Source organism: Bradyrhizobium sp. CCBAU 51627, from assembly GCF_028128765.1.
In the GTDB taxonomy this organism is placed as follows: Bacteria; Pseudomonadota; Alphaproteobacteria; order Rhizobiales; family Xanthobacteraceae; genus Bradyrhizobium.
This window is the reverse complement of record NZ_LBJG01000023.1, coordinates 507,576-565,246: the sequence shown is the minus strand read 5'-3', so window position 1 is coordinate 565,246 and position 57,671 is coordinate 507,576. Positions and strand designations below refer to the sequence as shown.

Annotated in this window: 47 protein-coding genes and 1 pseudogene (2 of these 48 cut by a window edge); 22 read left to right on the top strand and 26 right to left on the bottom strand. The window is 64.7% G+C overall.

Annotated elements, in window-relative coordinates; genetic code table 11:
* Positions 1–346, bottom strand: partial view of a class A beta-lactamase gene (bla, locus tag XH88_RS14480; RefSeq protein ID WP_271668963.1) — the 5' portion only. It extends 512 nt beyond the left edge of the window; the window shows 346 of its 858 coding nt (coding positions 1–346); its start codon is at positions 344–346; the stop codon falls past the left edge of the window.
* A 204-nt stretch (positions 347–550) separates the two neighbouring features.
* Complete coding sequence (locus XH88_RS14475; RefSeq protein ID WP_271668962.1) at positions 551–925, bottom strand: nuclear transport factor 2 family protein; 375 nt, start codon at positions 923–925, stop codon at positions 551–553.
* A gap of 94 nt (positions 926–1,019) precedes the next feature.
* On the opposite strand from XH88_RS14475, the gene XH88_RS14470 reads away from it, so the two are divergent.
* Entirely contained in the window at positions 1,020–1,448 is a 429-nt protein-coding gene (locus XH88_RS14470; RefSeq protein ID WP_271668961.1) for a GFA family protein, read from the top strand.
* 174 nt (positions 1,449–1,622) lie between these two features.
* Positions 1,623–3,455, top strand: a complete 1,833-nt coding sequence (locus tag XH88_RS14465; protein ID WP_271668960.1) for a caspase family protein — start codon at positions 1,623–1,625, stop codon at positions 3,453–3,455.
* Between the two features lie 51 nt (positions 3,456–3,506).
* Here XH88_RS14465 and XH88_RS14460 read toward each other — a convergent pair whose 3' ends face one another.
* Complete coding sequence (locus tag XH88_RS14460) at positions 3,507–4,190, bottom strand: DUF1345 domain-containing protein (protein WP_271668959.1); 684 nt, start codon at positions 4,188–4,190, stop codon at positions 3,507–3,509.
* A 206-nt stretch (positions 4,191–4,396) separates the two neighbouring features.
* Positions 4,397–5,320 carry a polyprenyl synthetase family protein gene (locus tag XH88_RS14455; protein ID WP_271668958.1) on the bottom strand — a complete coding sequence of 308 codons (924 nt, stop codon included), beginning with the start codon at positions 5,318–5,320 and terminating at the stop codon, positions 4,397–4,399.
* 160 nt (positions 5,321–5,480) lie between these two features.
* Between XH88_RS14455 and mtgA the strand changes: the two genes are divergently transcribed.
* The 3 genes from mtgA to XH88_RS14440 all read left to right on the top strand — a co-directional run bounded on the left by mtgA (position 5,481) and on the right by XH88_RS14440 (position 7,283).
* Positions 5,481–6,155, top strand: coding sequence for a monofunctional biosynthetic peptidoglycan transglycosylase (mtgA, locus tag XH88_RS14450; RefSeq protein WP_271668957.1), 675 nt, complete (start codon positions 5,481–5,483; stop codon positions 6,153–6,155).
* A 170-nt stretch (positions 6,156–6,325) separates the two neighbouring features.
* Entirely contained in the window at positions 6,326–6,508 is a 183-nt protein-coding gene (gene rpmF, locus XH88_RS14445; RefSeq protein WP_007598106.1) for a 50S ribosomal protein L32, read from the top strand.
* A gap of 145 nt (positions 6,509–6,653) precedes the next feature.
* The gene (locus XH88_RS14440) at positions 6,654–7,283 is read left to right on the top strand and encodes a hypothetical protein (protein ID WP_271668956.1); all 630 of its coding nucleotides are present in this window, start codon (positions 6,654–6,656) and stop codon (positions 7,281–7,283) included.
* Positions 7,284–7,386: 103 nt separating this feature from the next.
* Here XH88_RS14440 and XH88_RS14435 read toward each other — a convergent pair whose 3' ends face one another.
* The gene (locus tag XH88_RS14435; protein WP_271669064.1) at positions 7,387–7,647 is read right to left on the bottom strand and encodes a hypothetical protein; all 261 of its coding nucleotides are present in this window, start codon (positions 7,645–7,647) and stop codon (positions 7,387–7,389) included.
* Between the two features lie 220 nt (positions 7,648–7,867).
* On the opposite strand from XH88_RS14435, the gene XH88_RS14430 reads away from it, so the two are divergent.
* The gene (locus tag XH88_RS14430) at positions 7,868–9,562 is read left to right on the top strand and encodes a putative bifunctional diguanylate cyclase/phosphodiesterase (protein WP_271668955.1); all 1,695 of its coding nucleotides are present in this window, start codon (positions 7,868–7,870) and stop codon (positions 9,560–9,562) included.
* A 136-nt stretch (positions 9,563–9,698) separates the two neighbouring features.
* Here XH88_RS14430 and XH88_RS14425 read toward each other — a convergent pair whose 3' ends face one another.
* From XH88_RS14425 to XH88_RS14410, 4 genes are all read right to left on the bottom strand, one after another.
* Positions 9,699–12,566: a PAS-domain containing protein gene (locus XH88_RS14425; protein WP_271668954.1), complete on the bottom strand. Its 2,868-nt coding sequence runs from the start codon at positions 12,564–12,566 to the stop codon at positions 9,699–9,701.
* A 171-nt stretch (positions 12,567–12,737) separates the two neighbouring features.
* Positions 12,738–13,613 (bottom strand): acyl-CoA acyltransferase, encoded by an 876-nt coding sequence (locus tag XH88_RS14420; protein ID WP_271668953.1) that lies wholly within the window; start codon positions 13,611–13,613, stop codon positions 12,738–12,740.
* A 36-nt stretch (positions 13,614–13,649) separates the two neighbouring features.
* Positions 13,650–14,630 carry an amino acid--[acyl-carrier-protein] ligase gene (locus XH88_RS14415; protein WP_271668952.1) on the bottom strand — a complete coding sequence of 327 codons (981 nt, stop codon included), beginning with the start codon at positions 14,628–14,630 and terminating at the stop codon, positions 13,650–13,652.
* Between the two features lie 39 nt (positions 14,631–14,669).
* Positions 14,670–15,887, bottom strand: a complete 1,218-nt coding sequence (locus XH88_RS14410) for an acyl-CoA dehydrogenase family protein (protein WP_271668951.1) — start codon at positions 15,885–15,887, stop codon at positions 14,670–14,672.
* Between the two features lie 355 nt (positions 15,888–16,242).
* Between XH88_RS14410 and XH88_RS14405 the strand changes: the two genes are divergently transcribed.
* The 3 genes from XH88_RS14405 (at position 16,243) to mtnA (ending at position 18,640) form a co-directional block, all read left to right on the top strand.
* Positions 16,243–16,515: a phosphopantetheine-binding protein gene (locus XH88_RS14405; protein ID WP_271668950.1), complete on the top strand. Its 273-nt coding sequence runs from the start codon at positions 16,243–16,245 to the stop codon at positions 16,513–16,515.
* 109 nt (positions 16,516–16,624) lie between these two features.
* Positions 16,625–17,500 carry an S-methyl-5'-thioadenosine phosphorylase gene (locus XH88_RS14400; protein ID WP_271668949.1) on the top strand — a complete coding sequence of 292 codons (876 nt, stop codon included), beginning with the start codon at positions 16,625–16,627 and terminating at the stop codon, positions 17,498–17,500.
* Between the two features lie 30 nt (positions 17,501–17,530).
* The gene (gene mtnA / locus XH88_RS14395) at positions 17,531–18,640 is read left to right on the top strand and encodes an S-methyl-5-thioribose-1-phosphate isomerase (RefSeq protein WP_271668948.1); all 1,110 of its coding nucleotides are present in this window, start codon (positions 17,531–17,533) and stop codon (positions 18,638–18,640) included.
* A 120-nt stretch (positions 18,641–18,760) separates the two neighbouring features.
* Here mtnA and XH88_RS14390 read toward each other — a convergent pair whose 3' ends face one another.
* On the bottom strand, positions 18,761–19,396 hold the full coding sequence (locus XH88_RS14390; protein WP_271668947.1) for an HAD-IA family hydrolase: 636 nt from the start codon (positions 19,394–19,396) through the stop codon (positions 18,761–18,763).
* Positions 19,397–19,479: 83 nt separating this feature from the next.
* On the opposite strand from XH88_RS14390, the gene XH88_RS14385 reads away from it, so the two are divergent.
* Together XH88_RS14385 and XH88_RS14380 are read left to right on the top strand one after the other, a co-directional pair.
* Positions 19,480–20,238 carry a S1 family peptidase gene (locus tag XH88_RS14385; protein ID WP_271668946.1) on the top strand — a complete coding sequence of 253 codons (759 nt, stop codon included), beginning with the start codon at positions 19,480–19,482 and terminating at the stop codon, positions 20,236–20,238.
* A gap of 122 nt (positions 20,239–20,360) precedes the next feature.
* Positions 20,361–21,863 carry a flavin-containing monooxygenase gene (locus XH88_RS14380; RefSeq protein WP_271668945.1) on the top strand — a complete coding sequence of 501 codons (1,503 nt, stop codon included), beginning with the start codon at positions 20,361–20,363 and terminating at the stop codon, positions 21,861–21,863.
* Positions 21,864–21,997: 134 nt separating this feature from the next.
* Here XH88_RS14380 and XH88_RS14375 read toward each other — a convergent pair whose 3' ends face one another.
* From XH88_RS14375 to XH88_RS14360, 4 genes are all read right to left on the bottom strand, one after another.
* Positions 21,998–22,828, bottom strand: coding sequence for an MlaD family protein (locus XH88_RS14375; RefSeq protein ID WP_271668944.1), 831 nt, complete (start codon positions 22,826–22,828; stop codon positions 21,998–22,000).
* Between the two features lie 147 nt (positions 22,829–22,975).
* On the bottom strand, positions 22,976–25,195 hold the full coding sequence (locus XH88_RS14370) for an acetate--CoA ligase family protein (RefSeq protein ID WP_271668943.1): 2,220 nt from the start codon (positions 25,193–25,195) through the stop codon (positions 22,976–22,978).
* 114 nt (positions 25,196–25,309) lie between these two features.
* Positions 25,310–25,879, bottom strand: a complete 570-nt coding sequence (locus XH88_RS14365; RefSeq protein ID WP_271668942.1) for a class GN sortase — start codon at positions 25,877–25,879, stop codon at positions 25,310–25,312.
* 93 nt (positions 25,880–25,972) lie between these two features.
* Positions 25,973–28,249 carry a marine proteobacterial sortase target protein gene (locus XH88_RS14360; protein ID WP_271668941.1) on the bottom strand — a complete coding sequence of 759 codons (2,277 nt, stop codon included), beginning with the start codon at positions 28,247–28,249 and terminating at the stop codon, positions 25,973–25,975.
* 187 nt (positions 28,250–28,436) lie between these two features.
* On the opposite strand from XH88_RS14360, the gene XH88_RS14355 reads away from it, so the two are divergent.
* Complete coding sequence (locus tag XH88_RS14355; protein WP_271668940.1) at positions 28,437–29,207, top strand: helix-turn-helix domain-containing protein; 771 nt, start codon at positions 28,437–28,439, stop codon at positions 29,205–29,207.
* A gap of 73 nt (positions 29,208–29,280) precedes the next feature.
* On the opposite strand, the pseudogene XH88_RS14350 reads toward XH88_RS14355, so the two are convergent.
* A pseudogene (locus XH88_RS14350) lies at positions 29,281–29,911 on the bottom strand (ABC transporter substrate-binding protein).
* 83 nt (positions 29,912–29,994) lie between these two features.
* Positions 29,995–31,545, bottom strand: a complete 1,551-nt coding sequence (locus XH88_RS14345) for an acyl-CoA synthetase (protein WP_271668939.1) — start codon at positions 31,543–31,545, stop codon at positions 29,995–29,997.
* A gap of 268 nt (positions 31,546–31,813) precedes the next feature.
* Between XH88_RS14345 and XH88_RS14340 the strand changes: the two genes are divergently transcribed.
* The 7 genes from XH88_RS14340 to XH88_RS14310 all read left to right on the top strand — a co-directional run bounded on the left by XH88_RS14340 (position 31,814) and on the right by XH88_RS14310 (position 40,656).
* Positions 31,814–32,950: an acyl-CoA dehydrogenase family protein gene (locus tag XH88_RS14340; protein ID WP_271668938.1), complete on the top strand. Its 1,137-nt coding sequence runs from the start codon at positions 31,814–31,816 to the stop codon at positions 32,948–32,950.
* 111 nt (positions 32,951–33,061) lie between these two features.
* Positions 33,062–34,228, top strand: a complete 1,167-nt coding sequence (locus XH88_RS14335; RefSeq protein WP_271668937.1) for an acyl-CoA dehydrogenase family protein — start codon at positions 33,062–33,064, stop codon at positions 34,226–34,228.
* Positions 34,225–34,881 (top strand): glutathione S-transferase family protein, encoded by a 657-nt coding sequence (locus tag XH88_RS14330; RefSeq protein ID WP_271668936.1) that lies wholly within the window; start codon positions 34,225–34,227, stop codon positions 34,879–34,881. Before XH88_RS14335 ends, XH88_RS14330 begins: the two co-directional genes overlap by 4 nt.
* 175 nt (positions 34,882–35,056) lie before the next feature.
* A complete protein-coding gene (locus tag XH88_RS14325; protein ID WP_271668935.1) occupies positions 35,057–35,857 on the top strand; it encodes a helix-turn-helix domain-containing protein in 801 nt (266 codons plus the stop codon).
* Positions 35,858–36,088: 231 nt separating this feature from the next.
* Entirely contained in the window at positions 36,089–36,955 is an 867-nt protein-coding gene (locus XH88_RS14320) for a 3-keto-5-aminohexanoate cleavage protein (protein ID WP_271668934.1), read from the top strand.
* Positions 36,956–37,069: 114 nt separating this feature from the next.
* On the top strand, positions 37,070–38,686 hold the full coding sequence (locus XH88_RS14315; RefSeq protein ID WP_271668933.1) for an acyl-CoA carboxylase subunit beta: 1,617 nt from the start codon (positions 37,070–37,072) through the stop codon (positions 38,684–38,686).
* The gene (locus XH88_RS14310; protein ID WP_271668932.1) at positions 38,683–40,656 is read left to right on the top strand and encodes an acetyl/propionyl/methylcrotonyl-CoA carboxylase subunit alpha; all 1,974 of its coding nucleotides are present in this window, start codon (positions 38,683–38,685) and stop codon (positions 40,654–40,656) included. Before XH88_RS14315 ends, XH88_RS14310 begins: the two co-directional genes overlap by 4 nt.
* Positions 40,657–40,753: 97 nt before the next feature.
* On the opposite strand, the gene XH88_RS14305 is transcribed toward XH88_RS14310, so the two are convergent.
* The 7 genes from XH88_RS14305 to XH88_RS14275 form a co-directional block, all read right to left on the bottom strand.
* On the bottom strand, positions 40,754–41,740 hold the full coding sequence (locus XH88_RS14305) for an ABC transporter ATP-binding protein (RefSeq protein ID WP_271668931.1): 987 nt from the start codon (positions 41,738–41,740) through the stop codon (positions 40,754–40,756).
* A complete protein-coding gene (locus XH88_RS14300; protein ID WP_271668930.1) occupies positions 41,737–42,744 on the bottom strand; it encodes an ABC transporter ATP-binding protein in 1,008 nt (335 codons plus the stop codon). Before XH88_RS14300 ends, XH88_RS14305 begins: the two co-directional genes overlap by 4 nt.
* A complete protein-coding gene (locus XH88_RS14295) occupies positions 42,744–43,637 on the bottom strand; it encodes an ABC transporter permease (protein ID WP_271668929.1) in 894 nt (297 codons plus the stop codon). The genes XH88_RS14300 and XH88_RS14295 overlap by 1 nt, the downstream gene beginning before the upstream one ends.
* Positions 43,638–43,646: 9 nt before the next feature.
* Positions 43,647–44,594, bottom strand: coding sequence for an ABC transporter permease (locus XH88_RS14290; protein WP_271668928.1), 948 nt, complete (start codon positions 44,592–44,594; stop codon positions 43,647–43,649).
* 38 nt (positions 44,595–44,632) lie between these two features.
* A complete protein-coding gene (locus XH88_RS14285; RefSeq protein WP_271668927.1) occupies positions 44,633–46,231 on the bottom strand; it encodes an ABC transporter substrate-binding protein in 1,599 nt (532 codons plus the stop codon).
* Between the two features lie 348 nt (positions 46,232–46,579).
* The gene (locus tag XH88_RS14280) at positions 46,580–48,130 is read right to left on the bottom strand and encodes an AMP-binding protein (protein WP_271668926.1); all 1,551 of its coding nucleotides are present in this window, start codon (positions 48,128–48,130) and stop codon (positions 46,580–46,582) included.
* 20 nt (positions 48,131–48,150) lie between these two features.
* Entirely contained in the window at positions 48,151–49,305 is a 1,155-nt protein-coding gene (locus XH88_RS14275; RefSeq protein ID WP_271668925.1) for an iron-containing alcohol dehydrogenase, read from the bottom strand.
* Between the two features lie 278 nt (positions 49,306–49,583).
* Here XH88_RS14275 and XH88_RS14270 point away from each other — a divergent pair, with 278 nt between their 5' ends.
* The 3 genes from XH88_RS14270 to XH88_RS14260 all read left to right on the top strand — a co-directional run bounded on the left by XH88_RS14270 (position 49,584) and on the right by XH88_RS14260 (position 55,325).
* Positions 49,584–50,813, top strand: a complete 1,230-nt coding sequence (locus XH88_RS14270; RefSeq protein ID WP_271668924.1) for an efflux RND transporter periplasmic adaptor subunit — start codon at positions 49,584–49,586, stop codon at positions 50,811–50,813.
* A complete protein-coding gene (locus XH88_RS14265) occupies positions 50,810–53,974 on the top strand; it encodes an efflux RND transporter permease subunit (RefSeq protein ID WP_271668923.1) in 3,165 nt (1,054 codons plus the stop codon). The genes XH88_RS14270 and XH88_RS14265 overlap by 4 nt, the downstream gene beginning before the upstream one ends.
* Positions 53,975–54,131: 157 nt before the next feature.
* Positions 54,132–55,325, top strand: a complete 1,194-nt coding sequence (locus XH88_RS14260) for an ABC transporter substrate-binding protein (protein WP_271668922.1) — start codon at positions 54,132–54,134, stop codon at positions 55,323–55,325.
* Positions 55,326–55,408: 83 nt separating this feature from the next.
* Here XH88_RS14260 and XH88_RS14255 read toward each other — a convergent pair whose 3' ends face one another.
* The 3 genes in view from XH88_RS14255 to XH88_RS14245 are tightly spaced (at most 28 nt apart) and all read right to left on the bottom strand, a layout consistent with a single transcriptional unit that may run on beyond the window.
* Positions 55,409–55,795 (bottom strand): MAPEG family protein, encoded by a 387-nt coding sequence (locus XH88_RS14255; protein WP_271668921.1) that lies wholly within the window; start codon positions 55,793–55,795, stop codon positions 55,409–55,411.
* Positions 55,796–55,823: 28 nt separating this feature from the next.
* Positions 55,824–56,906, bottom strand: a complete 1,083-nt coding sequence (locus XH88_RS14250) for a lipocalin-like domain-containing protein (protein ID WP_271668920.1) — start codon at positions 56,904–56,906, stop codon at positions 55,824–55,826.
* A protein-coding gene (locus XH88_RS14245) for an ABC transporter permease (RefSeq protein ID WP_271668919.1) crosses the window boundary here: on the bottom strand, positions 56,896–57,671 show its final stretch. It continues 1,687 nt past the right edge of the window; 776 of the gene's 2,463 nt are visible here — the last part of the coding sequence; its start codon lies off the right edge, out of view; its stop codon occupies positions 56,896–56,898. The genes XH88_RS14250 and XH88_RS14245 overlap by 11 nt, the downstream gene beginning before the upstream one ends.

The window sequence follows — 57,671 nt, the reverse complement described above, 5'->3', positions numbered from 1 at the left end:
CAACCGACATCGCGCCGGCCGACACGTTCTGCTTCGCGACCGGCGCGTATTCGAGCAGATCGGCCTTGCCGAAAGAGATCATCGCAGCCAGCTGCTCCTCGCCGCGGTCGACGCGCGCCAGCACGCAGGCTGCCAGCGAAGCCTTGAACGTCGAGCACATCACGAAGCGCTCGTCGGCGCGCCACGCGAGCTGCTTGCCGGTCGCCAGATTCTCCGCATGGACCCCGATCCTTCCGCCGCTCTCGCGCTCGTAGGACTCGAGTTCAGGCGGCGCGTCTGCGGCGAGGGCGGGGGCAGCGGCCATCCAGGCGAGCGAGGCGAGCAGGGAGCGGCGATCGAGGTGCATGGGGGACTTTCGGGAGATGGGATGGGCGCGCTTCTTGCATCGTCATTGCGAGCGAAGCGAAGCAATCCAGAATCTCTCCACGGAGACAGCCTGGATTGCTTCGTCGCAAGAGCTCCACAGCAATGACGTGTGGCGAGAGCTGCGCGATGACGGAGAATGAAGGACAAGTGTGCCCGATTTCGGGCGGAGGAAGGTGGAAGCGCCTCACTCCTTCAGGTCATACCTGTACGATTTCGACACGATCTGCCAGCCGTCGGCGAGCTTCATCGCCACCAGGTAATCCGTGAAGAACCGCGGCGGCAGCTGGCATTTGACCTTGATGAAGGCGGTCTTGTCGTCCGAGCGGTCGATGGTGATGATGAAATCCTCGCGCGGCTTGCCTTCCGCCTTGGCGGAGGGTCGCTTGCGCACCCAGGCGAGCCAATCCGGCACGGTCAGGATCTTCAGCTCGCCCTTTTCTACCCAGCGCAGATCGGCGGACGGATGAAAGACGGCGCCGAGTTTGTCGGCGTCGCCTTCGTAAAGTCCATCAAAATAGGTTTGCACGACGGCTTCGACGCTCGACCGGTTCTGGCCCATGGGTCATCCTTTGAATGATGGCTGGGCGCAAACTTAGTCGCTCACGTCAAATTGCGCTATGGCTGTATTCTGCCATTTGCGCGAGGGCGCCATCATGACGGGTTCACGACTTCAGAACGCTCGCATCCTTGCCGGCGAATGCTGCTGCGGCGCGGTCCGCTACGAGGTGGCGGACGCGTTCTCCTATGCGCTGAACTGCCACTGCTCGAACTGCCGCCGCACCACCGGTTCCGCCTTCAAGCCGTTCGCCGGGATCGAGCACAGCCAGCTCCGCCTTGTCAGGGGCGAGGACCAGCGGATGGTTTACGGGGACGACACCACCCATGATGCGCACTGCGCCCGCTGCGGCTCGCTGCTGTATTCCCGGGTCCGTGAAGGAAAATGGGTTCATGTCGCCATGGGAACCCTGGTCGATGCCCCCTCGATCCGCCCGACGGCCCATATTTTCGTCGGTTCAAAGGCGCCATGGCATGAGATCACGGATGACCTGCCGCAGTATCGGGGGCATGTCGGGGTTGCCTAGGGGAAACCGGCCCGCGCGCGTTTGGCGAACCGGCAACGCACTGGGGCGACTAATAAAAGGGGGCCGGCCCGTCGCCGTCGCTGGCTTCGTGACCTCCATCACAAGCGCAAGCGGCGGAGCTTGCTAAGGCTGGCTCTGAGGGTGTGAACTGCCCCGAAGATCGGAAGTCGTGTCATGCGCAATTTGTTCAGGCTTTCTCCGTTGCTCCTCGGTCTCGCGCTGATGTTCGGTGCCGGGCCGGCCTTCGCCGGGAAACGCGTTGCGCTGGTGCTGGCCAACTCGGCCTATCAGCATGCGCCTTCGCTCGCCAATCCCGTCAACGACGGTGCGGTGATGGCGAAGACGCTGAAGGATGCCGGCTTCGATGTCGTCGAGTCCCGCCACGATCTGACCGCGCTCGAAACGCGACGTGTGCTGCGCGATTTCGCCGATGCGACCCGCGATGCCGACATCGCCGTGGTCTACTATGCCGGCCACGGCATCGAGGTTGAAGGCTCGAACTACCTGATCCCGGTCGATGCCAAGCTCGAGCGCGACACCGACGTCTATGACGAGGCACTCTCGCTCGATCGCGTTCTGGTCGCGGTCGAGCCGGCAAAGCAGCTTCGCCTGGTGATCCTCGATGCCTGCCGCGACAATCCGTTCGGCAGGACCATGAAGCGCACGCTCGCCTCGCGCGGCATCGGCCGCGGTCTGGCGCAGGTCGAGCCGACCAGTACCAACACGCTGATCGCCTATTCGGCCAAGGCCGGCTTCACCGCGCAGGACGGCGACGGCGCCAACAGCCCGTTCACCATCGCGCTGTCGAAGCATCTGACCACCCCGGGCCTCGACGTCCGCCGCGCCTTCGGCTTCGTGCGCGACGACGTGCTCAGGTCGACCGGCAACAAGCAGGAGCCGTTCGTCTACGGTTCGCTTGGTGGCGACGACGTGCCGCTGGTGCCGGTCAAGGCCGCGCCCGCGGCGTCTGCGACGCCCACGCCTGCGATCAATCCGCAGGCCGACATGCGCCGCGATTACGAGCTCGCGCTCCAGGTCGGCAACAAGCCGGCTTGGGAGGCCTTCCTGGCCCAGCATCCTGACGGCTTCTATGCGAATCTTGCCAAGCTGCAGCTCGACAAGATCCAGGCCGAGCAGGTTCATGCCGCGGCAATCGAGAAGGCGAAGCAGGCCGAGGCCGAGCGCGATCGTCTCGCCGCGCTTGGCGCGCAGAGGGACGCGCAGGCCAAGGCTGCGGCCGATGCGAAAGCGGCCGAGCAGGCGCAGCTTGCCGCGCAGAAAGCCAAGGAGCAGGCGCAGCAGCAGGCCGCCGCCGCCGAGCGGCAGCGCGTCGATCTCGCTGCTGCGGCGCCGGGCGCTGCGCCGGCCAGCACCGCGAACCCGGCCGGCACCAATGTCGCTTCCTTGACGCCAACCACCACGCCGGCCGATCTCAGCCGCTCGGTGCAGACCGAACTCGGCCGCGTCGGCTGCTTCTCGGGTCAGCCTGACGGCAACTGGAATACGTCCTCGCAGCGATCGCTGTCGCAGTTCAACCGCTATGCCGGCACCAAGCTCGACGTGAAGGTGGCGAGCACGGATGCGCTCGACGCGGTCAGGTCGAAGCGGTCGCGCGTCTGCCCGCTGATCTGCGCACACGGTTTCAAGGCCGACGGCGACGTCTGCACCAGGATCGTCTGCGGCGACGGCTATGTGCTCAACAGCGACAACGAATGCGAAAAGCAGCGTGCCGCCAAGCCGGCCAAACCTGCAACCGCCAAGCCTGCCGCCGCCAGGCGCGACGACAGCGATGACCGTCCCGCGCGGCAGCGTCGTCAGTCCGCAGGCGCTGCGGCCGGTGCCGCTGCTGGCATTGCGGCTGCCGCTGGCGCCGGTCGCGCCCCGGGCGGCAGCGGTCAGATGTTCTGCAACAGCACCGGCTGCCGTCCGGTCAACCGCGGCTGCCATCTCGAATATCGCGGCGGTGGCGGCCCCGGCAACGATGCCAATGCCGAGGTGTGCAACTGATTCCCAACGTCGTTCTGGCTTTCGTCGGGACGACCCAAGGCCGGGACGAGCTCACGTCGCGATCGCGCTCGCAGCGATGTTTACCGTCAGCGCCAGCAGGGCCGTGTTGTAGATAAAGGACACGATGCCGTGCGCGGTGGCCGTGCGGCGGATCGTCTTGTCGGTAATGCCGACGTCGGAAACCTGCGCGGTCATGCCGATCACGAACGAGAAATAGACGAAGTCCCAATAATCGGCATGGTCTTCCTTGTCGCCGCTCGGGAACTGCAAGCCACCGAGCGGTGGACGGTAGTAGTCATGGGCGTAATGCAGCGCGAAGGTCGTGTGCACGGCGGCCCAGGACAGCGCGATGGTGGTGATGGCGATGGTCAGCTCCGCCGCGCCGCGGTGGGTGCCGAGCTCCGAGACGATGGCGGCGATGCTCGCAAACGCGCCGATCGCCGTCACCAGCAGGATCACGAAACGGCCGTCGTCCTGCATCGCGGCGCTACGCCGGATGTGCTGGTGGTCGTTGCAGAGCATCATGCTGTAGACCAGCACAAGATAGACCGCGATCAGCGCATCCCACCCGAACAGCAGCCGCGTCACCAGTCGGTACGTGCCCGGCAGCAGCAGGCAGACCAGGATGCCGACGGCGAGCGAGATGAAGGTCCGCGGCCGCGCGTAGATCAGTCGCACCGGCCGTGACATCTGGCGGAAGTGGACGAGGACGGGATCTTCTTTTTCAGTGGCCATGTCGGCTCCAGCCCTCTCGATCAACTCGCCTGGTCGCCATAGCGGCGGTCTCCCCCGCTTGCTGGGAGGGGTGGGGAGAGGTCTCTCCGCAAGCGAGACCCCCCAAGAGGAGAGAAGCCCTCACCCGGCGCGCGGGACGATGCTTCGCAGCGCCCCGGGACGCGCCGACCTCTCCCGCAAGCAAGCGGGAGAGGTGAAACTCAGGGCTAGTTCTTCCGCTCAGCTACAAATCGCGCTGCGGCTTGCAGTACGGCGGCGCGATCGCCGAAGATCGACACTGCGCTGTCGGCGCGCGCCAGCAGATCGCGCACGCGCTGCTTGGCGCCTTCGATGCCGAGCTGGGTGACGAAGGTGGTCTTGCCGAGCACGGCATCGGCGCCGGCCGGCTTGCCGAGCGCGGCCGCATCGCCTTCGACGTCGAGCAGATCGTCGGCGATCTGGAAGGCTTCGCCGAGCGCGCGGCCGTAATCGTCGAGCGCCCGATACTCCGCACTTGAGGCCTGGCCGAGAAGTGCGCCGGCGATGCAGCCGTAGCGCAGCAGCGCGCCGGTCTTCATCTGCTGAATGCGGGCGACATCGATCGGCTCGTTGCCGCCGAAGCGGCCTTCGCCGGCGAGATCGAGGATCTGGCCGCCGACCATGCCGCCGATGCCGGCGCAGCGCGCCAGCGCGCGCGTCAGCAATAGCCGCACATTGGCGTCGCGATGGACCTCGTCGCGGGTGATGATGTCGAAGGCGAGAGTCAGCAGGCCGTCGCCGGCGAGGATCGCGGTGGCGTCATCGGTCTGCTTGTGCAGTGTGGGGCGGCCGCGGCGCAGGTCCGAATTGTCCATTGCCGGCAGATCGTCATGAATCAGCGAATAGCAGTGGATGCATTCGAGCGCGGCGCCCACGAGCAGCGCGGCTTCACGGGGAACATCGAAGACGGCAGCGCTCTCGACCACCAGGAAGGGCCGCAGACGCTTGCCGCCGTTCAAGCTCGAATAGCGCATTGCGTCCATCAGTCGCTTGGGGCGAGCGATCTCATCGTGCAGGATGTCGTCCGACAACAGACGCCCGAGCAGGGCCTCGGTGTCATCAGCGGTCTTGTCCAGACGCTTGGCAAAATCGGACGGTGGCGTGCCGGTCATCAAGAAAGGCTCCAGAACTAAAATTCGGCGGGACAATCCTTTATGCGCCCGCCCCAGTCAATCGTTTGGAAGGCCCAAAAAGTGCTGGAAAAGGCCCGAATTATCACAGACTTAATGGCGGGATCCGCGGCCACGTTCATTTCGCGCCGGAAAGTTCGATTTGCGCATCGTTAAAATCCTGCTTGCAGCGCTCGCGGTCGTGGCTCTCGCGCCCTATGTGGTCGCGCCGTTCTACCGCACTGGGCATCCGGTTTCGACGCTGATGGCGTGGCGCTCGCTGACGGGCGCACCGATGCACCGGGAATGGATCGATCTGTCGGCGATGTCGCCCTATCTGCCGCGCGCGGTGGTGGCGGCCGAGGACGCCCATTTCTGCAAGCACCATGGCATCGACTGGGGCGCGCTGCGCGAGGCCATCGACGATGCCAGGGAGGACGGCACCGCCTTCCGCGGCGCCTCCACCATCACCCAGCAGGTGGCGAAAAACCTGTTTCTCTGGCAGGGGCGGGATTTCATCCGCAAGGCGTTGGAATTCCCGCTGGCGCTGTGGATCGACTTTGTGCTGCCCAAGCACCGGATCCTGGAAATCTACCTCAATATCGCCGAGCTCGGTCCGCAGGGCCAGTTTGGGGCGGAAACCGGCAGCGCCTATGCCTTCGGCAGGTCGGCGGCCAATCTCTCCTCCCGGGAGGCGGCGCTTCTGGCCTCGATCCTGCCGAATCCGGTCAAACGCAGCGCCAGGACCCCGGGCCCGGGTGTCCGGCGGCTGGCCGGGACCTATGTGGCAAGGGCGCAGGCTTCCTCGCTTTTGACCTGCTGGCGGGAAAATCGCTGATTTCGAGCCCTTTTCGAGCGCATTTTCCGCTCCTGAACCCTAGCTTTACGGCCAGCCTTCCTCTATAAGCCCGGCCTTGATCGGCATTCAGCTCGCCCCGTATTGCGGGTGCTGAGCCGTCCCTCCGCGGACGATGCCCCTATGAACACCAATCCCTAGAGGATATTGAAATGGCCGTTCCGAGACGAAAAACTTCGCCGTCGCGCCGTGGCATGCGCCGCTCGGCAGACGCCATCAAGAAGCCGACCTATGTGGAAGACAAGGACTCCGGTGAGCTCCGTCGTCCGCATCATCTCGACCTCAAGACCGGCATGTACAAGGGCCGTCAGGTTCTGAAGAAGAAAGAGTCCTGATCTCAGGGGCTTTTCTTTGGGGCAGGTCGATTGAGCCTGCCTGATTTCGGCCAACCCGTGAGATATGAGAGTGGCGGCGGCGGAGCAAAAGCTTCGCCGCCGCATTGTCCTGCCCGAACATCTTGATCGAGAAGGCGCTTTGCCGATGGTCGGTTTCCCGCTGCTTCTGATTCCGCTCGCGGTGTACAACATCATCGCCTTCCTGATGCCCACCGTGTCCTTCTCGGACGTGCTGTTCAGGGTGCCGATGATCACGGGCGAGACCTGGCCGGTCACGCTTGCCGATCTGCTGCTCGCGCTCGGCGTGCTGCTGCTGCTGCTCGAAGTGGTCAAGGGCGCGCGGCCCGGTGCGAAATTCCTGATGGATCATCTGCTGTCGCTGATCATCTTCGGCGCGGCCGCAGCCGAATTCGTAATGTGGCCCAAATTCGGCAACTCCACCTACTTCCTGCTCGTGCTCCTTGCGATGGCCGATTTCCTCGGCGGCATCGCCCAGCGCGCGCGCCGCCGCATCACCTATGTTGCTGCCGAGGCCGTGGTGTCGCCACGCAAGGCGAAGCGGCAGGCCGAGGCGTCGGCGCCAGTGACCACGTTCGAGCCGAAATATCCCGAACCCGCTCCGCAGCCGCCCACGCCCTCGGCGCAATCGGTTGCCGAATCCGTCTTGATGGATCACCCCGCGCCGAAGCCCACGATCGCGCCATCGCCGGAAATTCCTTCGCCGCATTTGCAGCCGGGCAACGGCACGCCGCCCTCGCCCGAAGAGCCGCGGTGATCGAACCCCCGAAGCTTCCGCGGCGTCATGGCCGCGACAAGCCCGGCCATGACGAATCTCTCGACGCAGTGAGCGCGCGGCGACGATCGTCCTGAAAGCCGGGTTACGCCACCTGCCGCGTGCGCGAACTGACACTGGGCAGCGGGCGCTTGCTGCCATAGGCCATGCGTGCGTCCTCGGACGAGCCGCGGCGCAGCCGGCTTGCCTGGGGCAGATGCTCGGCGTTGGCGATCAGCTGGGTGACAAAGCTCGGATCGGGGCGCGTCAGCGGCACTTTGCGGACCAGCTGTAGAACCGGCGTGAGCGGGACCAGCGCGGTACTGGCTTCCCGCGTTGTCTCGTCGATCTGATCCACATTCACCATCGCAACACCGCTAATCCGGTTGAACTGGCGCGTTTTGGGACGTTGGCGCCGGTGCATGTGATGGTCTCGCAAGGCCTATGCCGGTCGAGCCTATTTCGTTCCAAGCGGGTCGGAAACGTGGTTTCCAAATTGTTTATGAACTTTGCCTAGGGTCGAGGGCGAATCTGGCCGTATTCTGTGCCGGCTCAGGACTCCCCCGCTGTCCCGAAACGAGGCGCTTTTGACCCCAGCATTGCCCCAAGCCTCCGAGATCCTGGCCGCCCTTGGCCAGGCCGTGTTCGTCTGGGATCTCGCCAGCGACGCCATCGTCTGGGGGGAGCAGGCGGGCGCCGTCTTCCCCGGCATTCCCGCCGAGCGGCTTGCGACCGGTGCCGAGTTCGCCAAGCTGATCGAGCCCGCGCAAACGCTGCGGAGCGCGGCGCTGGCGCAGACCTCAGCCGTGCACGGCGCCGACGGCACGCCCTACCGGGTCGAATATGGTGTGCGCATGAGCGCTTCCGATCCCGTGGTCTGGATCGAGGAGACCGGCCGCTGGTTCGCCGGCCCCGACGGCCGCCCGGTGCGTGCGATCGGCTCCGTGCGCATCAACAACGAGCGGCATGCCCGCGACGAGGAACTGACGAAGCTCGCGCGGCTCGACCCGCTCACCGGCGAGCTCAATCGTTCCCATCTGACCGCGGCGCTGGCCGAAGCGATCGAGGAGACGAGTCGTTTCCGCTCGACCGCGGCCTTCATGCTGGTCGGCATAGATCATCTCGCCCGCGTCAATGACGCCTTCGGTTTCGACGTTGCCGATGCCGTGATCCTCGACGTCGCCAAGCGCATTCGCGCGCGGCTGCGCGGCGGCGATGTGCTCGGCCGCTTCTCCGGCAACAAGTTCGGATTGATCCTGAAGAACTGCACCGTCGATGACATGAACGTCGCCGCAGAGCGCTTTCTCGCCGGCATCCGTAACGAGGTGGTGCCGACCCGATCCGGCCCGGTGTCCGTCACCGCCTCGATCGGCGCCGTCAGCCTGCCGCGCTATGCCCGCAATACCGACGAGGCGATCAATCGCGCCCACGAGACGCTGGATGCGGCCAAGCGCCGGCGCGCCGGCTCGTTCGCCGCGTGGCGTCCGAATGCCGAGCGCGACGCCCAGCGCCGCGTCAATATCCGCGTCACCGACGAGATCGTCACGGCGCTGAACGAGCGCCGCATCAAGCTCGCTTACGAGCCGGTGGTGTCGGCTGCGACGCGCGAGGGCGCGTTCCACGAATGTCTGGTGCGGATGGATCAGGGCGATGGCCAGGTGCTGCTCGCGCCCGACATCGTGCCGGTCGCCGAGCGGCTCGGCCTCATCCGCCTCGTCGATCACCGCGTGCTCGAACTGGTGGTCGCCGAGCTCGCAGCCGCGCCGGATATCCGGCTCAGTCTCAACATCTCGCCTGATACCACGATGGACCCCGACTGGTGGGCGGGAATCGAATCGCTGATGCGCGCTCATCCCGGCGTCGCCGAGCGCCTGATCGTGGAGATCACCGAGACGGTCGCGATCCAGGACATCGACGATGTTCGTGCCTTCGTCAGCCGGCTCAAGAATTTCGGCAGCCGCATCGCCATCGACGATTTCGGCGCCGGCTACACCTCGTTCAGCAACTTACGCAAGCTCGGCGTCGATATCGTCAAGATCGACGGCGCCTTCGTGCAGAACATCACCCACTCGGCCGACGACCGCGCCTTTGTGCAGACCCTGATCGATCTCGCCCGCCGCCTCGAGATCAAGACCGTGGCCGAATGGGTGCAGGACGAAGAGGCCGCCACCATGCTGCGCGACTGGGGCTGCGACTACATCCAAGGCCGCCTGATCGGGCTGGCATCAGCCGACCGCCCATGGTGTCCGTCGCCGGACACCGCGCTGCCCGCGGCAAGCTGAGAAGCTGTCGGGTAGGCAAACGCGCACTTGCGCTGTGCCCGCCATGTCGGGCCGAAGGCAACGAATTTCTCCCTTGAAATCAACGCCCATTCTACTGTGCATGGGGTTGTTTTCGCGGATATTCACGACAAGAAGCTCACGCCACGCGGCGAACCGCGTTCAGCGTTTCGATGGTCAACCCCACCTCGGCGGCCGGGCAGGGCTTGCCGAAATAGTAGCCCTGTACGGCGGTGCAGCCGCATTCGCGCACGAAGTCGAGCTGCTCCACCGTCTCGACCCCTTCCGCTGTGGTCTCGACGCCGAGCACGGAGCCGAGGCTCGCGATGGTGCGGACGATGGCGACGCTCTCCGGGCTTTCGCCGAGCGTGCCGACGAAGGAGCGGTCGATCTTGATGCGGTCGAACGGAAACTTGCGCAAATAGCTCAGCGAGGAATAGCCGACCCCGAAATCGTCGAGGCTGACGCGCACCCCGAGGGCGCGGAGCTGGTGCAGGATCCCGATCGTCGCTTCGCTGTCGTCGAGCAGCGCGGTCTCGGTGACTTCGAGCTCGAGTCGCTGCGGCGGCAGGCCGGCTTCCGCAAGCGCGCTCGTGACCATCGCCACCAGTCCGCGCGAGCGGAACTGGACCGGCGACAGGTTCACTGCGACTGTGACCTCGGGCCATGACGCGGCCGTGGCGCAGGCTGTGCGCAGCACCCATTCGCCGATCGGAACGATCAGCCCATTCTCTTCGGCGATCGGAATGAAATCGGCCGGCGAGACGAAGCCGCGCGAGGGATGTCTCCAGCGCAGCAGCGCCTCGAAGCCGGTGAGCTCGATGCTGTCGAGCCGCACCTGCGGCTGGAACACCAGATGGAACTGATTGGACTCCAGCGCGCCGCGCAGATCCTGCTCGAGCGCGTGCCGGCTGCGCGCCGATTCCTCCATCTCGGGCTCGAACAGCTGATAGGCGCCGCGGCCCTTGGCCTTGGCCTGGTACAGCGCGAGGTCGGCGCATTTCATCAGCTCATCGGCATCAAGGCCGTGATCGGGCGCGATCGCGATGCCGACGGAGACCCCGATATGGATCGACTGGCTTTCCAGCGGCGGCGGCCGGCCGATGATCTCGACGAGGCGTCGCGCCAGCTTTTCCGCCGATTGCGGCTGCGGGCCGCGCTGGAGCACGGCGAACTCGTCGCCGCCGAGGCGGGCGACGGTGTCGTGCTCGCCGACGTTCTCCCTCAGTCGCGCCGCGACCCAGCGTAGCAGCCGGTCGCCGGCGGCGTGGCCGAGCCGGTCGTTGACGGTCTTGAAATTGTCGAGGTCGAAGCACAGCACGGCCATGGCACCGCCGGCGATCGCGACCTGGTTCAGCCCCTCGCCCATCTTCTCGCGGAACAGAGTGCGGTTGGGCAGGTCCGTCAGAGAGTCGTGCCGCGCCATGTGCGCGACGCGGGCCTGGGCCTTGTGCCAATCGGTCACGTCCTCATAGGTAACGACCCAGCCGCCATGCTCCATCCGCTTGTGGTTGAGCTTGATGATGCGGCCGTCGCTCAAATGGCGATGCAGCGTATGCTCACCCTCGCGCAGCCGCTCGACATAGTCGGCGTAAAGCTTGGCGCCGGTCATGTTGGGGTGGATGCCGAGATCGCAGCTGTGCTCCATGATCTCGCGCATCGAGACGCCGGGCTTTACGATGTCGGGGGACAGGCCATACATCTCGATGTAGCGGCGGTTGCAGACGATCACGTGCAGGCTCGCGTCGAGCATGCACAGGCCCTGGCCCATGTTGTTCAGCGCCGCGTCGAAGCGGCGATACTGCTCGCTCAGCTCCTCGACCGCACGTTCGCGCTCGGTGATGTCCTCATAGGTGGCGACGAAGCCACCCTCGGCCAGCGCGCAATAGCGCACCGAGATCACCGTGTCGTTGCTCATGCGCCGGCGCATGGGGGAGGTATCGTTGTTTTCGACGCGGGCGCGGGCGGCCTCGAGGATCTGCTGCGGGCTGTATTCGGAAACGAAGGCGCCGTTCGCCATCGAGCGTTCGATCAGCTCGGAGAGGTGCGTTCCGGGCTTGCTCTCCTCCGGAGAGAGCCGATAGATCTCCTGATAGGTGGAATTGCAGATGCGCAGGCGCATGTCGCTGTCGTAGAAGGCGAGGCCCTGGGCCATGTTTTCGAGCGCGGCATCCAGCATCAGGTTCTGCTGCTTCAGCGTCTCTTCGCGTTGCAACCGCTCGGTGACATCCTCATGCACCGTGACCCAGCCGCCGTCGGGCATGAACCGGGATACGGCCTGCACTTTTCGGCCGTCATGGCACGTCACGAGAATTGTCTTCGGGCTTCTCGTCCTGATGTCGCTGGTCCGGGCGTTGCGGAACTCGTTTGCGGACATCTCCGCCCGGTTGCCGCGCGATAGCCAGTGGTCGATCGCCGCGCCGTGCGCGATGCCGGGCTTCAAGATCTCGGAGTCGAGACCGTAGAGTTGCAGGAAGCGCTCGTTGCAGACGACGACACGGCCATCGGCGTCGTACAGGATGAGGCCGTGCGACATGTGGGCAAGCGCGTGCTGGCTGCGCTCCGTCTGCAGTTGCAGCTCGGCCTCGAGGCGGGCGAGGCGGGTGACGTCGTCGCAAATCGTCATCCAGCCACCGTCGGGGAGCGGCTTCAGTTCCAGCGTGATGACGAGGCCGCTTGCGAGTGTCTGCCGCGTCTGGAACGGCTTGCCGGCCGCAATCAGTGCGATCCGCGAAGCGTAGAGCGCATCGAGCTCGCTCGCCGGGATGTTTCCACGTGCTGCGCTGTGGGCGAGCACGTCGCGGTAGCTCGTTCCGAGCCGGACGATGTCGGCCGACATATCGAACAGCGTCAGGTAGCGCGTATTGATCAGCACGATCCGGTTGTCGGCGTCGTAGACGCAAACGCCTTGTTCCATGCGATCGAGCGCCAGCTGGCTCAGCGACAGCAGGGCCTCCTGGCCTTGCTCGCGGCGCGCACCGAACTCGTTGTCGCGGCTCGACGTCATGGGATCAGCGGGATCTCGGCGGCAATGGACTTAACGCAACGTAATTCAGCCACGGAGCGTAGCGAAGAGGCGGGAAAATTCCCTTAAGCGCCGTAGTTTACGGAGGGTGACTGGCGATACGGAGCGAGCGCTCAAACAGCCTGTCCGCAAGGTGATAGCAAGGCCGTACGCCTACGGCCCGTACAATACGAGTTCCGTGTCGGCGAGATCGGCCAGCCGCGGGCGATGCGGACCCTTGAAATATTTGCGGCCGCGCCGCTCGGTATAAAGACCGACAAGGCCGGGGATGGGCTCGTTGGAATCGACGATCACCGAGATTTTGCCGAGCCGCAGCAACAGCCGGCCGATGCGCCCGGCGCAGGCGGCGTATTCGGCGGCGCTGCGGCAGTAGATCAACTGCATCGCGGGCGGTGCGATGAAACCGCGGCGGATGCGCACCGGTTGCAGGATAAAGGGGAAGACGCCTTTGGGCGTGCGGCAGACCAGGCTGAGGCAATTATAGCGCGCGTGTCGCGTCAGCAGCTCCGTCTCGGCCTCCGACAACCCCTCGATCTGCTTGGCGTGCGGGGAGATGACTTCAATCTTGCTCCAGCGCGGGGCGCGCGACAGCGCCGGCACCGAAAAGAACAGGCCACGACAATAGGCGCGAAAGCCCTGCGTTTCGATAATCGGCCAGGTCCACACCGCCGGGCTGATGTTGAGATAGGTCACGTGCTTGTGCCGTTGTGCAATTTTGGTCAACAGCGGCGCGTAATTGCGGTAGGCGGGCTCGACATACCAGCTCGACAGATTGCACTGGATGGCGGTCTCCTCGCCGTCCTTGCGCGCGGTGTAGATCAGCAGCAGCACGCCAACGGGCTCGCCGTCGTTGTCGAGCATGTAGCCGAAGCGCGGATAGCCCTCCGGCACCGGCCGGAAGGCCTGCCGGCGCAGGCCCTGGATCCAGTAATTGCGCGGCCGGCCGACGAAGCCGCGCGTCAGCAAGTCCGCGATGGCGTCAACATCGGACTCGGTGATCTCGCGACATCGGACTTTGGTATGGATCACGCTCGTCTCGCCCGTGGAAATGGTCGGCCTCTTACCTTAACGCCAGCCTTCGCCGTGGGCCTCAGTCGCAACGTGCGGCTGCATGCCCATGACGTCCCGCACCTTGGCGGGCCAGGCGGAGAGATCGGTGCCGTGGGTGTGGAACATCGCGACCGCCAGGCGATCCATGCCGAAGGCGACGCAGCCGGTGTGCGCCGGCTCGCCATTGGCATCCTGGATGCCCCAGGTCGTGCCGAAATGTTCGCGGTGGTAGTTGAAGCTCATGCAGGCGGTCGGCTGCTCCTCCGAGCGCAGTGGGATCAGGAGCTCGAACTTGAGCTGCTGCTGCTTCTGGCTGACCGCCTTCATCTGCCCGACGCGCCCAAAAAACGGATCGCTGGCATAGTCGACGCGGAAGGAGAGGCCGAGATCGGTCGCGATCTTCTGCGCGCGCACCATCCAGCGCTCGCGAAAATCGGCGACGTCATCGGGCGTGCCGATGCAGACATATTCGCGCATCCGGAACGATTGCAGCCGGTCGAGATGCTTCGACGGCTCGCGGCGGAAGCAGTCGGCCGCGACGTCGAAGCGCAGGCCACCCTTCGGCAAAGGTCCGCGGCTGGCCGCGATCGGATAGACGGGGTAGCAGGCGGCGGGCGACAGCACGAGGTCGGCTGGCGACAGCGACGTGGTCCAGTCGCCGCCGGCATCGAAGCGGCTCACCGCGGCATTGATCTCGCGTTCGGTGCCGTGCAGGCCGCAGACGCAGCCGAGCAGGTTCGGAAAGCTCTTGAGGTAGCCGGATTTTTCCAGCTGGGCGCGGCTCATCACCGGAGGGAAACGCAGCGCTTCCGTGCCGGATTCGCGGTGGCTGGTGATCAGCGCGGCGAGCTTCTCCACCACGCCTTCGTAGAGCGCGGTGCGGGCGTAAACACCGTCCGAGCCCATACGGTGGAATAGCTTGTCGGCGAGATGATCGAGCGGATCGACGATCTCGGGGGCAGTCTCGGGCGAATTGGGGAGGACGGCAACGTTCATGGTTCGATGTCCTGCTATCTTGAAATTGTTCTTGTTGATTTAGTCACGAAGACTCGCCGGCACGCCGCTCATCAGCGTCGACGTGGCGGCGTTTGCCAGAATGCGGTCGTTGTTGATCATGATCGGCGACGACAACACGTCGCGCAGATGGCGACCCATCGTGAACTCGCCGTCATTGCGATAGCCCGAGAGACCCGCTGTGCGCATCGCATGCATCACGGTCTCGACCGCGAGCTCGGAGGCCTGCACCTTCAACAGCGTGATCGAGGACTGGAAGTCGAGCGACCCAAGCGCACGTTCGTCATGTTCGAGGCGGGCGAAGGCGTCGAGATTGGCCGAGATGAGCGCGCGGAGTTTTGCCAGCGACATTTTTGCGGCGGTGAAATGCGCGGCGGCCGGCGGCATCTGACCGCCGGAGCTGCGAGCGGCCTTGCGGATGAAGGCCTGCGCGCGCGTCACCGCCGCGGCGGCAATGCCGGCCCAGGCCGACGACCAGCACAGATGCGCGAACGGCGTCATGGTCTGGGCGTGGATCTTGTCATAGGATTCGGGGAAGACGCGGTCGGCGGGACAGTCGACCCTGAGCTCGAAACCGGTCGAGCAGGTGCCGCGCATGCCGAGCGTTTCCCAGCCCAGCGTCTGCTTCAGCGAATAATCGTCCTTGGCGAGCGCCAGCAGCACCTGATCGGAGGCCGCGGCCTCGGTGGCGCGGCGGGCAATGGTGACGAGGCCGTCGGCCTCGGCGCCGTAGGAGATCACGGTGGCGTCGCGCAGCAGCGAGATGGTGTCGCCGGCGTGGTCGACGGCTGCCGCGCTGGCGCGGATGTTGCCGCCGTTCTGGCCTTCGGTCGTGGAGGAGGCGAGCAGCCATTGGTCGCGGGCGACCCGGCGCATCATGGTCTCCATCCAGGGAATACCGTGCCCGTGGCGGACGATGCAGGCGACTTTGGTCTGGTGCATTGCGTAGACCATCGCCGTCGAGGCGCATGCGCGCCCAAGCGTGTAGCAGATGTCGGTGACGTCGTAGATCGAGGCGCCAAAGCCGCCGAACTCGACCGGGATCATGACGCCAAGCAGCTTCTGCTCACGCGCGGCATCGAAAGCCCTGTGGGGAAAGCGAGCGTCGCGATCGACGCCGTCGGCATCGGCTGCAGCCACGCTGGCGGTTCGAGCGGCGCGCTCGATGAGGGAAGGGCCCTGCTCGAGCAGGCTTGTCTGTGTCTCGTCGACAGTGAGGACTGCTTCACGCACGTTCATACTCGTCCGCCTCCGGTTTGCCGTTCAGGATCGTCGGCATCATTCGCGATGCGCGTCAGCGATCCTCCGACCATCTTTGCTTGTGAAACGAGGCTACGGATTTAATTCAAATTCGTCGATGAAATAGAGGGTAAACGAACCTCAATTCCGAACGAACAGTTAAAGCCGAGTTGTTCGCATGGCCCGGATTTCGGCGATCGCGTTAGGGTTCTGGAAGAAGCTGGAATTCCAGACAATCTGAGTCATCGTTTACTAAGAAACGCGAAGTAATGGTGGCGCCCATTGCGGGATCGGCCCGTCGTGCGCATCGTGCCCGGCACCGGCCCGACTTTCATGGATGGATGGGAATTTGCCGATGCAGGCCTTCGACACCGATTTGCGTCATCGCATCACCATGCTGGTGAAGGGCATCCTCGAGCAGAACTCGCTCGCCGCCGATGTCACGCCGCAGGCCAGGCTCGTCGATGTCGGCTTGACCTCGATGGACATGGTCAATCTGATGCTGGGCGTCGAAGCCGAGTTCGACTTCACCATTCCGCAGGCCGAGATCACGCCGGAGAATTTCCAGTCCGTCGAGACGCTGGAACGCATGGTTGCGACCCAGCTGAAGTTGGCGAAAGCGGCTTAATCAGGCGCCCACCTGCCTCCCGGCGGGACCCCATCAGCCCCGTTCCAAATCCGCCCCAAAACTGGCATAGCTTAACCATGTCGCACGTGGCGGATAGGGTGAAGCAGGCATGGCGCAGGCGGTATTGGGCATCATCGGCGGCTCCGGCATCTATGATTTGCCGGGTCTCGAAGGCGCGCACGAAGAGATGATCAGGAGCCCCTGGGGAGAGCCGTCGGCGCCCGTGCGGCGTGGCACCATCGCCGGTCTGCCGATCGTGTTCCTGCCGCGCCATGACAAGGGGCACCGGCTGTCGCCCTCCGACATCAACTATCGCGCCAATATCGACGTGCTGAAGCGCGCCGGCGTCACCGACCTGATCTCGCTCTCGGCCTGCGGTTCCTTCAAGGAAGAGCTGCCGCCCGGCACCTTCGTTCTCGTCGATCAGTTCGTCGACCGCACCCATAAGCGCGAGAGTTCGTTTTTCGGCAAAGGCTGCGTCGCGCATGTCTCGATGGCGCATCCGGTCTCTCCGCGGCTGCGGATCCATCTTGCGGCGGCGGCAGAGGCCGAGGGCATCGCGATCGCGCGCGGCGGCACCTATGTCTGCATGGAGGGGCCGCAGTTCTCCACCTATGCGGAGAGCATGACCTACAAGACGCTGGGCTATTCGGTGATCGGAATGACCAACATGCCCGAAGCAAAGCTCGCCCGCGAGGCCGAGATTTGTTACGCGACCGTCGCGATGGTGACGGATTTCGACTGCTGGCATCCGGATCACGACGCGGTCACCGTGCAGGATATCATCCGCGTGCTCACCTCGAACGCCGACAAGGCCAAGGCGCTGGTGGCGCGGCTGGCGAAGGAGTTTCCACGCGAGCACGAGCCGTGCCCGATCGGTTCGGATCGTGCGCTGGACACCGCGCTGATCACCGCGCCCGAGGCGCGCGATCCCGAACTTCTGAACAAGCTCGATGCAGTGGCCGGGCGCATTTTGCGCGGTTGAGACGCGGGAAGAACGAAAAGGCAGAACGCCATGAAGGTCGACGGCAAGCATTTTCGCAGCATCTGGCGCGAACGCGACGGCTGGTCGGTGGGTGCGATCGACCAGCGCCGGTTGCCGCACGAGTTCGTCATTGCGAAGCTGACCTCGTGCGAGGACGCAGCGGTGGCGATCCGCGACATGCTGGTGCGCGGCGCGCCGCTGATCGGCGCGACGGCGGCCTACGGCATGGCGCTCGCGATGCGCGCGGACGCCTCCGACGCCGGGCTTAGGCGCGCTTACGATACCCTGGTCGTGGCGCGGCCGACCGCGATCAATCTGAAATGGGCGCTGGACGAGATGCGCGCGGCGCTTGCGCCGATCGATCCGGCCGAACGGGCCGAGGCGGCTTACGTCCGCGCCGACGAGATCGTCGAGCAGGACGTCGAGATCAACCGCGGCATCGCGGCCAACGGCCTTGCGCTGATCGAGGCGATCGTGGCCAGGAAGACGCCGGGCGAGACGGTCAACGTGCTGACCCATTGCAACGCCGGCTGGCTTGCCACCGTCGACTGGGGCACCGCAACCGCGCCGATCTATCTCGCGCATGAGCGCGGTATCAAGATCCATGTCTGGGTCGACGAGACCCGTCCGCGCAATCAGGGCGCCTCGCTTACGGCCTGGGAGCTCGGCCATCACGGCGTACCGCACACCGTCATCCCGGACAATACCGGCGGGCACCTGATGCAGCACGGCATGGTCGATCTCGCCATCGTCGGCACCGACCGCGTCGCCGCCAATGGCGACGTCTGCAACAAGATCGGCACCTATCTGAAGGCGTTGGCCGCGCACGACAATGGCGTGCCTTTTTACGTCGCACTTCCATCGCCCACGATCGACTTTGCCGTCGATGACGGCATTCGCGACATTCCAATCGAGCAGCGCAGCGGGGTGGAGGTCACGGACATGACCGGCCGCACCGCCGACGGCCGCCTGGAGACGGTGCGCATCGTGCCGGAGGGCTCGCCGGTCGCGAACTACGCCTTCGACGTGACGCCGGCACGCCTCGTTACCGGCCTCATTACCGAGCGCGGCGTGCTGAAGCCCGACCGCGCCTCGCTGGCCGCCGCGTTTCCCGAGCGGATCGCCGCTGCAGCGGAGTAGGCTCTATTCGACCGATCTCTCGCCGCATCCGTCGTTGGGAGCGTAGCGAAGCAATCCAGAATCTCTCCGCGGAAAGACTCTGGATTGCTTCGCTGCGCTCGCAATGACGAGGATGATAGACTACCCCAGCTTCATTCCCGTCGCGGCTTCGAGCTCGGCGATTGCCTGCGCGCCGCTCGTGACCTTGATCGTGGTCATGCCCATCTCCCGCGCGGGCTTCAGATTGACGCCAAGATCGTCGAGATAGACGCAGGTCTTCGGATCAACTTTCAGCGTCTCGACCATCAGCTGGTAAATGCGCGGGTCCGGCTTGCGCAGGCCGATCTTGGCGGATTCGATGACGTGGTCGAACAGCACCATCACCTCGGCGACATAGAGCGAGCGCCCGGTCATGCTGCCGATGGCGTTGGCCGGCAAATTGTTGGTGATGCAGCCCGTCTTGAACTGCGCCTTGATGCGCTTCAGTGCATCGACCATCTCGGGGCGCAGGTCGCCCTGGAGCAGGGGCAGCACGTCGCGTCCGCGCACTTCGGCGCCCAGCGCGAGTGATTCCGCCGCGAACAACGCGTCAAACGTCTCGATATCGACTTCCGCGCGCTCGAACTTCGCCCAGGCGTTCTCCAGATGATTGGCGGCATTGGTGCGCCTGATAATGTCAACGGGCAAACCGCGCTCGCTCTCGAATCGCGCAAACGCTTCGAATGGCGAGCTCGTCAACACGCCGCCAAAATCAAAGATCACAGCCTCGATCGCCAATGTCGTGCCCTCGTCAATTCCTTCCCAAGAGGGCTAGCATGCGCTATCGGCAAGGGCCAGTCCCGACGCCAGAGCGTGTTCCCATGAAGAAGCTCGTCATTCTCATCACAGCAGCCTTGCTGCTTGCCCCGCCCGCTCACGCCATCGTCGGCGGCGGCACGCCGCAGACGGAAGGCGTTGCACACGCGGTCGTCACCATCGTCGGTTCGCGTGGCAATTTCTGCACCGGCACTCTGATCGCCCCGAAGGTCGTGCTGACGGTTGCTCACTGCGTGCAGCCGGGCGCCGACTACAAGATCGTCGATCGCGGCGCTGACGGTCAGCCGCAATTGCTGAACGTGCGTACCGCTGCGATCCATCCGGGCTTCAACATGCAGGCGATGCAGGCGCATCGCGCCACTGCCGACGTGGCATTGTTGCAACTTGAAATTCCATTTAAGGGAAAATCGACCGTGCCGGTCGGTTCGCCCAGTATTCCGATCCGGGTCGGCAGCCGTTTTACCATCGCGGGCATTGGCGTCACTGTGCGCGGCGATGGCAAGAGCGGCGGTGCGACACGGGTTGCCGGTCTCGTCGTGACCGGGCAGCCCGGCACTTTCCAGATCCGCCTGGTTGATCCCGTAACCAACGGTGTTCGCGATGGAATCGGCGCCTGCACCGGCGATTCCGGCGGCCCCGTATTCGAGGACAGACCTGATGGCGCGGTGCTTGTTGGCGTCATCAGCTGGTCGACGGGGCCGAATGGCGCTGCCGGCTGCGGTGGATTGACCGGGGTTACGCCGCTGACGCTGTACCGTGACTGGATCTTGCAGACCGCGCGGAGCTGGGGCGCGGCGTTGTAGTTTGATTGCGACTTGATCTATGTCATTTTGCGAGGGAAGCGCGGCGGGCGAACATGACCGTCGCGGGGGAAACGCGTCGCCAGTCAAAGGCGGCCTGAAAATGACAAGGCATAGAAGCAACAATGAATGTCGCTGTTCGCACTCACGCCACGACCCAACAGGCTTCAGAGCATTTCGACGTACTGATCGTCGGCGCCGGCATCTCCGGCATCGGCAGCGCCTATCACATCGAAAAGCAGCTTCCGGGCACGAGCTACGTCATCCTGGAAACGCAGGCGACGTTCGGCGGCACCTGGAGCACGCATCGCTATCCCGGCATTCGCTCCGACAGCGATCTCCATACCTTCGGCTACAGCTTCAAGCCCTGGGTCGGGCCGCCGATCGCAACCGCCGAGGAAATCCTCGCCTACATGCAGGAGGTGATCGACGACAACGATATCGCCCGCCACATTCGCTACAAGCACAAGATCATTTCGGCGAGCTGGTCGAGCGAACAGAATCTCTGGACCATCGAAGCCGTGACGACCGACGCCGGCGAGGCAAAGACCTTCACCGCCAACTTCCTCTGGATGTGCCAGGGCTACTACCGCCATTCCGAAGGCTACACACCGGAATGGAAGGGAATGGATCGCTTCAGGGGGCGCATCGTCCATCCGCAGACCTGGCCTGACGATATCGATCTCGCGGACAAGAAGGTCGTCGTGATCGGGTCGGGCGCTACCGCGGCGACTCTGGTGCCGAACATCGCGGATAGTTGCGCGCATGTCACCATGCTGCAGCGCTCGCCGACCTATTTCCGCCTGGGGCGCAACGCCATCGAGATCGCGGAGGAATTGCGCCGGCTTCAGGTTGACGAGGCCTGGATCCACGAAATCGTCCGCCGCAAGATCCTGTTCGAGCAGGATGCGTTCACGAAGCTCTGCCTCTCCAAGCCTGAGCAGGTGAAGAAGGAGCTGGTCGGCCAGATCAGCGCCGTGCTCGGTCCGGACTACGATGTCGAAAAGCACTTTACGCCGAGCTATCGGCCGTGGCGCCAGCGCATCGCTTTCGTGCCGGACGCCGATCTGTTCAAGGGCATCGCCAGCGGCAAGGCGTCCGTGGTCACCGACGAGATCGAGTGCTTTGTCGAGAACGGCATTCAGCTCAAATCCGGCAAGCTGCTCGAAGCCGACGTCATCGTCACCGCGACCGGCTTCAATCTCTCGGCGCTCGGCGACATCGCCTTCGAGATCGACGGCAAGCCGCTCGCTTTCGGCGACACCGTGACCTACCGCGGCATGATGTTCACGGGCGTGCCGAACATGGTTTGGGTGTTCGGCTATTTCCGCGCGAGCTGGACCCTGCGTGTCGACCTCGTTGCGGATTTCGTCTGCCGCCTGCTCGGCCACATGAAGGCGAAGGGGGCGAAGAAGGTCGAGGTCAAGCTGCGGCCCGAAGACCACAACATGCCGATCCTGCCCTGGATCGATCCGGAAAACTTCAACCCCGGCTACATCATGCGCAACATGAATCTGCTGCCCAAGCGCGGCGACAAGCCGGAATGGCAGCACAGCCAGGACTACTGGACCGAGAAGGACGAGATCCCGAAGACGGATCTCGATGACAAGGCGTTTGTGTATGGGTGAGGGAGGCTAGAGCATGATCCGGAAGCGCAGCGGTTTTCCGAGAAGATCATGCTCAAACAACGAGCTAAAGCGCGATGACGATTCATCCAAATCTCATCGCGCTTTAGCGTCGGCTCTTTGCCTTGCCGGAGGCTCTACCGCTTCGGCTGCGTTGGCTTGCGTGGCGGGCGGGGGGCGGCCGCGGGCGTTGGTATTCCGCTCATCCTGTTCGCGGCCTCGCTGACATCGAGCAGCGAGCGGCGGGTATCTTCGAGGAAGCTTGCCGACTTCTTCTTCATGGTGTCGGCGAGTTCGTGCAGCCCCTTCATCTTCTCGAACAGCTCGTCCGCCTTGCCGTCGACGAAGCCGGGCACCACGCCTTCGATTTTCGTGACCGCCTTGTCGAAACCCGCAAAGGCGTTGTCGACCTTGAGCATCACCGCGTCGATCTCGTCGCCCTTGCTCCTGAGGTCGGCGGTATAGGTCTCGAACGTGCGCAGGCCGTCCTTGATCGCGGGTGCGTTGCTGACGATGGTACGATCGACACTGTGCAGCGTGTCGACAATGGATTCAGCGTCGCTGAGGTCGGCGATCAGAACCGGAATACCGTCCGAATCCAGCGGCACGGGCGGTGCGGACGGCGCGCCGCCGATCAGCGAGACCGCGGCGACTCCGGTGAGGCCCTGGAACTCGATGCCGGCCACCGTGTCCTTGCGGATCGGTGTGGTGTTGTCGAGCGATACCAGGGCCACGACCTTGCGCGGACTCTCCAGCTTGATCGACAGGATCTGGCCGGCGGGGACGCCGTCGAAATTGACCGGGCCGCCGCGGCGCAGGCCGCTCGCGGAGCCACCTTCGAACACGACGCGCAACTGACTGCGACTCTGGATGGTGCGCCATTTCTGCATGCCGAGCACGCCGCCGAACGCTACGGCGATCACCGTCAGCGTCGTCGTTCCGATCACCAGATTGCTCGCGCGTGCCATGCGGATGCGATTTTACGACCAAAGCAGGGAGGTTGGAAGGAGTCGCAAAGGTACGCAGGGCAGGTTAGGGAAGCGTAACCGGCGCTTTCGCCAACGCCGTCTCGGAATTTGGCGGATCACGCGTTCGCAGATCCGCCCTGCGCGACATCAGTGCCTGGCTGCGCGTTTTGCCGCAGCGTTGTTCAACACGATCAGCGCGTCAACCGCGACACCGGTCTTGGCATTGATCAGGAACGGATTGACGTCGATCGAGGCGATGCGGTCGCCAGCATCCGCGATCAGGTTGGACAGGCCGACCAGCGCCTTGACGGCGGATGCCTCGTGCAGCGCCGGCTTGCCGCGATAGCCGCGCATCTTGATGCCGGCCTTGGTGCGGCCGATCAGGAGCCGCGCCTCGGCTTCGTCCAGCGGCGCGCCTGATAGCGCCACGTCCTTCATCAGCTCGATGTCGATGCCGCCGGTCCCGAACAGCACGACCGGCCCCATCTCGGCGTCGAGGGAGGCGCCGACCACGAGTTCAAGGTCGGCCTTCACCTGCTGTGCGATCAAGATGCCGTCGAGCTTCGGCTTGCCCTTCAACCTGGCCACCCGGGCGGTGATGTCGGCAAACGCCTTCTTCACCCCGGCTGCGGTATTGAGGTTCAGCACAACGCCGCCGATGTCGGATTTGTGCAGGATCTCGGCGCTGACGACCTTGGCCACGACCGGAAAGCCGATCTGCCTGGCGATCTTCGCGGCCTCGGCCGCCGTCTGCGCGATTCCCTCCTTCGAGACCGGGATGCCATAGGCCTTCAGCAGCTTCTTGGAGGCGACCTCGTCGAGCGCGGCGCCACTCGCCGAGCTCAGCGCCTTCTCCAGCACGGCGCGCGCGGCGGGCTTCGAGCTCGAGACGATGTCGGGTACTTCCTTGCGTAGCCTCGCATAGGCGAGCAGCGACTTGATCGCGGTCACTGCGCGGTCCATGCCCTGCATCACCGCGAGATGCGGCAGCGACTTGCGCAAGCCTTTGGTGAATTCGGTGAAGCCGATCGACATCGCGCTGATGTAGATCACCGGCTTCGAAGCGCGGCTCGCCATCCCGTTGACGATCCGCAAATTGCGCTCGCGCTGCTCGTGCGGTGCTTTGGGAAGCTCGGAATCGATGATGACGATGTCGATATCGGGATCGTCGATCATCAGCTGGATCGATTTCATGTAGACGGAGGGGTCGACCACCGCGGCAAAGCCCGCATCGAGCGGATTGCCGACGATCGAGCCCGGCCCGAGCATTTTTGCCAGCTCGCTGCTTACATGCGGGCTCAGCGCCGCGAAGTTGAGGCCTTGTGCGTAGAACGCGTCGATCAGCATGCCGCGTTTGCCACCGGATAGGGTGACCGCCGCAAGCCGGTCGCCCTTGGGCACGACAGCGTGGACGAAGCATTCGGTGGTCTCGATCAATTCGTCGAGCCCGCTCACGCGGATCACGCCTTCGCGGGTTGCGATGGCATCAAACGTTTCGATCGAGCCTGCCAGCGCGCCGGTGTGCGCCATCGCGGCGGCGCGGCCGCCTTCCGATGATCCGAGCTTGAGCGCGATCACCGGCTTGCGCGCGGCGCGTGCAGCCTTGCAGGCATCGCGAAACGCCTTGGTGTTGCGCACGCCTTCGAGATAGACCACGATCACCTTGATGCTGGGATCTTCGGCAAAATAGCGCATCAGGTCCGGCGTCTCGAGCCCGGTCTCGTTGCCCGTTGTCACCATGTAGCCGACGCCGACGCCACGATCCTCCAGCGCCTGCCGGATCGCCATCACGATGGCGCCGGACTGGCCGGCGATCGCCACCGCGCCTTGCTCCATGGTGACGACGCGGTCGTCGATATTGGTGAAGAGCTTTTCGCCGGCACTCAAATTGCCGAGGCAATTGGGGCCGGTGACGGCGAGCCCCGTCTCGTGCACGGCCTGTTGCAGCTCTGCGGCGAGCTTCTGGCTCTCCTCATCCTGCAACTCGCTGAAGCCGGAGGTGACGATGGTGGCCGATCGTGCGCCGGCGGCAGCAGCGTCGCGGATCACCTGCACGGCAAAGCGTGCGGGCACCAGCACGAGGACATGATCAGGCTTTTCGGGGAGGCTCGCAAAATTCTTGTAGCAAGGCACGCCCCAGATGCTGTCGCGCTTGGCGTTGACAGGATAGAGCCCGCCCTCGTAGCCGTATTTGACCAGATTATTCCAGATGCGCTCGGCGTAATTGCCCGGCTTGTCGGTCGCACCCACCACCACGATGTTGTGTGGATGGAGCATGGCATGGATGCCCTTGACGACGTCACTGGCATCGGGCGGCGGCGACCATGGGCGGGCAGGAACCGATGCAGCAGAGACCTGAGCTTCCATGGCGTGACCTCACCCGTTGTTTTTCTTGGTGGCGCGTCACTCTGTTCTATGGCCAGTTCTTCTCAGTGGCAACCACGTGGTATGCCGCGTGATGGAATGAGCGCTGTGTCGCGGTTATTCATCCGGTTCAATCAGTGTCGCATGGAGGATATAGCGCTCGGGACCGGACGTGACGGCATCGAATGGCCAACAGGTGGAGAGCACCAGTTCAAAATCCCGCGCCGAGGGGGCGATGCCGGATGCGTCGAAACGGACGACAGCCGAGGAATCCGCTCGATAGCGGAAATGTCTGCCATCGCGGCGGGTGATCTCGATGACATCACCGACGGATACATTCCGCAGGAAGCGGAAATGCGTGTCGCGATGTGCGGCATACACGGCAACGCCGCGCTCGCCCGCATCGGCCGTGGAGTCGAGGTGACCGGGTCCGAACGCGAGCGCCTGACCGCTCGTGCCTTCCAGCACGATAGCGCTCGCGCCGATCCGCTTCACCTCGATCCGGGCGACCGGCCAGGTATCCGCCCATGACCACGGCTTGACTATCTGGCCGGTCGCCACGCTTCGGTCGAATGCGCGCTCCAGCAGCACCTGCGCCAGCCAGGCTTTGGCGTGGATGTAGGCGCCGTCGCCGAACAGGATCGTTCCGACCAGCGCCAGGACGAGAGGGGAGATGAAGCGGGACATGAATTCCACCAAGGAAAAAATGCGCGCGCGGCCGTTGGTTTCGGGACGGGCAGCCGCGCGCGCCAAGCAAGAGGAGTTCGGGGTGCTCCTCTCTCAAGCGGCGTCAGTGAGCAAGGTCTGACGCCGGTTGAACACGAACAGGATCAGGGCGAGGGCAAGCATGATCAGGCCCGCGATCATCTTCAGCTCGGCCGAGGTCGCGGTCTTGGGCAGGCGGATCGTATCTGACGTGACGGGAGCTGGCCGCCTTGCCGCGGGCTGGCCCGCATCGGCGCGGCGTTCGCGCAGCTGTGTCGGCGTCAGCTGCGGCCGTTCGCCGAACACCTTTTCGAAATCCCAGCCCGCCGGAAGGTTAATCGGCAACTCGCTGAGCCTGAGCGGCGCGCCTTCGGGACGACTCGGCGTCTTGTCGACCGCGACGAGGCTGGTCAGCCGCGTGACGATCTGATGGTCGAGCGCCAGCGCAAGGATCGTCTTGTCGGTATCCTCCGGCGTCATCTCGCGAAGCGTGCGCGCCACCTCGGCATCGCCGATCTTGCGCCTCGCCCAGAGCTTCGACAGGCCTTTGCCCTCGGCGGCGCCTTGCAGCGGCAGCGTGACCGACCATGGGCGGTCGCCAACGCGGCCCTTGATCTCCAGTGAGCCCGCGAGCTTGTCGAGCTTTGCCGCCAGCACCAGCGGTTCGTCGCGATAGACGTCGGGAATGATCGCGGGCGTGACATCGGCCTTGGCAACGCTGAATTTCGCGCTGAGGCCGGTCACGGCAGGGTTTTCCAGCTTGGCGAACAGGCCGCGCATGCGCTCCTCGACCTGCTCGACGGAGCCGATATGGGTGAAGGCGCCGCGGCCGAGCTCGGCGGCGCGCGTCATCAGATAGGTGTTGGGCGCGGAGCCGATGCCGACCATGAAGATGCGCGAGCGGCTGCGCATCGCGGTGATCGTCTCGAACAATTGCTGCTCGTTGCCGATCGCGCCATCGGTCAGGAACACGATCTGGCGAACCATGTTGGTGTCGCCGAGCTTGTCGGTCAGCGCGGCGCGCATGGCCGGCACCATCTCGGTGCCGCCACGCGCCTGCAAGGCGCTGACGAACGAGGTCGCTTCACCGACATGCGCGGCGTCGGCGGGAACCGAGGTCGGAAACAGCACGTCCATGGTGTCGTCGAAGCGGATCACGTTGAAGCGATCGTTCGGCTGGAGGCGGCCGAGCGCATAAAGCAGGCTGGCCTTGGCCTGCTCGATCGAGGTGCCACCCATCGAGCCGGAATTGTCGATCACGAACACCACTTCGCGCGGCAGCGGCTTCTGCGTGGCCTGCTCGGCGGCCGGCGGCGTGACGAAGGCGAGCAGGTAATCGGCGTCGCCGACATGTTCGCGGAACAGGCCGACCGCCGGCGCCTTTTGGGCGGCCGGCTTCCAGGTCAGTTCGAAGTCGCGATCGGCGGGCACGGGGCCATCGGCAAGCGTCACGACGCGCGACATGTTGTCCGGGCTCTCGACCTTGACGTTATGGTGGTAGCTCTTCACCTCGCCCAGCGCGAAGCCGGCGTTCAGATGCACGGTGATGCTGGTTGGATTGAGCGGCGCATTCCTGGCGGGATCCGCGACCTGCGGCGAGATGCGGTCACGGTCGGGCACCGGGTCCGATGTGGTCGCGCCCCAGCCGGAGCCGTCGTTGCGGAAGTCGACGCTCTGCACGATCGGCGCCGGATTGTAGCGCGGCCCGACAACGAGCGGCACGCGCAACGAATACTCATTGCCGGATTGATGCACCGGTTCCTGATATTCGATCTGCACCAGCACGGTTTCGCCGGGGCCGATATTGGCGACCGAGTTGGTGAAGATGTTGGGCCGCTCCTGCTCGGTGAGCGCGGCCTTCTGGCCGGCACGGCGCGCCTGCTCGTAGATCACGCGGGCCTGCTGACGCTCCTTGATATCGCCGACGATGATGCGGTCGCCGACCACCATCTTCAGCGTGTCGACCGCACCGTCGCTGGCCAACGGATAGACATAGGTCGCCTCGACCCAGCCCTTGGTCGGGTTGCGGAAGACTTGTGTGACGCGCGTGCGCAGCGTCGGACCCGAGACCGTGACGTCGACGTCGATCCCGAGCCGAATGGCTTCGATCGTGCCGCCGTCGTCCTTCAGGAGGAGGGTGCCGGACCTGGCGTCGCCGGGCTGGAGCAGGCTGGCCTGCTGGCTCGTTGTTGCCGACCAGGAGGTCTCAAAACTCACCAGCAGGGCCACGAAGCTGACCAGGAGCACGGCAATGCTTTGCGCCAGGAGAAACAGACCGACCTTGATGAGCCTGTCGAGCCAAAGGTGCTCGTCAGGGTGTTCGTGGCTGTCGACCGTTTCGTAAGTGTCCATTTGGCCTGCTCCCGAAAGCTTTTTGATGGCCCTGAGCATCGGTTGGGAGGGCCTCGTTTCGCGAGCGGAATGATCGGCAATGTTCCGCCGCGGCCGGCCTGGCCGCACCGCCCTTTTGGCTGATATGTCCGGTTTTGTGCTGACTTGTCCGCCCTGCTAGACTGACGGCCGTGGAGCAGGGTTAACGATGCAGACGCAAGACAAGCTCTCTGACAGGCAGCTTTCCGACGAGCAGAGCCGCGAGGTCGCGGAGACGATCCGGGAGGAAATCGCCAGGCGCCGCATTTCGCGGCAGGCGCTGGCCGAGCAGGCCAAGCTCAGCCTGTCGACATTGGAGAAGGCGCTCGGCGGTCGCCGCCCGTTCACGCTGGCCACCACGGTTCGGCTGGAGCAGGCGCTCGGCGTCTCGTTGCGCAAGAGCACTATCGTGCCGTCGCCCACGGCCGGCAGCGATGTCGCGCCGGACAGTCTCGGCGCCTATTCGCATCGCGCCGTCACCTGGCTCGAGGGTGTCTACATTACGCTGCGGCCGTCGTTCGGGGACAAGGATGCGATCTTCGCCTATCGCACCGAGATCGTCTGGGAGCCAAAGGTCTCCTCGCTGGTTTTCCGCGAGGGTGATCGCACCGATGCGGCCTATGAGCACACCGGCGAGGTTGCCGTGCCGCATCAATCCGGATTCATCTACCTCGTCATCAACAAGCATGGTCAGCACCGCGTCATCACGGTGTCGCGGCCGACTGTGGCCGGCGCGATGTACGGCATCATCTCGACGCTGCGCGCCGGCGCCGGCTCGCAACTCACACCGGTCGCGGCACCGATCGCCTATGTACCGCTCAGGAATGTCCCGACGCCGTCGCTGGGGCGGGTCGCGCCTGGCGACCCAAACCATGCACTCTATCGCGATCATTTGCGCCGTACGGTCGACGAATCGTTCGCGCTCTTTCTGCCGGGATAGCCCGCCCTCGCGGCTCGCATAAATAGCGGCCGCGAGGCCGCTTTTTCCTTGAGAGGTGCGGGCTCGTCGCGAGCTAGCCGCTCGGCTCGGCGCTGATGATGGGGCCGAACAGCTCCCACTGGCCGCTCTTGAACCGCCACATCTTGAGCTGCTCGATCGGCGCAAAATCGGCGGCCGAGGTGTTGATCGTGATCCCCGGGATCAGCGTATCGGGCGTGAAGTCCTTCAGGCTGGCGGCCTGTTTCATCACGTTCTCGTGCGTGAGATTGTCGCCTGCCTGCTTCAGCACCTGCACCATGGTCTGGGCTGCGGCATAGCCGTAGACCAGATTGGCGTCCGAAATGTTGGCGCCGGGCATGTATTTCTCGATGAAGGCCATGAACTTCTTCATGCCGGCGTCGTCCTTCCATTGCGGATCCGAGGCGTCCTTGAGGTAGCCGGCCGAGAGCACGCCTTCAGGAGATGAAATTGATCTTGCGGCCGTTGATGCCGCCCTGCTCGTTGATCATCTTGAAATAGGCATCCTCGGTCTTGCCGATGATGCCGTAGGCGGACGCCGGACCGGAATAGGCCTCGACATTGCCGATCTTGATCTCGGTGTCGGTGACGCCGGTGTCGTAGGCTTTTTGTGCGTTGGCGGCCTGGACCGAAAGCAATGTCAGGGCCGCCGCGGCGGCGAGCAGGGAGAGTTTCCTGTTCTTCATGGAAATTCCTTGGATGCTTCCTTGGGTTTCTTGTTGGATGGAGCATTTCAAAACAAAAACGCGCCCGCGAGAGGGCGCTTTGATCAGGCGTTGGCGACTTTCTTGTCGACTTCGGAGGCGACCGAAAACTCCTTGCGCAAGGTCGGCTTGTGGATCTTGCCGGTCGCGTTGCGCGGCAGCGCATCGACGAAGCGGATCTGGCGCGGGCATTTGAAGCGCGCGAGATTGGCCGCGCAATGCGCCAAGACATCGGACTCGATCAGCCGCTGGCCCGGCTTCACCGCAACGATGGCAAGGCCGACTTCGCCCCATTGTGGATCGGGAATGCCGATCACGGCCGCTTCCGCGATCGCGGTGAGCTGGTGCAGGACGTTCTCGACCTCGGCCGGGTACACGTTCTCGCCGCCGGAGATGTACATGTCCTTCCAGCGGTCGACGATGTAGTAAAACCCTTCTTCATCGACGCGCGTGGCATCCCCGGTGTGCAGCCAGCCGTCGGTGAAGGAGGTCTTGTTCGCCTCCGGCCGGTTCCAGTAGCCTGGGGTGATGTTCGGGCCCTTGACCCAGAGCTCGCCGAGCTCGCCGACATCGGCATCGCTGCCGTCGGGGCGGACGATGCGCACCTCGGTGTGCAGCACCGGCTTGCCGGCGGAGCCGGCCTTCCGTGCCGCATCCTCGCGATCCAGCACCAGCACCGCCGGGGAGGTCTCGGTCATGCCGTAGCCCTGCTGAAGCGCGACGCCGCGCGCCTCCCACACTTTCAGAAGCGGCACCGGCATCGGCGCGCCGCCGACGCCACAGACGATCAATCGGGACAGATCAGTCGTTGCGAAAGCCGGATGCTGCGCGATGAACTGGTAGATCGCAGGCACGCCGAAGAACACGTTGATGCCTTGCGCGGGATCGTTGATCAAGCCGAGCGCCGTGCCGGGATCGAACGCGCGCATGATCATCACGGTGCCGCCGGCATGCAGCACCGGATTGGTGTAGCAATTCAGCCCGCCGGTGTGGAACAGCGGCAGCACGGTCAGCAGCACCGAGGCCGGTCCGATGCAGGCGGGACCGCCGAGATTGACGCAATTCCAGAAGGTCATGCCATGGGTGATGGTCGCGCCCTTCGGATGGCCCGTGGTGCCCGACGTGTACATGATGGTCGAGACATCATCGAGCGTGACCTCTTCGGCGCGGTCGAGCGGCTTTGCTGAGCCGATGCCGGCTTCGTAAGAGCCGCCCGGGCCGAGCAGCAGGCTGGTCGCGACGTTGCAGAGTTTGGCGACGGTGAGCGCCGTCTCGGCCAGATCAGCGTCGTGGATCATCACAACAGGCGCGCAATCGGCGGTGATGAACTGAAGCTCGGGGACGGTGAGGCGAGTGTTCAGCGGCACGAAGACGGCGCCCAATCGTCCGCAGGCGAACTGCACCTCCAAGGTATCGGTTGTGTTCAGAGCCAGCACTGTGACGCGGTCGCCGCGCGCAATCTTCAGCGTGTGGCGGAAGAACGAGGCGAGGCGCGAGACGCGGGAATCGAGCTCTGCATAGGTGAAGCGGCGCTCGCTGGAAAGATCGATGGCCGCGAGCCTGGAAGGCGCGCGGCGTGCATGATGAGCGATCCAGTCATAATAACGGACGGCCAACACTCCCTCCCTCGGCGGTCTTGGGCCGCCTGCCTGAATCTTATTGCTGTGCACCATGCCCGGCATGGCCCTGGGAGGCCAGCCGGAGTTTTGTGCAGCAGTCTTTTTTGATTTGGAGTTGGCCTGCGCGGGGTGAAAATCGTCTTGCGTTGAGTTGCTAGAACTCAGCGGCGCGTTGGGCGGCTCCCCAGCCAGCTACTCGGCGCAAGTGAGCCGCCGATGTTCCAGCCATGGTGGAACGAGACGAGTCGTCGAAGGCGAAAGCGCAATGAAGAGCCCGTTCTATACCGCCGAGCACGACGCCTTCCGCGACGTGATGCGCCGCTTCGTCGACAAGGAGATCGCCCCGTTCGCCCATGAGTGGGACGAGGCCGGCGAATTTCCCCGCGCGCTCTATCGCAAGGCGGCCGAGATCGGGCTGCTGGGGCTCGGATTCCCGGAGGAATATGGCGGCATCGCCGCCGACCAGTTCATGAAGATCGTGGCGAGCCAGGAGCTGGCGCGCGCCGGGGCCGGCGGCGTCACGGCCAGCCTGATGAGCCACACCATCGGCTCGCCGCCGATCGCCCGCGCCGCGCGGCCTGAGGTCAAGGCGCGCGTATTGCCGCAGGTGCTGGCAGGCGAGAAGATATCCGCGCTCGCGATCACCGAGCCGGGCGGTGGATCCGACGTCGCGAATCTCAGTACCCGGGCGCGCCGCGACGGCAATCACTACGTCGTGAGCGGCGAGAAGACATTCATCACCTCGGGCATGCGCGCCGATTATCTGACCGTTGCGGTGCGTACCGGTGGTGAGGGCGCCGGCGGCGTCAGCCTGCTCCTGATCGAGGGCGACACACCGGGCCTGTCACGCACCAAGCTGAAAAAGATGGGCTGGTGGGCCTCCGACACCGCGGCGCTGCATTTCGATGACTGCCGCGTGCCGGCCGAGAACCTGATCGGCGAGGAGGGGCGCGGCTTCAAGATCATCATGCAGAATTTCAACAGCGAGCGCATGGGCATGGCGGCGAGCTGCACCGCCTTTGCCCGCGTCTGCCTCGACGAAGCCGTCGCCTACGCCAAGGAGCGCAAGACCTTCGGCAAGCCGCTCGCCCAGCACCAGGTTATCCGCCACAAGATCGTCGACATGGCACAGAGGGTCGCGGCCTCGCAGGCGATGCTGGAGATGCTGGCCTGGCGGCTGGAGCAGGGCGAGAGCCCGGTCGCCGAAATTTGCATGATGAAAAACCAGGCGACGCAGACCATGGCTTTTTGCGCCTCGGAAGCCGTGCAGATCTTCGGCGGCGCCGGCTTCATGCGCGGCATCAAGGCCGAGCGCATCTATCGCGAGGTCAAGGTCAACGCCATCGGCGGCGGCACCGAGGAGATCATGAAGGATCTGGCGTCGCGGCAGATGGGGTTGTAGCCGCGTTCTCCGTCATCCACGTTCTTCTGCCGCGTGACGAAGGCGTGGATGGCCGGGACAAGCCCGGCCATGACGAGCGCATGAGAGATACCGAGAGTTGAGCTGACAAAAATGCTATTCACCGCCGACCACGACGAGATCCGCCGCTCCTTGCAAAAATTCATCGCGAACGAGATCAATCCCAACGTCGATGAATGGGAGAAGGCCGACATCTTCCCGGCGCATGAGCTGTTCAAGAAGATGGGCCGCCTTGGCTTCCTCGGGCTGAACAAGCCGGTCGAGTTCGGCGGCTGCGGTCTCGACTATTCCTATGCGCTGATGATGGCGGAGGAGTTGGGGGCCATCACCTGCGGCGGCGTGCCGATGGCGATCGGCGTGCAGACCGATATGGCGACGCCGGCGCTGGCGCGATTCGGCTCGGACGAGGTGCGGCGCGAGTTTCTGGCGCCGTCGATATCAGGCGACTTTGTCGCCTGCATCGGCGTCTCCGAGCCCGGTGCGGGCTCCGATGTTGCCTCGATCAAAACCAATGCTCGCTCCGACGGCGATGATTATCTCATCACCGGGGGCAAGATGTGGATCACCAACGGCACCCAAGCCGATTGGATCTGCCTGCTGGCCAACACCGGCGATGGGCCTGTTCACCGCAACAAATCGCTGATCTGCGTGCCCATGAAGAGCAAGGGCGTCACCGTTGCCCGCAAGCTCGACAAAATGGGCATGCGCTCGTCGGATACGGCGCAGATCTTCTTCGACAATGTTCGCGTGCCCAAGCGCAACCGGATCGGCGAGGAGGGCAAGGGCTTCACCTACCAGATGATCCAGTTCCAGGAGGAACGGCTCTGGGGCGCAGCGGCCTGCCTCAAGGCGCACGAATACATCATCAACGAGACCATCGAATACACCCGCAACCGCAAGGCGTTCGGCCATAGCATCCTCGACAACCAGGTCGTGCACTTCAAGCTCGCGGAGATGCAGACCGAAGTCGAGCTGTTGCGCGCACTGATCTATCGCGCCGCCGAGCAGCTGGTTGCCGGCGAGGATGTGACGAAGCTTGCGACCATGGCCAAGCTGAAGGCCGGCCGGCTCGGCCGCGAGCTCACCGACGCCTGCTTGCAATATTGGGGCGGAATGGGCTTTACCAACGAGACGCCGGTCAGCCGCGCCTATCGCGACAGCCGTCTGACCTCGATCGGCGGTGGCGCCGACGAGGTCATGCTGATGGTCCTGTGCAAGATGATGGGCACGCTGCCGGGTAGTAAGGGAAACGCCTCATGATCACGCTCTACCATTGCGACGCCGCGCGCTCGTTCCGCCCGCTCTGGATGCTGGAGGAGATGGGGCTGCTTTATGAGCTGAAGATGCTGCCGTTCCCGCCGCGCGTCTTCGCCAAGGAGTATCTCGCGCTCAATCCTTTGGGCACAATTCCGTTCATGGTCGACGGCGAGACCAGGATGACGGAGTCCTCAGGCATCTGCCATTACCTCGGCGTCGTCTACGGCCCGACGCCGCTGATGGTCGGCCCGGAAGATCCCGCCTATGGCGCTTTCCTGAACTGGATGTATTTCAGCGACGCCACGTTAACCTTCCCGCAAACGCTGGTGCTCCGCTACACCCAGCTCGAACCGGAGGAGCGCCGCAACCCGCAGGTGGCCACCGACTACGCCAAATGGTTCTTGGGACGGCTGCGCGCCGTCGAGGCAGCGACCGCCAATGCCGCAACCTTGTGCGCCGGCCGCTTCACCGCCGCCGACATTGTCATCGGTTACGCGCTGCGTCTCGCCGACAATATCGGTCTCGCCAAGGATTTTGGGCCGAATGTCGCGGCCTATTGGGCACGCTTGCAGCAGCGCGACGGCTTCAAGCGCGCGGTTGCGGCGGAGCAGAAGGCCGGCGTCGAGCAGAATGTTGCGCCACGCGTGAGGGCGTAGCATTCCGCAGGATGGGATGATGGTCTGATCGCGGTTCCGGGCGCGGCTCATCGGGCCTCCCGGACGGTAGTCTTTTGCGCGCGATGACAGCGCTACCTCGTCGTGACAGCGCCCAAATTTCCGCTAAGGTGAGCCCCATCCGCAGTGGCCAGAGAGCCGCGCGAGGAGGAGCCCAATGGAATATCACGGTCGCGAATCCGACCATCTGATGCTGATCACACCAGAGCGGGTCTTCTATGCCGGCCTGCTTGGCCGCCCCCGCAAGCGGACCCCGGGCTGCTGCCACGTCTACGTCGCGGTGAAAGGCAGCCTGCATCTGACCATCGACGACGTTCTCGCCTCCGCCGAATTGTTCGTCACCATGCCGAACCAGCGGCATTCCATTGCCAGTGATTATCGCACCGCCATTAGCGTGACGCTCGAGCCGGAAAGCATGGCGGACGGCGTGCTGCAAGACTTGGCCCAGCGGCTGATGGGGCCCGATCGGGCGGCCTATGCCCGCAAAATCCTCGCCGCCTACGCGCTGCTGCGTCAGCGTCGCTATGGCGATATCACCACGGCCGAGTTCGACGAGATGTGCTTTGGCGAGGCGTTGCCGCGCCGCGTGCTCGACCCGCGCGTCACGCGCGCCGTCGCCCGCATCGAGCGCTTCTCGGGCGAGCCGGTGACGGCGGATACCTGCGCTGCGGAAGCCGGCCTCTCCGCCTCGCGCTTCCTGCATTTGTTCAAGGAAGAGACCGGCATCTCGTTCCGCTCCTTCCGCGCCTGGAAGCGCGCGCGGCACCTGCTGCACTTTGCCAATCAGGACCTCAACCTCGCCCATCTCGCGCAGGATATCGGCTACCCCGATTCCACCCATTTCAGCCACTCGATCCGTCGCTTCTACGGATTGAAGCCGCGCGCGATCTTCGTCGGCTCGCGCGACCTTGCGATCTATCGCAGCACCGAGACGGTGCGGATGGCGGAAGCGGGCTAGCGCCGCTCTCGCAAGGTGGGCAAAGGCGCTCTTGCGCCGTGCTCCACCATCTCTCGGAATTGGCAAAGATGGTGGGCAGGCTTCCGCCATCGCGCTGCGAGCTACGGCAGACAAGTCGCCATGCCCAGCCTACAATTCGTCGTTTTTCCCAGCTTCTCCGCGCAAGAAGCCGCATGCCCCGCATCACATGATCGCAGGCGTTGAATTCTCAACGTGCGAGACATCTGGGGCATGAGCGACAAGGCCGTCATCACCTGCGCGCTGAACGGCGTGCTCACCGACCCGAAGCAGCACAACGTGCCCGTGACGCCCGAGCAGATGGCGCGCGAGGCCAAGGCTGCGTTCGATGCCGGCGCGTCCATCATGCATATCCACCTGCGCCAGCAGGCGCCGGACAAGGGCCACCTGCCGTCCTGGGACGTCGCAGTCTCAAAGGAGATCCAGCAGGCGATCCGCGAAGCCTGCCCGGGCGTCATCATCAACCACACCTCGGGCGTATCAGGGCCGAACTATTCTGGCGCGCTCGACTGCATCCGCGAGACCAAGCCGGAGATCGCCGCCTGCAATGCCGGCTCGCTGAACTATCTCAAGGTCAAGGCCGACAACACCTGGGCCTGGCCGCCGATGATGTTCGACAACGCGGTCGAGAAGGTGAAGGATTATCTCGACGTCATGAACGCGGTCGGCACTATCCCCGAGTTCGAATGCTTCGACGTCGGCATCGTCCGCTGCGTCGGCATGTACCACCAGGTCGGCATGTACAAAGGGCCGCTTGAATACAACTTCGTGATGGGCGTTGCCTCCGGCATGCCTGCCGATCCAGAGCTGCTGCCGATTCTGATCAAGCTGAAGCGCCCCGAAGCGCATTGGCAGGTCACGGCCATCGGCCGCGAAGAGATATGGCCGCTGCACCAGCGTTGTGCCGAGCTCGGCGGTCACTTGCGTACCGGCCTCGAGGACGCGTTCTATCTCGCCGACGGCAAGAAGGTGACTTCGAACGGGCAGCTGATCGAGGCCATCGCCGCCTGCGCAAGGCGCGCGGGGCGGGAGATCGCCAGCCCGGCCGAGGCGCGGAAGATCTTTGGGACGAATCGCTGAATGTAGCCCCAGCCGTCATTGCGAGCGACGCGAAGCAATCCAGACTGTCTCGGCAGATACATTTCTGGACTGCTTCGTAGCTTCGCTTCTCGCAATGACGGGTAGGATAGAGCCATGTCCATACTCGAAAACATCATTTCCCCCGGCGGCGCCGCCTATCACGCCAACCGCGACGGCATGCTTGGCTTGATCAATCGCATGCGCGCGCTGGAAGAGCGTACGCGTGCCGCTTCTGCCGTGGCAAAGGATCGTTTCCACAAGCGCGGGCAGCTGCTGCCGCGCGAACGCGTCGCGCTGGTGCTTGATCCCGGCGCACCCTTCATCGAGCTCTCCACGCTCGCCGGCTACATGTTCGACGTGCCCGACGCCAGCAAGAGCGTACCCGGCGGTGGCGTCATCGCCGGTATTGGTTTCGTCTCGGGCATCCGCTGCATGGTCAGCGCCAGCGATTCCGGCATTGATGCCGGCGCGCTGCAGCCCTTCGGCCTCGACAAGACGCTGCGCGTGCAGGAGCTCGCGCTGGAGAACAAGCTGCCTTATGTCCAGCTCGTCGAAAGCGCCGGCGCCAATCTCCTGCGCTACCGCGTCGAGGATTTCGTCCGCGGCGGCAACATCTTTCGCAATCTCGCGCGCCTGTCGGCGGCGGGCCTGCCTGTTGTCACCGTCACGCACGGCTCCTCCACCGCGGGCGGCGCCTACCAGACCGGTCTCTCGGACTATATCGTCATGGTGCGCGGCCGCACCCGCGCCTTCCTCGCCGGTCCGCCGCTGCTGAAGGCCGCGACCGGCGAGATCGCGACCGAGGAAGAGCTCGGCGGCGCCGAGATGCACACGCAGATCTCCGGCCTCGGCGATTATCTCGCCGAGGACGATCGCGACGCGTTGCGGATCGCGCGTGAGATCATGGCTGCGCTGGAATGGGAGCGGCCGGGCCGGACGTCGTCGGACTTCAAGCCACCGCGCTACGATCAGGACGAGCTGCTCGGCATCATGCCGATGGACCACAAGCGCCCCGTGGACATGAAGCAGGTGATCGCGCGCATCGTCGACGACTCCGATTTCACCGAAATGGCGCCGGATTACGGCCCGGCCACCGCTTGCGGGCACGCCCGCATCGAGGGGCAGGCGATCGGCATCATCACCAACAACGGGCCGCTCGATCCCGCCGGTGCCAACAAGGCGACGCATTTCATCCAGGCCTGCTGCCAGACCCGGACGCCGATCCTCTATCTCAACAACACCACCGGCTACATGGTCGGCAAGGCCTATGAAGAAGCCGGCATGATCAAGCACGGCTCCAAGATGATCCAGGCGGTGACCTCGGCGACGGTGCCGCAGATCACCATCTATTGCGGCGCCTCGTTCGGCGCCGGCAATTACGGCATGTGCGGCCGAGGCTTCCATCCGCGCTTCTGCTTCTCCTGGCCCAACGCCAAGACCGCGGTGATGGGCGGCGAGCAGGCCGCCGAGACCATGGCGATCGTGACCGAAGCTGCTGCCGCCCGCCGCGGCAAGCCGGTTGAACGGGAAAAGCTCGATGCGATGAAGGCTGAGATCATCGGCGTATTCGACGGCCAGATGGACGTGTTCTCGACCAGCGCGCGCGTGCTCGACGACGGCGTGATCGATCCGCGCGATACCCGCGCGGTGCTGTCCGAGGTGCTCGCGATCTGCCGTGAGGGCGATGCGCGCACACCTCAGCGCATGCAGTTTTCGGTGGCCCGCCCATGAGGAACGGATCAGCGCAGCACCGGCCGTTCTTCAAGCTCCTCGTCGCCAATCGCGGCGAGATCGCACTGCGCGTGATGCGCAGCGCGCGACAGCTCGGCCTGGGCGTCGTCGCGGTCTATTCGGATGCCGATCGCGACGCGCTCCACGTCAGGCAGGCAGATCAGGCCGTGCGGATCGGCGAAGCCTTGCCGGCGCAATCCTATCTCAACATTCCCGCGATTATTGCCGCGGCCAGGGCGAGCGGCGCGGACGCCGTGCATCCCGGCTACGGCTTCCTCGCCGAGAACGAGGATTTCGCGCAGGCCTGCAGGGATGCCGGTCTCGTCTTCATTGGTCCGTCGCCGCAGGCGATCGAGGCGATGGGCAACAAGGCCGGCGCCAAGGAGATCATGAAGAAGGCCGGTGTCCCTGTCGTGCCCGGCTACCAGGGCACGGATCAGGGCGACGAGATCATGCTCGCGGAAGCCATAAAGATCGGCTTCCCTGTCATGATCAAGGCCGTCGCGGGCGGTGGCGGTCGCGGCATGCGACTGGTCACTGACGCGGCAGCTTTCCCGGATGCATTGCGGAGCGCGCGGTCGGAGGCGAAGGCGGCGTTCGGCGATCCCACAGTCATTCTCGAGCGCGCGATCCAGAATCCCCGCCACATCGAGATCCAGGTGTTCGGCGACAGCTACGGCAACGCCATTCATCTCGGCGAGCGGGACTGTTCGGTGCAGCGGCGGCACCAGAAGCTGATCGAGGAGGCGCCGTCGCCCGCGGTCACGCCGGGGCTGCGCGCGAAGATGGGTGAGGTCGCGGTCGCTGCTGTGAAGGCGCTGCGCTATGAGGGCGCCGGGACGCTGGAGTTCCTGCTCGATGCCAGCGGCGAGTTCTACTTCATGGAGATGAACACCCGTCTCCAGGTCGAGCATCCCGTCACCGAAGCGATCACCGGGCTCGATCTCGTCGAGCTGCAGCTGCGCGTCGCGCGCGGTGAGCCGCTGCCAGTGAAGCAGCAGGATATCAAATCCTCCGGCCACGCCATCGAGGTGCGGCTGTGCTCGGAAGATGCCGCGCGGGATTTCATGCCGCAGTCCGGCCGCATGGCGCGCTGGCAGGTGCCTGAGGGCGTTCGCGTCGAGCACGCGCTGCAATCGGGCATCGAGATCCCGCCTTTCTATGATTCGATGATCGCCAAGGTGATCAGCCATGGCGCCACGCGCGAGGAGGCGAGGGGAAAGCTGATCGTCGGGCTGGAACAACTGACCGCGCTTGGCGTGACCACCAACCAGGCGTTCCTGATGTCGTGCCTGCGTCATCCCGGCCTTGCCAGGGGTGAGGCGACCACGGCCTTCATTGGCGCGCATCGCGATGAACTCCTGGCGCCGCCGGCGAATATAGTATTCGACACGGCGCTCGCGGGCCTGCTGCTCTACGTCACCAACCCGCGTGCACCGGCATGGCGGAGCGGCCGGAGCCTGTCGGCAACGTTCCCGCTGCCCGTGAAGATCGAGATCGCAGGCCACGCGCAAGAACTCGAGGTCACGCGCCAGCGTGACGGCAGCTACATCGTTGCCGCGTCCGGCTGCCGGGAAAAGTTCGAGATTGAGCAGCTCGATCCCGACTTCATCCGTTTCCGCCACGACGGTGTGATGGAGAGTGCAAGATTCTTGCGCGACGGCGATCGGCTCCATCTCCAGCATCGCGGCGTCCCGCTCGCGATCACCGATCTCACCCTGGCCGCGCCGAAGGCCGCCGCAAGCAACGGCGGCGACGGCAAGGTCCGCGCCGCCATGAACGGCCGCGTCGTTGCCGTCCTGGTCAAACCGGGCGAGCGCGTCACTGCGGGACAGCCGGTGCTGACGCTGGAGGCGATGAAGATGGAGCACGTCCACAAGGCCGGCGTCGACGGCGTGGTCGCCGCGATCGATGTCGCCGAGGGCGAGCAGGTCACGACGGGACGGATTGTAGTGGAGATTGAAGCATAGCCCCGTGTCCCGGACGCGCGAAGCGCGAGCCGGACCCATGTCTCCCAGCACACAAGCGGCTCTGGGTCCCCGCCTTCGCGAGGACACGAGACCTGGGTCAATTGCTCCGCCCCGTCCCCTCATTGAGCAGGCACGCCACCCGGTGCCCGCCGCCCGCATCCAGCAGCGCCGGCCGCTCCGTCCTGCATCGCTCCATCGCAAACCGGCAGCGGGTGTGAAACGCGCAGCCGGGCGGCGGATTGACGGGGCTCGGCACGTCGCCGTCAACCAGCGGCGCGAGCTTCTTGGCGAGCGGGTTGGCGATCGGAACGGAGGCGAGCAGCGCCTGGGTGTAGGGATGCCTGGGATTGCGGAACAGCTCGTCCTTGTCGGCGATCTCGACGATGCGGCCGAGATACATCACGGCCACGCGGTGGCTGATATGGGCGACCACGGCAAGGTCATGCGCGATGAAGAGGTAGGAGAAGCCGTGCTGTCGCTGCAGGTCGATCAAAAGATTGATCACCTGCGCCTGGATCGAGACGTCGAGCGCGGAGACCGGCTCGTCGCAGACGATCAGCCGCGGCTCCAGTGCGAGCGCCCGCGCGATGCAGATGCGCTGGCGCTGGCCGCCGGAGAATTGATGCGGGAAATTTCCCATCTGGTCGGGCCGCAGGCCCACCTGCTCGAACAACTTTGCGACGCGCGCCTCCAGTGCCTTGCCGGCGGCAAGACCATGGACCGCGATCGGTTCGCCGACGATGTCGCCGGCGGTCATGCGCGGATTGAGCGAAGCGAACGGATCCTGAAACACGATCTGCATCGCGCGGCGGTGTGGGCGCAGCGCCGTCTTGGAGAGATGCGTGATGTCCTCACCGTCAAGACGAATCTGCCCCGAGGTCGGCTCGACCAGCCGCAGCACGCTCCGCGCCACCGTCGACTTGCCGCAGCCGGATTCACCGACCAGGCCGAGCGTCTCGCCCGCGGCAAGCGAAAACGAGACGCCATCAACCGAATGCACGGTGCCGACTTGCCGGCGCAGCACACCGGCACGCAGCGGATAATGCTTCTTGAGGTCGGTGACGTCGAGCAGCGCCTTGGTCATGCCACCTCCGCGACTTCGGCCGCGCGCCAGCAGGCGGCGAGATGGCCGCCGCCCCAGTCGGTCAGCGGCGGATATTCCGCCTCGCAGCGCTTCACCGCGAGCTTGCAGCGCGGCGCGAAGGCGCAGCCCTTCGGCAGCCGCACCAGCGACGGCACGGTGCCGGGGATCTCGTTCAAGCGCTCCTGTGCGGCGACGCCCGGCGCAGGCACTGCCGGGATCGAGGCCATCAGCCCGCGCGTATAGGGATGCTTGGGAGCGGCGAACAACGCTTCGACGCTGGCTTCCTCGACCTTGCGCCCCGCATACATCACGATCACGCGCTGCGCAGTCTGCGCGACGACGCCGAGATCGTGCGTGATCAGCACAAGCCCGGTGCCGAGCTCCTTCTGGAGATCGAGGATCAGCGCCAGGATCTGCGCCTGGATGGTGACATCGAGCGCGGTGGTCGGCTCGTCCGCGATCAGCAGCGCCGGCCGGCAGGCCAGCGCCATCGCGATCATCGCGCGCTGGCGCATGCCGCCGGAGAGCTGGTGCGGGTAGTCGCGCGCACGCCGCGCCGGCTCTGGGATGCGCACCAGCCGCAGCATCTCGACAGCGATGTTGTGGGCCTCCTTGGCCGACATGTCTCGGTGCAGACGCACTGCCTCGACGATCTGGTCGCCGATCCGCATCACCGGATTGAGCGAGGTCATCGGCTCCTGGAAGATCATGGAGATGCGGTTGCCTCTGACCTTGCGCATGTCAGCTTCGTCCAGCGCCAGCAGGTCGGTGCCTTCGAGCGAGACCGAGCCGCCGACGATACGCCCGGGCGGATCTGGCACCAGCCGCATCAGGGACAGCGCGGTGACGCTCTTGCCGCAGCCGGATTCGCCGACGATCGCGAGCGTCTCGCCGCGTTTCACGGTGAAGGAAACGTCGTCAACCGCCTTGAAGAGCCCCGAATTGGTGAAGAACACCGTCTTCAGGTTCTTCACGTCGAGCACGAGATCGGATTTGTGCGCCATCAGCCACGCTGCCGTGGATCGAGGACGTCGCGCAGCGCGTCGCCGAACAGGTTGGCGCCGAACACGGCGAGGCTGATGGCGATGCCCGGGAAGATCACCAGCCATGGTGCGGTGCGGACATATTCCGCGGCGGATTCCGACAGCATGCGCCCCCAGGACGGATATGGCTCGGGGATGCCGAGGCCGAGGAAGGAGAGCGAGGCTTCGGTCAGGATGGTCGAGCCGAGCTGCGCGGTGGCGAGCACGATGAGCGGCGCCAGCGTGTTCGGCAGCACGTGGCGCAGCGCGATGCGGACCTCGCTCATGCCGATCGATTTGGCGGCCTCGACGAATGGCTGCTCGCGCAGTGCCAGCGTGTTGGCACGGGTGACACGCGCCACCGTCGGGATCAGCGGAATGGCGATGGCCAGAATCACGTTCGGCAGCGACGGCCCGAGCGCGGCCGTCATGACCAGCGCCAGCACGAGGAGCGGCAACGCCTGGAGAACGTCGGAGACGCGCTGGAACACGAGGTCGACCCAGCCGGAAAGATAGCCGGAGGTCAGGCCGACGATGACGCCGATCGTCCCACCGAGCGCGGTCGAGCCGAGTCCCACCGCAAGTGAAATCCGCGCGCCATGGATGATGCGGCTGAAGACGTCGCGGCCGAACGAGTCCGTGCCCATCCAGTGCGCCCAGCTCGGGCGCGCCAGCGCGTGCGCGGCATCGACGCTCAGCGGGTCGTAACGTGCGATGAAGTCGGCGAAGATTGCCGTCAGCACGAACAGCATCATGATGACGAGCCCGGCCGCGCCCAGCACGTGCCGCTGCACCAGGAACAGCACGCGCCGCCAGCCGCCGGTGGCATGCGCGCCGGCCCGCCTCAGTTCAACGTCGAAGTCGATCGCGGCCAAGCTGATCTCCTAATCCGTGTACCTGATCCGTGGATCGAACACCGCGTAGAGCATGTCGACGGTGAAATTCGCGAATACGACGACCACCGCGATGAACATCACGAGGTTCTGTACGATCGGATAATCGCGCCAGCGGATCGCCTCGACCAGGAAGCGTGCGACGCCGGGGATGTTGAACACGGTCTCCGTGACGATCAGGCCGCCGATCAGGAATGCCGCCTCGATGCCGATCACGGTGATCACGGGCAGGATCGCGTTCTTCAGCGCGTGGTGATAGTTCACGGCGGCGTCGGATGCGCCCTTGGCGCGGGCGGTGCGGATATAATCCTGCCGCAGCACCTCCAGCATCGAGGATCGCGTGATGCGCATGGTCAGCGCCGAACTGCGGAATCCGACCACCATCGCCGGGATGCAGTAGGTTGCAAGCGCTTCGCCAAGAGTTTGTGGATTGGGATTGAAGATCGGCATCTGTCCGAACATCGCCACCGAGGCGGTGAGGACCAGAAGACCGAGCCAGAACGAGGGCAGCGACAGTCCGCTGAGGCTGACCACGCGCAGCGCGTAATCGAGCCTGGTGCCCTGCTTCACTGCGCTGATGACCCCGAGTGGAATGCCGATCGAGGCCGAGAACAGCAGCGCAAGGCCGGCGAGCCGGGCCGTGATGGGGATGCGCGGCAGGATCTCCTGCAGCGCCGGCTTCTCCGAGACATAGGAGTAGCCGAGATCGCCGTGCAGCAGGCCGCCGATCCAGTGCAGATATTGCACCACCAGCGGCTGGTCGATGCCGAGCTGCTTCTCCAGATCGACCTTGTCGGCCGGATCGACGTAACCCGCGGCCGCGAACAGGATGTCGACGATGTTGCCCGGAACGATGCGCAGAAGGAAGAAGATGACGATCGAGATCCCGAACAGGGTCACGAGCATCAGGAATAGGCGCCGCACCAGATAGGCAAACATCCTTCGCCCTCCGCGCCCTTAGTCTTCAGCCTGGCGCGCTACTTGTCGAGCCACACATCCTCGAATCGAAATCCGTTGTAGGAGCTGTTGGACATGATCGTGATCCCCTTGACATAGGGCTGCCAGCAGGTGCCGGCCCGCGCATGGAAGATGATCGGACGGGCGACGTCCTCCTGCAGCTTCTTGTCGATGTCCCAGACCAGCGGCTTGCGCTTGGCGATGTCGATCTCCTGCGACTGCACGTCGAACAGCTTCTCGATCTCCTTGTTGCAGTAGTTGGTGTAGTTCCGCTCCGAGCCGCAGGAATAGTTCTCGTAGAAGGACTGGTCGGGATCGTCGACGGAATTGCCGGTCAAATTGAGGCCGAGCATGTAGTCCTTGCGCGCGACTTTTGGGAACCAGTTGGCGGTCTCCACGACGTCGAGCTCGCCGTCGATATAGATGCTCTTGAGCTGGTCGATCAGGATCACCGCCGGGTCGCGATATTCCGCCAGATTGCGCGTCGAAACCTTCACGGCGAGATGCTTGTCGGGGCCGTAGCCCGCCTTCTGCATCAGCTTCTTGGCTTCCTCGCGATTTGCGTTCACGTCCGGACCGTAGCCCGGAATGCTCTGCAGCTTGTCCTTGGGCATGCCCCAGATGCCCTGCGGCGGCGGCAGCATGGTGCCGCCGATGTCGGCCTGGCCTTCGAACAGGATGTCGACGAAGGCCTTGCGGTCGAGCGCCATGGCCATCGCCCTGCGAATATCTATGTTGTCGAACGGCGGGGAGGTCGAATTGACGATGATGTTGGTCGAAACATTGGTCGGCTCGACGACGCAGACCGCTTTCGGTGCCTGCGACTTGATGTCCTTCAGCAGCGGGATGGTGATGTGGGTCGGGAAAGTCATATCGAACTTTCCGGCGACGAAGGCGAGGATCGCGGTCGAGCGGTTCGGGATGATGGTGTATTCGATGCCGTCGAGATAGGGCAGGCCCTTCTTCCAATAGTCCGGATTTCGCGTCAGCTTGATCGATTCATTGGCCTTGAACTCGACGAACTTGTACGGGCCGGTCCCGATCGGGTGGGTGCGCATGTCCGCCGGCGAGACGTGGCAGGGATAGATCGGCGTATAACCGGAGGCGAGCATCGCCAGCAACGAAGGTTGCGGCCGCTTCAGGTCGAAGGAGACCTCGAAGTCGCCGTTGGGCGTGACGTCGTTGACTTCGCTGTACCAGGCCTTGCGCGGATTCTGCCGCAGTTTCTGCTGCGATTTGCCCATCAGGAGATCGAATGTGCACTTGACGTCGGCCGAGGTGAACGGCTTGCCGTCATGCCATTTGACGCCTTGGCGGAGTTTGAATGTCAGTTTCTTGTTGTCGCTGCTCCAGGACCAGCTCTCGGCCAGCTCAGGCCGGAGGGTGTCAGGACTGTTCTGCGCGATGTGCTGGTCGTAGATGACGAGATTGTTGAACACGCCCATGAAGGGCACGTTGACCGAATAGGTCGCGCCCTCGAGGATCGACGCATTCGCCGGACTGTCGCGGTGGTACATCCGCAGGATTCCGCCCTGCTTGGGCTCGCCGGCGGTCGCAATGGTCGAAAACGCCAGCAAAGATAGCGCCGCCGTCGCGGCGAGCGCCCGCACGCTCCGCATCCTCGTCCTCCCTGGACATCGGCCTTTTCGCGGCCTGTTTGTCTCCGACGATAGCCGACGCGCATGGAGGGAGGCAACCGGCTAACGCGCTTTATGGCCTCGGCAATTTGGATGACGTAATGCCGCAGGAATTTCACGCTTTCACAATGTGAGAGTGCAGGTGCGAAGGGTTCCGATGCGGATGTCGCGCGATGTTGCGCCAACGAACTCCGCCGTCGTCCTGGCGAACGCCAGGACCCATTATCCAGGAGGGTGTTTAGCGAAGACTGGTGGTTCGGTATTGCTACCTTCCGCAACCGATAGATCACGCGGTATGGGTCCTGGCGTTCGCCGGGACGACTGTGGAGCTCACACGATCCTCGACGTCTTGTTGCCCCAGTACCGGTCCCTTAGCAGCCGCTTGTACAGCTTCCCCGTCGGCAGCCGCGGCAATTCCTTCTCGAAGTCGACCGAGCGCGGCACCTTCTGCCGTGACAGCGACTGCCCGCAGAAAGCAATCAGCTCTTCGGCCAGCGCGGGACCCGGCACCACGCCGGGCATCGGCTGCACCACCGCCTTCACCTCTTCGCCGAGATCGGCATTGGGCACGCCGAACACCGCCGCATCCGCGATCTTGGGGTGGGTGATCAGCAGATTCTCGCACTCCTGCGGATAGATGTTCACGCCGCCGGAGATGATCATGAAGGTGGCGCGGTCGGTGAGATAGAGGAAGCGGTCGCCGTCGACATAGCCGACATCGCCGACCGTGCTCATGCTGCCGTCAGCCGAGCGCGCCTCCCTGGTCTTCTCGGGATCATTGAAATATTCGAACGGCGATGCGGTCTTGAACCAGACCTGGCCGGGCGTGCCGGTCGGGCATTCCCGCATATTCTCGTCGAGAATGTGGAGGTCGCCGAGCAGCACCTTGCCGACGGTGCCGCGATGGCTGAGCCATTCCTCGCTGTTGCACGCGGTGAATCCGAGGCCCTCGGTCGCACCGTAATATTCATGGATGATCGGCCCCCACCATTCGATCATGTCGTCCTTGACCAGCGCCGGGCAGGGGGCGGCAGCATGGATCGCGATTTCGAGCGAGGAGAGGTCGTAGTGTGAGCGCACCTCCTCGGGCAGCTTGAGCATGCGCGAGAACATCGTCGGCACCAGCTGACTGTGGGTGATGCCCCATTGCTCGACGAGCTGGAGGTAACGTTCCGGATCGAAATGTTCCATGATGATCACGGTGCCGCCCATGCGGATCGTCAGGTTCACCGCGGCCTGCGGCGCGGAATGATAGAGCGGCGCCGGCGACAGATAAACCATGCCCTCGCGGTACTGCCAGAGCTTGGTCAGGAAATCGAACAGCGGCAGATTGTGTTTCGGCGGCTCCTCCGGCAGCGGCCGCAAGATGCCTTTCGGCCGTCCCGTTGTACCCGATGAATAGAGCATCGCGGTGCCAAGCCACTCATCGGCAATCGGCATCTTCGGCAGGTCCGCGGTGACATCAGCCAGTCCAACGATGCGGTCGCTCTCGCCGGGGCCGTCGGCGACGATGCAGAGCCTGACGTCGGGGCAGGCCTGGATCGCCTCGCGCGCAATGTCGAGCTTCGCCACGGACGTGATCAGGATCTTCGACTGGCTGTTGACCAGGAGATAGGCCAGCTCGCCCGGCGTCAGGAAGGAGTTGATGCACGTGTAGTAGAGGCCGGATCGCTCACCCGCGCCGCAGGCTTCGAGATAGCGCGAATTGTTCTCCATGAAGATGGAGTAGTGATCGAGCCGCTTCAGCCCGTGCTTGCGAAACAGATGCGCGAGGCGATTGCTGCGCGCGTCTAACTCGCGATAGGTGACGGTCTCGCCCGTTGCGGCCATGATGAAGGCGGGTTGCAGCGGACGCAGGCGAGCATGCAGACCTGGGTACATCGGTCCTCCGGGCTAAGAAATCATGCGGCGAGATCAAGGATTTCGCATATCTGCGCCGGGCTCTCGATCTTGCGCGGGTTGTGCGGGATCCAGTTCGTGCGCATCGCCTGTTCGGCGATCGCGTCGAAATGCTCGGGCGAGACGCGTACGTCGGCCAGGCTGCGCGGCATGCCGAGCGAGCGGATGAAGGCATCGAGCACGTCGGCGGCGTTGTGGCCGGGAAAGCCCATCGCGGCGGCGACGATCATCTGCCGTTCGGCATTGGCGCTTGCGTTCCAGCGCATCACCGCCGGCAGCATGATGCAGGATGTATAGCCGTGCGGTACGTCGAAGGCGCTGCCCAGCACGTAGCCGATGCCGTGGCTCGCTCCCATCGGCACGCCGGCCGCGAGCGCGCCCATCGACAGCCAGGTGCCGATCTGCGCGTCCATCCGCGCGTCGAGATCGGCCGGATCGGCCTTCACCCGCGGCAGTGCGTCGGCCAGCATGGCGAGGCCCTTCACCGATTGTGCATCGGCATAAGGATGCGTCTCGCGCGAGCAGATCGCCTCGACGCAATGGTCGACGGCGCGGATGCCGGTGGAGAGGAACAGCCATTCCGGCGTGTGCACGGTGATCGCAGGGTCGAGGATGGTCGCGCGCGGCACGGTCAGCGGATGCCGCAGCATCTGCTTCACATGCGTGCTGCGGTCGGTGACGCCCGCGATCGATGAGAACTCGCCGCCGGCGATCGTGGTCGGCACGCTGACCTGGCGCACCGTCGGTGCTGTCAGGTCAGGCGCGACGCCCTTGTGCACGCGGATGCGCTCGATGCCTTCAATCGTGTCGACGCCATTGGCGAGGCAGAGCTGCACCGCCTTGGCGCCGTCGGTGATCGAGCCGCCGCCCACGGTAACGATCAAATCGGCCCCGGCCTCCCGTGCCGCGTTCGTCGCCGCGATCACTGCCTCGCGCGGCGTGTGGGCCGGCATCGCATCGAACAGCCCGGCGCAGCGCGGGCCCAGCGCCTGGACGATTTTTGTGATCTCGTTGGTCTGCCGGTTCAGCGTGCCCGAGACCATCAGGAAGGCGCGCTGCGTTCTCAGCCGGTCCATCTGCGCGACGATCGCCTCAGTCGCCGGATGGCCGAACACGACCTCCTCGATCGCGCCGTAAACGACACGTCCCTGATGCACGCCTGTCCTCCCGGACAATTCGTCTTGTTTTGCAGGGAGTAATCTAGCCGAGCTCACAGAGCCCGTCATGTGCGAAGACGCTGGCGGATCTTTCTCCCTCTCCCCGCATGCGGGGTGAGGCGAACAAGCGCCGTGTCAACCCGCCATCCGGCCAGGGCGTTCTCCGGAGTAATGCACATCTCTTGGTCTTGAAGAGTTCATCATTGCCAACCATCTTGTGGCGCCCGCAGGTAAAAGCGTACCCTGCGTTTTCTGCGGCTCTGATGCGAGGACCTGGGATGAGCGGACCGGACGGAAGCGAGCAATTGGCCAAGACGCACGATTTCGTTCAGCCCAAGCCTTTTGCCAAACCTTATGCCTTGGCCGGCCTGCTCGCCGCGGCATTCGCGCTCAGCGGTTGCGGACAGCCGACCTCGCAAGCGGCCGCACCGCCGCCTCCGCCGGTGACCGTGGCTCAACCGGTCAAGCGCACCGTCACCGATTGGGATGAGTACACCGGCCGGTTCGAGGCCGTCGAGGAGGTGCAGGTGCGCCCCCGCGTCGGCGGCTTCGTCAACTCCGTCGAGTTCCAGGACGGCGCGATCGTTCATCAGGGCGATCTGCTCTACGTCATCGATCCGCGCCCGTTTGAGGCGGTGGCCGAGCAGGCGGACGGCCAGCTCTCCGACGCCCGCGCCAAGGTGGAGCTGGCCAAGCGCGAGCTCGACCGCGGCCTGAACCTGGTGCAGACAAGCGCGGTCTCCGAGCAGGTTGTCGACCAGCGCCGCCAGGCCTTGCAGGCCGCGCACGCCGCCGAGACCCAGGCCGAGGGTGCACTGAAGGCCGCCCGGCTGAACATCGAGTTCACCCATGTCACCGCGCCGATCACCGGCCGCGTCAGCCGCCATCTCGTCAGCCCGGGCAATCTCGTGCAGGGCAGCGACAACGGCTCCTCGACCTTGCTGACGTCGATCGTGACGATGGATCCGATCTACATCTATTTCGACATGGATGAGACCACCTTCATCAAATACAGCAAGCTCTGGTTCGAGGGTAAGCGCCCGAGCTCACGCGACACCGCAAACCCCGTACAGGTGACGCTCGCCGGCGAAACCAAGCCCTCGCATGAAGGCTCCGTCAACTTCCTCGATAACCGCCTCGATGTCTCCACCGGCACGCTGCGCAGCCGCGCTGTTGTGAAGAACACCGATCTGTCGATCCTGCCCGGCCAGTTCGGCCGCGTCAGGCTGATCGGCAGCGCGCCCTACGAGGCGCTGTTGGTTCCGGATGCCGCCATCGCGACCGACCAGTCGCGCAAGATCGTGTTCGTGGTGAAGCCTGACGACACTGTCGAAGCGCGGCCCGTGGTGCTCGGGCCGCTCGAGGACGGCCTGCGCGTGATCCGCGAAGGGCTGAAGGCGGAGGACCGCGTCATCGTCAACGGCATCCAGCGCGCCCGCGTCGGCGCCAAGGTCACCCCGCAGACCGCCCAAGCGCCGGCCGGTGCCAAGGCTGGTGACAAGTCATGAATCTTGGCCGTCTCTCCATCAACCAGCCCATCCTAGCGATGGTGCTGTCGATCGTGCTCCTGATCGTCGGCGCGCTCGCTTATTCCACGCTGCCGGTCTCCGAATATCCGCAAGTGGTGCCGCCGACCGTCGTCGTCACCACGCAATATCCGGGCGCCTCGGCGCAGACCGTGTCCGACACAGTCGCAGCTCCGATCGAGCAGCAGATCAACGGCGTCGAGGACATGCTGTATCTCTACAGCCAGGCGACCTCGAACGGCCAGCTCACCATCACCGTCACCTTCAAGCTCGGGACCGATCTCGACAAGGCGCAGGTGCTGGTGCAGAACCGCGTCGCCATCGCGCAGCCGCAGCTCCCGGACGAAGTGCAGCGCAACGGCGTCGTCACGCGCAAGAACTCGCCCGACATCCTGATGGTCGTGTTCATGCTGTCGCCGGACGACACGTTCGACCAGCTCTACATCTCCAACTATGCGCTGCTCCAGGTCCGCGACCAGCTGCTGCGCATCGACGGCGTCGGCGACATCCAGATCTTCGGCGCGCGCGACTATTCGATGCGGCTCTGGCTCGATCCGGACCGCATTGCCAATCTCGGTCTGACCTCGAGCGAGGTGCTGGCCGCGATCCGCGCCCAGAACGTGCAGATCGCCGGCGGCCAGATCGCCGAGCCGCCGATCGCCGACCGCGCCTTCCAGCCGAACCTCGTGTTCACGGGACGCTTGAAAGACAAGAAGCAGTTCGAGGATATCCTGATCAAGGCCGGCTCGGACGGCCGCACCGTGCGCCTGCGCGACGTCGCCCGCATCGAGCTCGGCGCGCTCGCCTATTCGACCAACAGCTTTCTGTTGCGCAAATCGGCAGTCGCCATGCTGGTGACGCAGCGGCCCGGATCGAATGCGCTCGCGACGGCGAAGCACATCTCCGACACCATGACGAAGCTCAAGGCGAGCTTCCCGAAGGGCCTCGACTACAACATCGGCTACAACCCGACCGAGTTCATCGCGCAGTCCGTCCACGAGCTGATCAAGACAATCTACGAGGCCATGCTGCTCGTCGTGGTCGTGGTGCTGGTGTTCCTGCAGGGCTGGCGCCCCGCGATCATCCCGATCATCGCGATTCCGGTCTCGCTGGTCGGCACTTTTGCCGTGATGGCGGCGCTCGGCTTCTCCATCAACAATCTCACGCTGTTCGGGCTCGTGCTCGCCGTCGGCATCGTGGTCGACGACGCCATCGTCGTGGTCGAGAATGTCGAGCGACACCTCGAGCACGGCCTGAGCAGGCGCGACGCGGCGCTGAAGACGATGGAGGAGGTCGGCGGCGCGCTGGTCTCGATTGCGCTGGTGCTGTGCGCCGTGTTCGTGCCGACCGCGTTCCTGGGCGGCATCTCCGGGCAATTCTTCCAGCAATTCGCGGTGACGATCGCGGTTGCGACCGCAATCTCCTGCTTCTGCTCGCTGACCCTGTCGCCGGCGCTGGCCTCGCAGATCCTCACCCCTCATGAAGGGAGGCGGCCGCCCGCCGCCTGGAATCTGATCGCGCGCGGCTGGGGCGCTTTCACCGGTGCGTTCAATCGTGCTTTCGAACGGCTTTCGCATGGCTATGCCGGCGTCGCCGACTTCGTGATCCGGCATTCCGTGGTGATGCTGCTGATTTATGTGGTGCTGATCGGCAGCGCCGGCTGGCTGATCGGGACCACGCCGCAAGGCTTCATTCCGGCGCAGGACCGCGGTTACGTCATCATCTCGGTGCAATTGCCGGGGGCGGCATCGCTCGCGCGCACGACCGAAATCGTCCGCGAGATCGAGCGGATCTCGCTCGATACGCCCGGCATCGTCCGCGTTGCCGCCTTTGCCGGCTTCTCCGGCGCCACGCGCACCCAGGCGGGTAATGCGGCCGCGCTGTTCCCGGTATTCGAAGAGCCCGAGGTGCGCCTGAAGAAGGGGCTGACGGCGAACGCCATCACGGCCGAGCTGCGCAAGCGCCTGGCCGCGATCCAGGGCGCCTTCATCATCGTGATTCCGCCGCCGGCGGTGCCCGGCATCGGTACCGGCGGCGGCTTCACCATCCGCATCCAGGACCGCCAGGGACGTGGGCCGGAGCTGCTGGCCTCGGCGACCGACGAGCTTGTCGCCGCCGCGCGCAAATCGCCCTTGCTGCTCGGCCCCACGGTGTTCTCGCCGTTCTCGGCCAATACGCCGCAGCTGTTCGTCGACATCGACCGCACCAAGGCGCAGAAGCTCGGCGTTCCCATCTCCAACATCAACGACACGATCCAGACCTATTTCGGATCGACCTATGTCAACGACTTCAATCTGTTCGGCCGCACCTATCACGTCACCGCCCAGGCTGATTTCCCGTTCCGGAAAGAACCGAGCGATCTGGCGCGGCTGCGCACGCGTAACGCGTCCGGCGACATGGTGATGCTCGGCAGCGTGGTCGACTTCCGGGATGTCTCCGGCCCCGACCGCGTCGCACGCTACAATCTCTACGCGGCGTCCGAGCTTCAGGGTGAGCCGGCGCCGGGCGTGAGTTCGACCACCGCGCTCAACACCATCAAGAAGCTCGCCGACGAGACCTTGCCGAGCGGCTTCAGCTTCGAGTGGACGGATCTGTCCTATCAGCAGATCAACGGCGGCAATGCCGGCCTTTACGTCTTCCCGATCTGCGTGCTGTTCGTCTATCTCGTGCTCGCAGCGCAATATGGCAGCTGGACGCTGCCGTTCGCGGTGATCCTGATCGTGCCGATGTGCCTGCTCGCCGCAACCATCGGCGTGCGCATCATGGGCCAGGACGTCAACATCCTGACCCAGATCGGCTTCGTCGTGCTGGTGGGATTGGCGGCGAAGAACGCGATCCTCATCGTCGAGTTCGCGCGCGACATCGAGCTCGAAGGCAAGCCGCGGCTGGACGCCGTCATCGAAGCCTGCCGGCTGCGTCTGCGGCCGATCCTGATGACCTCCTTCGCCTTCATCCTCGGCGTGCTGCCGCTGGTGATCTCGTCCGGTTCAGGCTCCGAGATGCGGCAGGCGGTCGGCGTCGCCGTGTTCTTCGGCATGATCGGCGTCACCCTGTTTGGCCTGATGTTCACGCCGATCTTCTATGTGGTGGTGCGGAACCTGGCGGAGGGGCGGAACGAGAAGGGGGCGGTGGTGAGCTCTTAGGTGTCGGGGGCTCGCGCTACGCGCGCCCCGGAACGGCTGCAGAGAATGCTGCACCCAACCTCCATACTAACGGCCAACACGAAATGGATGGGCACGCGCACCGTTCTTCAATAATATCCGCGCGATTTCAAAACAGAATAATGCTGGGAGATAACGGATGAAACCAGTCCTTTTGGCCGCTGCCGCAACGTCCGCACTGTTGCTGGCCGCGCCGGCTTCTGCGCAAGGCGTCAAGATCGGCATTCTCAACGATCAGTCCGGCGTCTACGCCGATTACGGCGGCAAATGGTCGGTCGAAGCGGCCAAGATGGCGATCGAGGATTTCGGCGGCGAGGTGCTCGGCCAGAAGATCGAGCTCGTCACCGCCGACCACCAGAACAAGCCTGACCTCGCCACCTCGATCGCGCGGCGCTGGTACGACGTCGAGAACGTCGACATGATCACGGAGCTGACGACCTCTTCGGTCGCGCTCGCGATCCACGAGCTCTCCAGGGAAAAGAAGAAGATTGACATCGTCGTCGGCGCCGCGACCTCGCGCCTCACCGGCGATGCCTGCCAGCCCTACGGCTTCCACTGGGCGTACGACACCCGCGCGCTCGCGGTCGGCACCGGCGGTGCACTGACCAAAGCCGGCGGTGACACCTGGTTCTTCCTCACCGCGGACTACGCCTTCGGCTATGCGCTGGAGAAGGACACCAGCGAGATCGTCACCGCCAATGGGGGCAAGGTGGTCGGCTCGGTGCGCGTGCCGCTCAACTCTTCCGACTTCTCGTCCTTCCTGCTCCAGGCGCAGAGCTCGAAGGCAAAGATCGTCGGCCTCGCCAATGCGGGCCTCGACACCACCAACTCGATCAAGCAGGCTTCGGAGTTCGGCATCGTCTCCGGCGGCCAGAAGCTCGCTGGCCTGCTGATGACGCTGGCCGAGGTGAACGGCCTCGGGCTTCAGGCCGCGCAGGGCCTGGTGCTCACGGAGGGCTATTACTGGGATCTCAACGACAAGACCCGCAATCTCGGCGAACGCTTCTTCAAGCGGACCGGGCGGATGCCGAGCATGATCCACGCCGGCACCTATTCGGCGACGCTGAGCTACCTCAAGGCGGTAAAGGCGGCCGGCACCAAGGATCCCGATGCGGTCGCCAAGAAGCTGAAGGAGCTGCCGGTCGACGACGATTTCGCGCAAGGCGGCAAGGTGCTCGCAAACGGCCGCATGGTCCACGACATGTATCTGTTCGAGGTCAAGAAGCCCTCGGAATCCAAGAAGCCGTGGGACTATTACAAGCAGCTCGCCGTGGTCCCCGGCGACCAAGCCTTCTTCACCGCCAAGGAAAGTGGCTGCCCGCTGACGAAGTAGCGGTTCAGGCTGCCGCTACCAAGCACCAATGTCGTCCCGGCTTTCGCCGGGACGACAGCGGAATGTGTAGGGGCGCTGGTGCCTCACACCAGCCTCAACATCACCGCGCCCAGCGCCCCCGCCCACAGGGCGATCGCGGCGATGCCCTGGATCGCGAAACCGGGCCCGCGCTTGGCGGCGGCTTGCGAATAGCCGATGAAATAGACGATGCGGCCGATGATCCAGACCGCGCCGACCGCCGCCGCGCCGATGTTGCTGACATAGATCGCGAACAGCCAGAGCGCCGGCAGGAAGATCGGCATCCATTCCAGCGTGTTCATCTGGATGCGGAAGGCACGCTCGAAGTCCGGATGGCCCGACATCGCCGGCGCCTTGACGCCGGTCCTGGCGCGCGAGCGCGAGACGTTGATGCAGGTGAAGAAGTAGAATGCAAGCGCCAGCAGCGTGACGAGGGCGGTGAGATGATACATTGCAAGGTCCATTCAAACGGGTCGCGCTTCAATACCCGGTCAGCTCGAGATAGCCAACGCCCTCATGCGTGCCGGCGAAGCTGATCGGTCCTTCCCAATAGGAGAAGCCGGTCCCCATCCAGGCCTTCGGGTTGAGCGGCTTGCAGAGAATCGAGAACGAGCGCGAAGGGATTTCGATTCGCCATTCCACCGGCAGCTTGCGTCCTGCCACCTCCGCCGTGGCTTTCGGAATCATCTGGATGTCGCCAGCCGCGACCATTTGCGTGTCGCCGCTGGCGCTGATCCAGTTGCCGAGCGGATAGTTCTTGCCGTCCTTCTGGCGCAGCCGGTACAGCATCAGCTTGTCGCCGGTGGAAAGATGCAGCGCCAGCCAGTCCCAGCCGGTCTGGTCGGTATCGAGCGGCTGGCTGCTCCATTCCCTGTCCATCCAGGCCTGGCCCGTCACATCGACCTGGATGTCGTCGATGGTGAGGGTGCCGCGCGCGCGGTAGAACGGCTGGCTGTAATAGTACGATGCCTGCCCGCGCTCGGACTTGCGGCTGTAGCCGTGGTCGCCCTGCAAGACGACGGGGCGGTCGGCCTCGAGCGTCAGCGCGTAGCTGAAATCGGTGCTCGAGGCCTTCAGCGTCACCGGCGCCAAGCTGCGATCGTCGGTGCGGTCGGCACCTTTCATCTCCCAATCGTCGATCCACGCCGCAAACGGCTTGGCGTCGACCCCGGCCTGGCCGATCCCGCCGCGGGAAAACAGCTCGTTGAAGCGGTGGGTGTCGGCGCGCGTCACCGCCGCATGCGCCATCCAGATCTGCCGATTGGCCCAGCCTTCGCCTTGCGCGCCCGGCTTTGCGGCCTGGCGGAACAGCGTCCATTGCAGCCCGCACGCCGCGCCGCTGCTATCGACGAGATTTGCCGTCAGGTACCACCACTCGATGCGAAACTCAGGGTGCGGCCCGTGATCGGCTGGAAAAGCGAATGTCTTTCCAGGCACGACTTTCGCAAAGCCGTCGGCGCGCTCGCCGAGGCCGGCATAGCCTTGCGCTTGGGCCCGGCGCGTGAGCGCCAGCGCGGCGATGCCGCCGGCGAAGGCGCGGCGCGAGAGCTTGTCAGCGCTCATTGGCAAACACCTTGACGAGGCTCGCCGGCTGCATCCGCGCCAGTCGCAGGACCGGCAGCAGCGCAGCCAGCAGCGAGGCGATCAGCGCGACGGCAACCAGCTCGACCAGTTGCAGCGGGAAAACATGAAACGGCAACCGCCAGCCGAATGCTTTCACATTCACGATCGCGATCAGGCACCAGGCCACCAGGAGTCCGAGTGGAACGGCGAGCAGCGAGGTGAACAGCGCGACCGACAGCGTCTTGGTCAGCTCGATCGCGGCCAGGCGCGGCCGCGTGATGCCGATCGCCCAGAGCGGTGCGAGCTGCGGCAGCCGCGAGTTCGCGAGCGTCAGCAGGCTGGTCAAGAGCGCAATGCCGGCGACGCCGAGCGTGAAGGCGTTCAGCGCCGACGTCACCGCAAAGGTGCGGTTGAAGATGCGGATCGATTCCGCCTTCACGGTGGCCTGATCGGCGACGCCGCGGTCGTCGAGCGCAAATCGTTTCTGCAAGGCGGCGATCAAGGCGGCGATCTTGTCGCGCGGGACGATCAGCCCGATCCGGGTCCGCGGCGTCTGTGGAAACTGCCGGATCAGCGCCGCGATATTCACGGCGAGCTGCCCCTTGGGATTGCCGTAGTCGGCATAGATGCCGACGATGTCGAGCTCCCAGGTCCCGCCCGGCGCCGGCACCTCGATGACGTCGCCGACGCGAACGTTGAGGCGGCGGCTCAATTGCTCGCTGATGAAGGCGGCATTGCCCGGCACGAGCTGCGTCCAGGCGCGCG

What these genes read in the sequence shown, in the direction of transcription:
- XH88_RS14475 (WP_271668962.1), bottom strand. Translation starts at nt 925, where the DNA reads ATGGGCCAGAACCGGTCGAGCGTCGAAGCCGTCGTGCAAACCTATTTT.
- XH88_RS14470 (WP_271668961.1), top strand. Translation starts at nt 1,020, where the DNA reads ATGACGGGTTCACGACTTCAGAACGCTCGCATCCTTGCCGGCGAATGC.
- XH88_RS14465 (WP_271668960.1), top strand. Translation starts at nt 1,623, where the DNA reads ATGCGCAATTTGTTCAGGCTTTCTCCGTTGCTCCTCGGTCTCGCGCTG.
- XH88_RS14460 (WP_271668959.1), bottom strand. Translation starts at nt 4,190, where the DNA reads ATGGCCACTGAAAAAGAAGATCCCGTCCTCGTCCACTTCCGCCAGATG.
- XH88_RS14455 (WP_271668958.1), bottom strand. Translation starts at nt 5,320, where the DNA reads ATGACCGGCACGCCACCGTCCGATTTTGCCAAGCGTCTGGACAAGACC.
- rpmF (WP_007598106.1), top strand. Translation starts at nt 6,326, where the DNA reads ATGGCCGTTCCGAGACGAAAAACTTCGCCGTCGCGCCGTGGCATGCGC.
- XH88_RS14440 (WP_271668956.1), top strand. Translation starts at nt 6,654, where the DNA reads ATGGTCGGTTTCCCGCTGCTTCTGATTCCGCTCGCGGTGTACAACATC.
- XH88_RS14435 (WP_271669064.1), bottom strand. Translation starts at nt 7,647, where the DNA reads ATGGTGAATGTGGATCAGATCGACGAGACAACGCGGGAAGCCAGTACC.
- XH88_RS14425 (WP_271668954.1), bottom strand. Translation starts at nt 12,566, where the DNA reads ATGACGTCGAGCCGCGACAACGAGTTCGGTGCGCGCCGCGAGCAAGGC.
- XH88_RS14415 (WP_271668952.1), bottom strand. Translation starts at nt 14,630, where the DNA reads ATGAACGTTGCCGTCCTCCCCAATTCGCCCGAGACTGCCCCCGAGATC.
- XH88_RS14410 (WP_271668951.1), bottom strand. Translation starts at nt 15,887, where the DNA reads ATGAACGTGCGTGAAGCAGTCCTCACTGTCGACGAGACACAGACAAGC.
- XH88_RS14405 (WP_271668950.1), top strand. Translation starts at nt 16,243, where the DNA reads ATGCAGGCCTTCGACACCGATTTGCGTCATCGCATCACCATGCTGGTG.
- XH88_RS14400 (WP_271668949.1), top strand. Translation starts at nt 16,625, where the DNA reads ATGGCGCAGGCGGTATTGGGCATCATCGGCGGCTCCGGCATCTATGAT.
- mtnA (WP_271668948.1), top strand. Translation starts at nt 17,531, where the DNA reads ATGAAGGTCGACGGCAAGCATTTTCGCAGCATCTGGCGCGAACGCGAC.
- XH88_RS14385 (WP_271668946.1), top strand. Translation starts at nt 19,480, where the DNA reads ATGAAGAAGCTCGTCATTCTCATCACAGCAGCCTTGCTGCTTGCCCCG.
- XH88_RS14380 (WP_271668945.1), top strand. Translation starts at nt 20,361, where the DNA reads ATGAATGTCGCTGTTCGCACTCACGCCACGACCCAACAGGCTTCAGAG.
- XH88_RS14375 (WP_271668944.1), bottom strand. Translation starts at nt 22,828, where the DNA reads ATGGCACGCGCGAGCAATCTGGTGATCGGAACGACGACGCTGACGGTG.
- XH88_RS14370 (WP_271668943.1), bottom strand. Translation starts at nt 25,195, where the DNA reads ATGGAAGCTCAGGTCTCTGCTGCATCGGTTCCTGCCCGCCCATGGTCG.
- XH88_RS14365 (WP_271668942.1), bottom strand. Translation starts at nt 25,879, where the DNA reads ATGTCCCGCTTCATCTCCCCTCTCGTCCTGGCGCTGGTCGGAACGATC.
- XH88_RS14360 (WP_271668941.1), bottom strand. Translation starts at nt 28,249, where the DNA reads ATGGACACTTACGAAACGGTCGACAGCCACGAACACCCTGACGAGCAC.
- XH88_RS14355 (WP_271668940.1), top strand. Translation starts at nt 28,437, where the DNA reads ATGCAGACGCAAGACAAGCTCTCTGACAGGCAGCTTTCCGACGAGCAG.
- XH88_RS14340 (WP_271668938.1), top strand. Translation starts at nt 31,814, where the DNA reads ATGAAGAGCCCGTTCTATACCGCCGAGCACGACGCCTTCCGCGACGTG.
- XH88_RS14335 (WP_271668937.1), top strand. Translation starts at nt 33,062, where the DNA reads ATGCTATTCACCGCCGACCACGACGAGATCCGCCGCTCCTTGCAAAAA.
- XH88_RS14330 (WP_271668936.1), top strand. Translation starts at nt 34,225, where the DNA reads ATGATCACGCTCTACCATTGCGACGCCGCGCGCTCGTTCCGCCCGCTC.
- XH88_RS14325 (WP_271668935.1), top strand. Translation starts at nt 35,057, where the DNA reads ATGGAATATCACGGTCGCGAATCCGACCATCTGATGCTGATCACACCA.
- XH88_RS14320 (WP_271668934.1), top strand. Translation starts at nt 36,089, where the DNA reads ATGAGCGACAAGGCCGTCATCACCTGCGCGCTGAACGGCGTGCTCACC.
- XH88_RS14315 (WP_271668933.1), top strand. Translation starts at nt 37,070, where the DNA reads ATGTCCATACTCGAAAACATCATTTCCCCCGGCGGCGCCGCCTATCAC.
- XH88_RS14310 (WP_271668932.1), top strand. Translation starts at nt 38,683, where the DNA reads ATGAGGAACGGATCAGCGCAGCACCGGCCGTTCTTCAAGCTCCTCGTC.
- XH88_RS14305 (WP_271668931.1), bottom strand. Translation starts at nt 41,740, where the DNA reads ATGACCAAGGCGCTGCTCGACGTCACCGACCTCAAGAAGCATTATCCG.
- XH88_RS14300 (WP_271668930.1), bottom strand. Translation starts at nt 42,744, where the DNA reads ATGGCGCACAAATCCGATCTCGTGCTCGACGTGAAGAACCTGAAGACG.
- XH88_RS14290 (WP_271668928.1), bottom strand. Translation starts at nt 44,594, where the DNA reads ATGTTTGCCTATCTGGTGCGGCGCCTATTCCTGATGCTCGTGACCCTG.
- XH88_RS14285 (WP_271668927.1), bottom strand. Translation starts at nt 46,231, where the DNA reads ATGCGGAGCGTGCGGGCGCTCGCCGCGACGGCGGCGCTATCTTTGCTG.
- XH88_RS14280 (WP_271668926.1), bottom strand. Translation starts at nt 48,130, where the DNA reads ATGTACCCAGGTCTGCATGCTCGCCTGCGTCCGCTGCAACCCGCCTTC.
- XH88_RS14270 (WP_271668924.1), top strand. Translation starts at nt 49,584, where the DNA reads ATGAGCGGACCGGACGGAAGCGAGCAATTGGCCAAGACGCACGATTTC.
- XH88_RS14265 (WP_271668923.1), top strand. Translation starts at nt 50,810, where the DNA reads ATGAATCTTGGCCGTCTCTCCATCAACCAGCCCATCCTAGCGATGGTG.
- XH88_RS14260 (WP_271668922.1), top strand. Translation starts at nt 54,132, where the DNA reads ATGAAACCAGTCCTTTTGGCCGCTGCCGCAACGTCCGCACTGTTGCTG.
- XH88_RS14255 (WP_271668921.1), bottom strand. Translation starts at nt 55,795, where the DNA reads ATGTATCATCTCACCGCCCTCGTCACGCTGCTGGCGCTTGCATTCTAC.
- XH88_RS14250 (WP_271668920.1), bottom strand. Translation starts at nt 56,906, where the DNA reads ATGAGCGCTGACAAGCTCTCGCGCCGCGCCTTCGCCGGCGGCATCGCC.